The organism is Serratia marcescens, from assembly GCF_029846115.1.
Lineage (GTDB): Bacteria > Pseudomonadota > Gammaproteobacteria > Enterobacterales > Enterobacteriaceae > Serratia > Serratia marcescens_L.
This window is the reverse complement of the sequence record NZ_JARVZZ010000001.1, coordinates 2,290,694-2,345,191: the sequence shown is the minus strand read 5'-3', so window position 1 is coordinate 2,345,191 and position 54,498 is coordinate 2,290,694. Positions and strand designations below refer to the sequence as shown.

Sequence of the window (54,498 nt, the reverse complement as noted above, 5' to 3'; positions counted from 1 at the left end):
CCGCAGCCGGACATCTGCCTGGACGGCGTGCTGCTGATGGAGCTGATCACCGACGAAGAAGGCCTGGTGGCGCCGCGCCTGAGCGATGTCATCCTGACGCCGGAACAGGCGCGCGCCGATCACGCCCTGATGATGAACTACGCGGTGCGCATGCTGTGCGCCGGGCTGGTGCATGGCGACCTGTCGGAATTCAACGTGCTGATGGATAAAGACGGGCCGGTGATCATCGATCTGCCGCAGGTGGTGGACGCCGCCGCCAACAACCACGCCAAAAGCATGTTCGAGCGCGATATCGGCAATCTGGCCGAGTATTACGGCCAGTTCGCGCCGGAGCTGCGCGACAGCCAATACGCCAAAGAGATTTGGGCGCTGTATCAGGAAGGCAACCTGACACCGGACAGCACTCTCAGCGGCCGGTTCAGCGAAATCCAGAAACGCGCCGACGTCGGATCGGTGCTGGAAGAGATCCAGGCCGCCGGCGAGGAACACCAGCGCCGCATGATGGCGCGCAACGCGGAAGAGTAACGCGCCGCGCTATTCGACGCGAAACACGTCCGGCCGCTGCGGCGTCGCCGCCTCGTGATAGATATCCCCCAGATAGCCGGCGATCTCCTCTTCGCGCAGATCGGCCGGCAGCACGATATCGTGACTGGGGGCATATTTGCGCTCCGGCAACGTCACGCGGAACAGCCGCCATTCGTCCCCGATGCGCTTCACGCCCAGCAGACGGCCGAACACGTTAAAAATCATCATCCGCCATTCCCTCTCTCGTCGCTTTCAGGCTATAACACTGTGATGCCGCCGCAGTGAAAAGGAAAGCGTATGAGTGAAAAAACGCCGCAGTTCTGGCGCGATCCGCAGTTGCCGTTCGTCGAAGCCCGCGCCATCGCGGATGGCCGCCAGGTGTGTTACAGCCTGCACAGCCACGAATTCTTTTCCATCGGCGCCATCACCGGCGGCGTCAGCACCTATGTCAACAGCGAGCGGCGCATGCAGGTCAGCGCCGGCGATTTGGTTGTCATCAACCCGCAGCAGGCGCATGCCTGCAACCCCATTGCCGATCGCCGTTGGTCGTACATCATGTTCTATCTCGATCTCGCCTGGCTCGGCGCGCTGCAGCAGGAGCTGCTCGGCGGCGACGGCGACCGTTTTGTTCCGTTCAGCCAGCCGCTCAGCCGCGATCCGGCGCTGTTCCACGGCCTGAACCGGCTTTATGCGCTGCTGACGGATCCGCTGTGCTGCGCGCTGGAAAAACAGATCGCCATGGTGGAGTATTTCAGCGCCCTGCAGCTCGGGCTGGGCGATGTCCGCCAGCCGGAGACACCGTCGCATACCCGACTGGAAGCGGCGGCGGCGTTTATCGACGCGCACTGCACCCGGCCGCTGACGCTGGACGACATTTGCCGCGCCGCCGCGCTGTCCCCTTCTTACCTGATCCGCGCCTTCCGCCAGCGCTACGGCATGACGCCGCACGCCTATCTGGTCAACCGTCGCGTGCAGCACGGCCATCGGCTGTTGAAGAGCGGCCTGCCGATCGCCGCAGCCGCCAGCGAAAGCGGCTTTGCCGATCAGGCGCACTTCCAGCGCACCTTCAAGCAGCTGCTGGCCGCCACGCCGGGGCAGTATCAAAAACCTTCCGCCAGCAGATAGCAGGCGCTGGCCGCCAACAGCAGCGCCATCGCCCGGTTGAAACGCCGCACGTTGCGCGCCTGCCTGAGCAGGCCATGCAGCATCGCGCCGACATAGGCCCAGCAGGCCACCGAGGCATAGCAAATCACGAAGTAGAGCCCGGCGAACTGCCACAGCAACAGCATATCGCCGTCGCCGACAAAGGCGCCGAAGCTGGCTACCGACGCCAGCCACGCCTTGGGGTTCAGCCATTGCATCAGCGCGCCGTACCAACAGGAAGGCGCCCGCGCCGCGCCGTTGCCCAATCTGCCGTCGTCAAACGCCAGCCGGTAGGCCATAAACAGCAGGAAGGCCACGCCGGCCCACTGAATCAAGCGGGTCAATGCCGGCCACAGGATCAGCAGCTGGTGCATGCCCAATCCCAGCAGCACCAGCAACAGGGTAAATCCCAGCGTGGCGCCGAACACGTGGCGCTGGGTCGCGCCAAAGCCGAATTGCGCCCCGGCGCTCAAGGCGACGATGTTGACCGGGCCGGGAGTGATGGAGGCCGCCAGCGCAAACGCGGCCATGGAAAGGTAGATGTTCATGATGGGCACCTGAGAAAGTATTCACAGGCGCCAGAATGCCGGCCGCCGCCGCCAACGTATTGAACAGAATTGCCCTGTTCGGTTTAACGCGCGATCGCCGCCCGACGGCGCGGCAGCCCGAAGGTGTTGACCGCCATGCCGGCCAGCACCAGCAATGCGCCGCCGAATTGCGCCGGCGACAGCGCTTCGTCCAGCAGCAGCCAGGCGGCGAACAACCCGACCAGCGGCACCAGCAGCGTCAGCGGCGCAACCCGCCAGGTTTCATAGCGCCCCAGCAGGCTGCCCCACACCGAATAACCGAACAGCGTGGCGGCGAACGCCAGATAGGCAACCGCCAGCCAGGTGCCGACCTGCACATGACTCAGGCTGCTTAGCACCGCCTCAGGGCCGTCGAACAGCCAGCTGCAAGCCAGGAACGGCACGACCGGGATCGGCGCGCTCCACACCACCAGCGATAAAATATTACGCTGCGGGAAACCGGCCAGGATCTTCTTGTTGGTCAGGTTGCCCAGCGCCCAGGAAAACGCCGCCGCCAGCGTCAGCAGCAGGCCCGCCAAGGGGACCGCGCCGCTGCCCGGCTTATGCAGGCTGGCCTGCGCCAGCACCAGCATGCCGCCGCTGGCGATAGCGATGCCGACGAAATGGTTGACGCGCAGCTTTTCGCCCATCAGCACGACACCCAACAGCAAGGTGAAGAACACCTGCGCCTGCAGCACCAGCGAAGCCAGCCCCGCCGGCATCCCCACCTTGATGGCGACGAACAGAAACGCGAATTGCGCGAAGCTCATGGTCATGCCATACAGCAGCAGCCATTTCCACGGGATAGTCGGACGCGGGATAAAAAAGATCGCCGGCAACGCCACCAGCAAAAAACGCATCCCGGCCAGCAGAAACGGCGGCATGCCCTGTAAACCGAACTTGATCACGACGAAATTCACGCCCCAGATCACCACCACCAACAGCGCCAACAGCCGATCGCGCAATGTCATCCTCGCCCCGCTTATCCCATTGAAAATTCGCTTTAGCTTGCAGGTTACAACCAAACCGGGCGCATGGACACCGGCAAACGCCGGCGATTATTCCGGCATCAGGCCGATAAAGGTGGTCTTCTTGCGCGGGCCGGTCATCAGCGCTTCCAGCTTCTCCACGCACTGCAGGTAGTGCGGGGTCTGCTTGTGCGCCGCCACCGCCTGCTCGTCGCGATAAGCTTCGTAGATGTAAAACCGCGTCGGAATCTGTTCATCCTGCAGCACGTCGAAGCGCAGGTTGCCCGGCTCTTCGATTGCCCCCCGATGATTGGCGCGGAAAACATCGATAAATTCGTCGATTTTGTCCTGTTTAACGTTGATCTCAACCAATGTGACGTGCATGGCAACTCCTTGTTTAAACGGCGTACCGCAAAATGACTCTTTCCAACCATAGGTTTATTCCCGTCGATTGCCCGCCGCAACGGCAATTTTGCCGCCTGGCTCACAAATCGCATCGGCGACGCCCACTCCTTCCCCGGCGGGGTAAGGCGGCGGCATCTATAGTTAACACTCCTCCCCCTGAGAGCATAGGCTATGGATAACTACTTGATGGCGCTGGACGCAGGAACGGGCAGCATTCGCGCGGTGATCTTCGATGTGGCGGGCAACCAGATCGCGCACGGCCAGGCGGAGTGGCAACACCTGGCGGTGTCGGGCGTGCCCGGCTCGATGGAGTTTGACCTCAGCCGCAACTGGCAGCTGGCCTGCCAGTGCATTCGCCAGGCCTTGCAGCGCGCCGGGCTGACGGCGCAGGCGATACGCGCGGTGGCCTGCTGCTCGATGCGTGAAGGCATCGTTCTGTACGACCGCAACGGCGTGCCGATCTGGGCCTGCGCCAACGTCGATGCGCGCGCCAGCCACGAAGTCAGCGAGCTGAAAGAGCTGCACAACCACGGCTTCGAACGCGAGGTGTATCAATACTCCGGCCAGACGCTGGCGCTGAGCGCCATGCCGCGCCTGCTGTGGCTGGCGCACCATCGTCCGGACATCTACCGCCAGGCGGCGACGCTGACCATGATCAGCGACTGGCTGGCCAACATGCTCAGCGGCGAGCTGGCGGTCGATCCTTCCAACGCCGGCACCACCGGCATGCTGGATCTGACCAGCCGCGACTGGCGGCCGGCGCTGCTCGACATGGCCGGGCTGCGCGCCGATATTCTGTCGCCGGTGAAAGAGACCGGCAGCGTGCTGGGGCGCGTCACCGAACAAGCGGCGCAGGAGAGCGGGCTGCTGCGCGGCACCCCGGTGGTGATGGGCGGCGGCGACGTGCAGCTCGGTAGCCTGGGGCTCGGCATCGTGCGCGCCGGGCAGACGGCGGTGCTCGGCGGCACCTTCTGGCAGCAGATCGTCAACCTGCCGGAGCCGGCCATCGATCCGGAGATGAACATTCGCATCAACCCCCACGTCATTCCCGGCATGGCGCAGGCGGAATCCATCAGCTTCTTTACCGGCCTGACCATGCGCTGGTTCCGCGACGCTTTCTGCGCGGAGGAAAAATTGCTGGCGGAGCGGCTGGGGGTCGATGCCTACAGCCTGCTGGAAGAGATGGCGGCCAGGGTGCCGCCGGGTGCCTACGGCGTGATGCCGATCTTTTCCGACGCCATGCATTTCAAAACCTGGTACCACGCGGCGCCATCGTTCATCAACATGTCGATCGATCCGGAACGTTGCAACAAACAGACGCTATTCCGCGCGCTGGAGGAGAACGCCGCCATCGTCTCCGCCTGCAACCTGGAGCAAATCGCTGCCTTCTCCGGCGTGCAGGCGCGCTCGCTGGTGTTCGCCGGCGGCGGGGCCAAGGGCAAGCTGTGGAGCCAGATCCTCAGCGACGTCACCGGTTTGACGGTGCGGGTGCCGGTGGTCAAAGAGGCCACCGCGCTGGGCTGTGCGATCGCCGCCGGCGTCGGCGCCGGGCTGTACGAGTCGCTGGCCGAAACCGGTGAGCGCCTGGTGCGTTGGGAACGCGAGTATCAGCCGGACATGGCCCACCACGCGCTGTATCAGGAACAGAAAGAAACCTGGCGGCAGGTTTACGCCGATCAGCTGACGCTGGTGGATAGCGGCCTGACCACTTCGCTGTGGAAAGCGCCAGGGCTGTAAACGCTACGCGGCATTCGGTCATAACCTTATGCCGTTTTATTCCTTTCCCCTCAGCGCGGCGCAAGCCGCGTTTCCACTCGCCGCCGGCGATTGTTTCCCCTCAGAAACAGTGTAACCACCGCAAACGGATTTATCCGCGGCTTCGGCCTGCCGTAGATTGTGATTTCGGTCACACCGCGCCCCGAGCGCGGCCTGCGCATTCACCCAAGACGAGCGGCATTATGCTGAATAATAAAGATAAACCTGCATCATCCCCGTGGCCGGCGATCTTCTCGCTGACGGTCGCCTGTTTTGTTATGGTCACCACCGAGTTTCTGCCGATCGGCCTGCTGACCAACATCGCCCCTTCGCTCGGCGTCAGCACCGGCACTGCCGGGCTGATGGTCACCATGCCCGGCATCGTGGCGGCGGTGGCCGCCCCCGCATTGAGCCTGATTTCCGGCCGCCTGGATCGGCGTTTACTGATGCTGGGGCTGTCGCTGCTGCTGATCGTCTCCAACCTGGTGGCGGCGCTGGCGGTTAACTTCCCGATGATGCTGTTGGGCCGCGTGCTGCTGGGCATCTGCGTCGGCGGCTTCTGGTCGTTCGCCGCCAACTACGGCCGCCATCTGGTGCCGGAAGCCAGCCAGGGCCGCGCCACCGCGCTGATCCTCAGCGGCATCTCGGTCGGCGCGGTGTGTGGCGTGCCGGCCGGGGCGCTGATCGGCGATCTGTTCGGCTGGCGCGCCGCCTTCTTCGGCGGTGCGGCATTGGCGGTTGGCGTGCTGCTCGCGCAGCTGCGTTTGCTGACCTCGGTGCCGCCTTCCCGGCCGGTCACGCCGCGCGATCTGGTGCTGCCGCTGCGCCTGCCGATGGCGCGCATCGGCCTGATCGCCATCGTGCTGTTGTTCATCGGCCACTTTGCCGCCTACACCTATCTGCGGCCCCTGCTGCAACAGGTGTTCGTCCTCAGCCCGTCGGCGATCTCACTGCAGCTGTTGGCCTATGGCGCCATCGGCCTGCTGGGCACCTTCCTCGGCGAGCGTCTGGGGGAGTACAGCCTGCGCGCTACCTTCATCCTGATCGCCGCCATGCTGGCGGGCATTCTGATTGTTTCGCCGCTGCTCAGCGGCCTCGGCGGCGCCACGCTGATGGTGTTGGTCTGGGGGCTGGCCTTTGGCGCGGTGCCGGTATGCGCCACCAACTGGATGTTCGCCGCCGTGCCGCAGGCGCCGGAAGCCGGCCAGGCGCTGCTGGTGTGCGTCATTCAGATCGCGCTGGCCTCCGGCGCACTGCTGGGCGGCGAGGTGGTGGACTGGCAAGGCGTCAGCAGCACCATGCTGTTCGGCGGCGCGCTGATCCTCTCCGCCACGCTGGTGTTCGGCCTCAGCTTGCGATCCGGCGCGATTGGCGCTAAACAGTGTTAATCCTTATTTATCCGCAGAAACATGCCCCGGCCGTCGCCGGGGCATGACGTTGAGAACCTATGGACCATCATTTGCTCGCTATCCGGGTATTTAACCGCGTGGTGGAAACCGGCGGCTTTACCCGCGCCGCCGATTCGCTGGGCATGCCGAAAGCCACGGTGACCAAGCTGATCCAGAATCTGGAGGATCACCTGCAAACCAAGCTGTTTCAGCGCACCACCCGCAGCGTGTCGGTTACCCGCGAGGGCGAATGCTATTACCAGAATACGGTGAAATGGCTGGCGGATTTGGAGCAGATGGAAGGCTGCCTGACCGAGTCGCAAAGTTCTCCGCAAGGCGTGCTGCGCATCGACACCGGCGGCGGCACCGCGCGCCGGCTGCTGTTGCCCGCCCTGCCCGACTTTCTGGCGCGCTACCCGCAGATCCAGATCGATCTGAGCGTCGGCGACCGCGTTATCGATCTCATTAGCGACAGCACCGACTGCGTGATCCGCAGCGGCCCGCTGGCCGACTCCAGCCTGATCGCCCGCCGCCTGTTCGATCTGGACTGGGTGAGCTGCGCCACCCCGGCCTACCTGGCGCGCCACGGCACACCGCGCCACCCGTGCGATCTGGAGCAGGGTTTCCCGATGGTGCACTATCGCCACCCGCTCAACGATCGCATTCACCCGCAACGCTATGTCGAACGCGGCAAAGAGATCGCCATCCAGCAACGCTATCCGGTCAGCATCAACGAAGGCAACGCGCTGCTGGCGGCGAGCCTGGCCGGGTTGGGCATCATCCAGACCTACCGCTTTATGGCGCAGCCGCACCTCGACAGCGGTGAGCTGGTCAGCCTGCTGCACGACTGGCAGCCGCCGCCGGAGCAGATGTACGTGGTTTACCCGTCCAACCGCCACCTCAGCGGCAAGCTGCGGGCGTTTATCGACTGGGCGGTGGAGACGTTTCGCTAGCGGCAGGATGAGCCGCACGTTGTAGCCGCACGCAATGTGGTATTATTTGCCGCATAGTGATTCACGACGGACGACCACCATGGCCTATATCCCCAAAAACTATGCGAAGCTGGAAACCGGCTACCGCGAAAAAGCGCTGAAACTGTTCCCCTGGGTGTGCGGGCGCTGCTCGCGCGAGTTCGTTTATTCCAACCTGCGCGAACTGACGGTGCACCACATCGATCACGATCACAGCAACAACCCGGAAGACGGCAGCAACTGGGAAATGCTGTGCCTGTACTGCCACGACCATGAACACTCGAAATACACCGAGGCCGATCAATACGGTTCGACGGTGGTGGCCGGTGAAGACGCGCAGAAAGATGTCGGCGTCGCCACCCACAACCCGTTCGCCAATCTGAAGGCGATGATGAAGAAATAATGTCGGCGACAGCTTAATAGGTAACTAACTTATTAAGCTGTTAAATTAACAAAACCTGCCTCCGCACCGCCACTTCCCAGAGAATTCCTACTTACCCATCCGGGCCATCCAGCGCAAAATAAGCTGCGCAGTTAACGACATACTGGCTTGGCAAGCCGCCGCAGTTGGTGCATATTGTTCGCGAGTTGTTCTTGTTAACCTGTTTGATTATCAACCTAATAAGCACATTAACTTAATAAGTTATCAGCTTAATAACTTGAGAGATGGCAGCATGATTGTCCTGATTGGCTCGCAAAAAGGCGGCGTCGGCAAATCGACGAAAGCGGTGAATATCGCCGGGTATTTGATTCTTAAGCAAGGCAAGACGGCGATCATCGTCGATGCCGACGACCAGAAATCGATCATGACCTGGTACAACGACCGCCAGAACGTCGAGGGGTTACCGCACATTCCTGTGGTGGCCGCATCGGGCAAAATCAAGGAAACCCTGCTGGAGCTGGATCGCCATTACGACTACGTGATCGTCGACACCGCCGGCCGCGACAGCGCCGAACTGCGCTCCGGGCTGCTGGCCGCCGATCTGTTCCTCTCGCCGCTGCGCCCTTCGCAGATGGATCTCGACACCATAGGCTATCTGTCGGAGATGTTCTCCACCGCGCAGGAGTATAACGAGAAGGTCAAAGGCTACATCGTGCTGAACATGTGTCCGACCAATATCTTCATCAATGAAGCCAACGAAGCGGCGCAGGTGCTGAGCGAATACCCGGAGTTCACCCTGGTGAGCCACCGCCTGTGCGACCGCAAGATTTACCGCGACGCCTGGGGCGAAGCCATCACCGTGCACGAGGCGAACAACGAAAAGGCACAGAGCGAAATTGAATGCCTGGTGAAAGAGGTGATCCTGTGAAGAAGCGCACACCCACCCACCGCATGTCGGAAGACGAATTCATCAACAGCGCCACCTCGCACACGCTACCGGTCGCGGCGCCCGCACCGGAAGCCAAACCGGCCGGCCGCAAGCGCACCTATAAGGCGATCTCCGTCAGCCTGACGGACAACCACATTGAAGCGATCGATGAAGTGATCGTGCAGGCGGCGCGCAACGGCATCGTGCGCATCACCCGCTCCGACATCATCAAGCTGGCGATCGACGGGCTGGCGGAGAAAAGCGAAGCGCAGCTGCTGACGCTGCTGAAGAAGCTCTGACCGCGCGGCAGCCGCCGACGGGCCGTTAAACCGAGGAAAACTCGCGTGGGAACGGCATAGTACGATAGGTTTTGCCGGTGGCCTTATGCAGCGCGCTGGCCATTGCCGGAGCGACCACCGCAGTCGATACTTCCCCGCATCCCTGCGGTGCACGCGCGCTGTCGAGCACCGCCACTTCCACCTTGGGCATTTCGGCGATCGCGAGCAGCGGATAACGATCGAAATTCCCTTCCACCACGCCGCCCCGTTCAAAATGCAGTTCGCTGTGCAGGCAGGTGGTCAGCGCAAAGCCGATGCCGCCCTCTACGTTGGCGCGCACCAGATTTGGGTTTATCACCTTGCCGCAGTCAATCGCACATACCGTGCGGAGCACCCGCAGTCGCCCCTCCTGAATGGCGATTTCAACCACCAAACCGACGTAGGTGGTGAAAGCGTTATTGCGGCCGAGCCAAATATTGCACGACATACCGCGATAAACGCCCGGCGGCGGTTCGTGCTGCCAACCCGCCGCCGCCGCGGTGGCGTCCAGTACGCGCAACGCTTCCGGAGTGTCCTGCAGCAGATGCCGCCGATACTGATACTCGTCCCGCTTGGCCTTATGGCTGAGTTCGCTGATAAAGCTTTCCAAAAAGAACAGGCTGGCGACGCTGCCGACACCGCGCAGATAGCTCAGGGAAATCGGCTGTTCAACGATGCCGGCCTCCACCTTCAGATGAGGGATGCGATACGGCGTGCTGTAAACGCACTCCACCATACTTTCATCCCATCCCCCGGCCTCGTGTACCGTTTCGCGCCGCATTTGCCAAAAGAGAGACTGCCCCGCATAGCGCGCCCACAGCGCCAGCGGGTAGCCGTTTTCATCCAGCAGCGCCCGATAATGGCTGATGCAGGCCGGACGATAATATTCATGCCGCATGTCAATCTCGCGCGGATAGATCACCTTGACCGGTTTTCCTACCGCCCGGGAGGCGGCGGTAGCATGCATCACGGCATCCGGCAGATATTTGCGCCCAAAGCTGCCCCCCAGGTAGGTCGTATTCACCACCACATCCGCCGGCTTCAGCCCGAACATTTTCGCCAGAACGTTGCGCACCATGTCCTGCCCCTGGAAAGGGCCCCAGGTTTCGATACGGCCCTCTTCATAATGACTGGTGGCGTTGCAAGGCTCCAGGGTGGCATGCGCCACATAAGGCGCGCTGTAACGCGCCTCATGCAGGCGCGAACCCTGCTCAGCGTCATGGATCAACGCCGACGCCTCACCGCGATCAACCGCCGGCACCAAGGTATCGCCGTCCAGCATCGCCAGATTCTCCGCCGCAATCGCGCTATCGTTCAGCGCTTGCCCTGCGCCCGGCAGCCAGTCGACCTCCAGCAAATCCGCCGCCTTTTTGGCCTGCCAATAGCTCTCCGCCACCACGATCACCGTATTGAGCGACATATCGTGATCCAATCCGACCATGTTGTTCATCGACCACTGCCGGGTCAGCACCAGATCCACCACGCCCGGCATGGCCCGAATCTGCCGTTCATTACGCACGGCGACCAGCTTTCCGCTGAGGTCGGGCACCATCCAGGGGACGCCGATCAGCATCTCCGGCAGGTCGATATCGATACCGTAAATCGCGCTGCCGTCCACTTTCTCCGGCGTATCGACCCGCAACAACGGCTTGCCGATGAAACTCTCTTGCTCTTGCGCTTCGCTCTTTAAACCAGGCTGCGGATCCAACGGCAACTCGGCGGCATAGCGCACCAGATCGCCGTAGGCGACCTTGCGCTGCCCGCCTTCCTCAATCACCCAGCCCTTCTCCGTGCGACACTGCTGCGGTGAAAGCGCGAGATGTCTCGCACCGGCCCGCAGAAAGAAATCTCTCGCCTGCGCGCCGGCCAGCCGGGTGCGCTGATAAAATTTGGTCATGGAGGTTGAAGCGGCGACAAATTGCGCGAAAGCCTCGCCCCCGGCAACCTGACGGTAGGCATCGCGGCCGGTGACGAATTTCACCGTCACCTGCGCCCAATCGGCATCCATTTCCGCCGCCACCACTTCGGCCAGGCCGGTGTAAATCCCCTGCCCGACCTCACATTGCGACACGCCGATAACGATGCGGCCGCCGCTATCGATCCAGATCCAATCGTTCAATTCGTACTGACCGTCGGGCGGCACCGCGTCCTGTGAAACCACGGCCGCCAGGCTGCGCGTCGATATCGGCAGCAGCATGGCGGCCACCGCCAACGCGCTGCCTTTTAGCAAGGTTCTGCGGGTGATCGCCATGCTTAGGGTTCTCCCTTGTCGGCGGCGCGGTGCACCGCCGCGCGGATACGGTGGTAAGTGGCGCAGCGGCACAGATTGGTCAGGCCCGCCTCTATCTGCCGGTCGTCCGGCTTCGGGTGCTCCGCCAGCAGCGCGCTGACTGCCATGATCATGCCCGATTGGCAGTAGCCGCACTGCGGCACATCCTCCGCAATCCAGGCCTGCTGCACCGGATGACTGCGATCGGTGGACAACCCTTCGATGGTAGTCACCTGCCGATCGCGTACCAATTGCAGCGGATAGCAACATGAACGCACTGCCTTGCCGTCGACATGTACCGTACAGGCGCCACAGGCGCCGATACCACAGCCGAACTTGGTGCCGGTTAACTTAAAATGTTCCCGGATCACCCACAGCAGCGGCGTATCCGGCTCGCCGTTAAATTCGACCGCCTGGCCGTTCAGATTGAACTTCATGCCATCCTCTCCCCAATCAATGCTTCATCCGACGTTTCACCCACGCCCCGATGACGATCAATGCCAGCAATACACCGCCCCAGAACACATAAGGCAATGACGCGATCAACCACGGTTTCTCACCGCCAGCCCGCTGCCGAGCCACTTGCTCCGGCGTTATCCTGACTGCCGGATTGCCGAATTGCTGTAATACGTAATTGCCCAACTCGGCCAGTTGTCGGTCATCCAGGCTATCGGCGAATCCCGGCATCCAGGTTTGCAGCGTCTCTCCCTGGCGCTGCACGCCATGCAGCATCACCATGATCAGGTTATTGGCCTGCTCGCTGCCAACGGTGGAATTGTGAGTCAATGAAGGGAAATGGCCGTCGTAGGCGCCTTCGCCGCCCAGGCGATGGCAGCTGGCGCAGGCAGCGGCATACAGCGCCTGCCCGGCTGCACGGCCTTCACCGCCCCCCTGGTATTGATAGGCCGCTTTCGTTCCTTGCACGGTGACGATCGGCGGCGTCTGTTTAAGCCAGTCGGCGATGGCGTCGAGATCGTCGTCACTCAGGAAACGCAGGCTATGCTCCACCGCCTCCGCCATGCCGCCGGCCGCCTGGGCTTTGTCATTGCGCCCGGTGCGCAGATACTGCACCAACTCTTTCCGGCTCCAGCCGCCGATGCCGCTGACGGGATCCGAGGTGATATTCGGCGCGATCCAACCGCCGGCCTCTCCTCCCGCCAGATAGCGATCGTCGCGTTCGGCCATCATCCCGTTACGCGGGCTGTGACACGCCGAGCAATGCCCCAAAACATCCACCAGATAGCGACCCCGCGCTTTTTGCTCATCTTCATCGCCGGGCCTTTTTTTCAGAAACAGCCAGTTCCAGCCGTGGATCGCATAACGCCAGGAAAAAGGGAACGCCAGTTGGGTCTCAGGCACCGCACGATCGACCGGTGCGACCCCGGTCATAAAATAGCGATACAGCGCGTGCAGATCGTCATCGCTCAATCCCCGATAAGCGGTATAAGGCATGGCAGGATACAAGGGTTGACCATCCCGCCGGATGCCCTGCGTTAACGCGCGGCGAAACTCGGGTTCACTGTAGTCGCCGATGCCGGTTCCTTTGGCGGGCGTGATATTGCTGGCGATGATATCGCCCATCGGCGAAGCGATGGCATAACCGCCGACGTAGGGGGCGTCCTGTTGGCTGCTGCCGCGGTGACAAGCCGCGCAATCTGCGGCGATCGCCAGGTATTTTCCGCGTACGATGACCTGTTGGTCATTCTGGCTGGCGAAGACCGGGCAGGAGAAGATCCCCAACGCGATAACGCACAGCTGTCGTGCTCTTCGCCAGCCGCCGTTCACGCTTCACCTTCCGGCTTCACCGCACCCGCTCGCTCCTCCGCCAACAGCGCAAACTCGTCCGGCAACAGATTTTCCTGTTCGAGCATCGCTATCGCGTTATGTTTGATGCCAAACAATACGCGATAAAAAGCCTCCAGATCGCCGGCCGAAATGCCGTTGAGCAGCTTTTGCCGCGCCTGTTGGCTGGAGTGATCCAACTGCGCCAGCATCTCCTGCCCGGCCACGGTCATTCTCACGCCTTTAGCGCGCTTATCTTCAGACAGGGCATCGCGAGCGATCAGCCGATTTTTTTCCAAAAACAGCAACGCACGCGACATCGTCGAGACTTCGGCGTTCAAATGCTGCGAAACGTCTTTCAGGGTGCAGCCATCCCCCAAATCGGCAATCGCACTCAGCGCCAGCCAGTGCGGGCGCGTCAGATTGGTCATTTTCACCGACTGGTCCATCGCCGTGCGCCACAGGCGATTGGCCACATCCAGATGGATGCCCAGTGCAGCAGGAAGTTTGCGTGGTTGTGACATACCGGTTTGCTCTCGATTATTTATTTGCTTGTGCAAACAAATAATAGATCGGACGTTATGACGGGATCAAGCAGATGTCGCAGAATAAAATAAAATCTAGTTAATACAGATCGGTATAGCGCATTTTAACAGATTCGCTCCCCGGTAACGGGGAGCGATAAGAAAAACTCAGTTGCCCGCCACCGCGCATTGGTAGTCCTGAATTTCGCCGGCCGAGCCCAGATTCAGATCGGTCAGCTTCAAACGGTTCGCCAACAGCAGCATCTCGCCCTGTGGGCTGACCGCCAACGCCAGGCCATAATTGCCGATGCTGTCGCCCTGCTCGACCACATAGTTCTGCAGTAAATGGAAAGGATCTTCCTGGGTTAAATCGGTGCCCGCCAATTTTCTGGCCAGATATTGGTGACCGACCAATTTCACCGCCAGCGGGCGCCACTGTTGATCTAATTGTTCCGCCTGCTGCCCCAGTGCGTTATAGACATCCTGACGCAGGCAGGCGACGTGAATATGCAGCTGATTCTGAGAACGACCATATTTCGAATTGACCGCCAGAGAAAGCCACGCATCTTTTAACGGTTTACCCAGCTCGCCGGATATATGTTCCCTGTTATTCCAGGCCTGGGCGAAATAAGGCGGCGCGTGCTCCGTCTGCAATGCCGGGCTCTCGATGCCGCTGACCTTTTCGGTTGGCATCACCAGATCGTGATAGGGGCCTTTGCTGTCCTTAAACAGCACATAACCCTCGGTTAAATCAACCTTTAAGCAGGGCGCCGGATCGTTGTTCTGCTGCTGATTGGGCACGCACTGTTGGCTGACGATTTGCCACAGCGCATTCGGATTACCACGCCCGAAGAACCACCACAGCACCGCCGCCAGCAGCAAAATGACAAGCAAAATAATTAATAGTCTGAAAAGTCTTTTCATCGTGACTCCCTGTTTACCTATTCCATCTTGAAAGGAGCGCCAGCATAAACCAAGGCTCTTATCGTCACCAGAATATTATCCTTAGCGTTACCTTTCATTGACGTCTTGTTATCAAGAGAAATTAAAAACAAGGGTTTACCTAAGTAATTTAAGGTAAATTAATACCGCAGGTTGAATATGAGTGTGATATAAGCAGCCGGACTCTCTTTATATAAGGAACCGATAAGATGCCAACGATGGGCAAATCCCTGCATTATCTCGACGTGGGCTCAGGCTTTCCGTTGCTGCTGGGCCACAGTTATCTGTTCGAGCTGAACATGTGGGCACCGCAGTTCGAAGCGCTGGCGAAACGCTACCGCCTGATCGTGCCGGATCTCTGGGGCCACGGCGACTCACCGGCGCTGCCGGCCGGGCGAAACAGCCTGTCGGATATCGCCGCCGATCATTTGGCGCTGATGGATCATTTGGATATTGAAGAGTTCGGCATCGTCGGCCTGTCCGTCGGCGGCATGTGGGGCGCCGAACTGGCGGCGCTGGCGCCGGAGCGGGTCAAGGTGCTGGCGCTGATGGACAGCTATCTGGGCGACGAAACGCCGGAGGCGCGGCAGCGCTATATGGGCATGCTGGCAGCCGTTGAACAGGCCGGCGCCATCACTTCACCGCTGCTGGAATACATCGCCGCGCAGTTTTATTCCGACGAAGTACCCGATGCGTTGTCGCAGCCATTGCTGGCCCATCTGCAGAGCCTGCCCGCCGATCGCCTGCGCGAGAGCATCGTCCCGCTGGGCCGGATGATCTTCGGTCGCCCCGACAAGCTGCCGCTGCTGAAAAACATTACCGCCGCCAGCATCGTCATCACCGGCGCGCAGGATAAACCGCGCCCGCCGGCGGAAGGCCAGCGCATGGCCGATCTTCTCGGCTGTCGTCACGTGCTGATCCCCAACGCCGGGCATATCAGCAACAAGGAAAACCCGGCGGCGGTCAACGAAACCCTGCTGGCGTTTCTGGCTGAAAACACCACCCCGCTGTTCTGGTAAGATTCCCCGGGCCGCCTGGCCCGGCGAGTCATTCCGCGCACCGCATAAATCCGTGTCGGCTCAGGATTTCCTGCCCTTGTTCGCTCAAGATAAATGCGGCCAACCGCTGTGCGCCGTCATCCAACAGGCATAAACCGTAATCCGCCTCAATGTCCAGCGGCGGCGCCAACGGCCGCACCGCCAACGTCGGGTAGGCGGCTAAAGCCGGAGCATAGCTGGCGTAGCCGAGAAAAATATCCGCCTGCCCGCCGCCTATCAGATATTCCGCCGCCAGCCGGCCCGCCGGTACCGGGGCGGAATCCATACCGCCAACCAACGGCAGCGCCCGGCGGCGCAACGCTTCCCCTTGCCCCGGCCAGTATTGCTCACAGCGTTCGAAAAGCTGCTGCGCATAATCGCCGGAAGGATCTGCCCCCGGTGTCGAGGTGGCAAGGCGCCAATGCGGATCGAACAGCACCTCCGGCAGCGGACGTTCGGTTAATGCCGGCACGTTGCGAACCGTCACGCAGAGCCGATTGCGCGCAAAAATCTGCACCGCCCCCGCCATCCCAAGATCCGCCAACCTTTGCGGGTGCGCCAGGTTGGCCGAAGCGAACAGCTGTGGCCGCTCACCATTCTCTATCCGTTGGCGCAACAACCCCGCCGGGCCGAATTCCGTCGTGACTTTTTGCCCGGCGTGCCGCTGAAATGCCGACAGCAGCGGCGCAAACGCCAGTCGCAGGCTGCCGGCGGCAAACAGCAGGATATCACTCATCATGTCGCTCCAATTGGCTGCGATACAGCGGCACCAGCGTCGCGTAGCGGCGGCCCGCCACCGTCAGCGGCACCCGTTCGATCGCCAGTTCGAACAGGGGTGACAAGGATTGCGCCGTTAACACCTCGCGGCAGGCCCCGAGCCGGCTGCGCCCTTCCTTGCCCAACAGCAAAGCCCGATCGGCCACCGCGTGAGCATGGTTGGGCTGATGCGTGGAGAACACCACCGCCAACTGCTGCTCCCGCGCCAGGCGGACCATCAAGCTCAACACCCGATCCTGGTAATGCAGATCCAGCGCCGAAGTCGGTTCATCCAGAATCAACACCTCGCAGCGCATCGCCAACGCGCGGGCGATCATCACTAATTGACGTTGGCCGCCGGATAGGCTGCCAAACTCACGCTCTGCCAGGTGCTGCAAATCCAACGACTGCAACGCTTCTCTCGCCAGCCGATGGTCCTCGGCTGACGGTGAACGGAACAGGCCGACATGGCGCGCCCGCCCCATCAATACGATATCCAGCACCCGATAGGCGAACGGCGGCGCAAAGTGCTGCGGGACAAAGCCCATCTCACCGCGGCGCTCAATCTCGCCGGACTGCGGCGTCAGGCTGCCTAACAACAGCTGCAGCAGCGTGCTCTTGCCACGCCCATTCGGGCCCAATATCGCCAGCACTTCGCCGCGCCGCAGCTGAATGTCCAGATGTTGGAACAGCGGAGCCCCGCCCGGCCAGGCGAAACTCACGCCCCTGGCGGCCAATAAGGTGTCAGTCATGCCAGCCTCTCACTTGCGCGCGGCGCAGCAGCAGCGCGAACAGCGGCGCGCCAATCAGCGCGGTCAGAATGCCCAGCGGGATTTCGCTGCTGCTCAGCGTGCGCGCCAAATCGTCGATCACCAGCATGTACAAGGCCCCCAGGCAAAGCGAAGCCGGCAGCAGACGCCGATGATCCGGCCCCACCAGCCGCCTCGCCACGTGCGGGATCACCAAGCCGACCCAGCCGATGCTGCCGCTGACCGCCACCTGGGCGGCCACGATGGCGGCGCACAGCGTCAAAATCAACCAGCGGGTGCGCTCCACGTTGATGCCCAATGCACCGGCATCCTCATCGCCCAACGACAGCAGATTGATGCGCCAGCGCAGCGCCAACAGCAAGCCGCCGGCCAACAGCAAAGGCACAAACAGCATCAGCAGCTTTTGCCGATCGGCGGTGGCAAAGCTGCCAAGCAGCCAAAACACGATGCTCGGCAGTTTCTCTTCGGTATCCGCCAGATATTGCATCAGGCTGACGCAGGCGGAGAAGAAGCCGCTGAGGATCACCCCCGCCAGTACCAAAGAGAGGATATTGCGCCGCGCAATGGCGCTGGTGAGAGTGAAAATCAGCAGCAGCGCCGCCATGCCGAAAACAAATGCCGACAGCAGCAGCGCCGCCAACGGCAGGCTGAGCAGGATAGCCAGCGTGCCGCCAAAGGCCGCGCCGGACGACACACCGATGATATGCGGATCGACCAGCGGGTTGCGAAAGACGCCTTGCAAAGCCGCGCCGCACAGGGCCAGCGCTGCGCCGGCGCCCATCGCCAACAGCACTCGCGGCACGCGCACGCCCAGGATCACCTGGCGTTGGATAGCATCGATGCCGGCATAATGCTGCCCGGTGAACGGCTCCAGCAAAATCATCAGGCTGTGCGTCATCGGCACCTGAAAGCGGCCAACGCCGAGTGAAAACAGTGCGCAGCACAGTGTCAACAACGCCAGCCAGCCCAGCCTCATTGCCCGCTCTGGCAGCAGGTGGCGCGGTAATAACGTTGATAGTAAGCGTCGACCCGCTGCTGCAGATTGATATCGGCAAAACGCTGCGGGTAAAGTTTTTTCGCCATCCACAACTCACCCAACGCCATCGCCTCCGGCATCGGATATCCCCAGGCCTTGGCGTACTCCGGCATCAGGTAGACCCGCTTATTCTTCACCGCGTCGATCGGCTGCCACTGCGGTGACGTCAGGATCTGTTTCACCACGTCCGGGTAGCGCTCCTGCACGAAAATCACCGCCGGATCCCACTTCAGGACATCCTCGATAGAAACCTGTTTAAACCCCTGAATGTCCTTCGCCGCCACGTTGAGCGCCCCGGCGTGCCGCATCATCAACCCGGTATACTTGCCGGCGCCGTAAGTGGTGAGATCGGGGTTGGCCATATACACCCGCACCCGCTGATTTTCCGGCAGATCGCGCAGCCGTTCGGCGACCAACGCGCGCTGCTGAATAACGTCCTTAATCAGGGCTTCGGCCTGAGGCTGACGCGACATCACTTCGCCGATCAGGCGAATGCCATCCTGCAGCCCCAGCGTATAGGCCCGATCTTCATCGCTCAGCTGCGGATTCATTTTACCCGCCTGATCGGCCGCCTCGCGGCGCAGCGAGATAGCCACCACCGGAATGCCCACTCGTTCGATCTGCGCAATCATCTCCGGCGGCGCATAGTTGGCCACGAACACCACCTGCGGATGCAGGCCGAGCAGGCTCTCGATATTCACCGACGTCAGATCGCCCGGCATCGGCAGGGTTGCCAACGTCGGCGCCAGCCGCAGGTAGTTTGGCCCCAGCTGCTTTTTCCAACTGCTGAGCACGCCGACCACCTGAGGCATCGCATCAAGCTGCACCAACAGGTTCAACGTCTGGTGTTGCAGCACCACCGCGCGAGTGATGCGATCGGGCAGCGTGACCTGGCGATTGAGCTGATCGGTGACCTGGCGATCCGCCTGGGCGGCGGTGGAAAACAAAACAAGCGCCAACAGCAGGCGAGGGAGAAAGTTAAACATGGCAGTGACCGGTTGATTATCGTTGTATAGCAAATGATATAGCGATGAGCATGGCGAAACAATCAGCGGGATCAAACCGGATGCGGGTACTCGGGAGGTAAAACGAGGCGTGAATGCGATCCTGGAAGCGGATCCGCCGGTGTCGCGACGGATCCCATCGGCCCTGAAAGGGCGCGTGAAGAAGACTTATTGACCGATAGACGTCAGGCCCTGGCGGATCCCTTCGTCAGCCTGCTGGCACCAGGCCTGCAGCCCCTGCGGCGCTTCTTTTTCCAACGCAACCACTTTGCCGTCGTCGTTCAGCACATTGCCTTCACGGCCCATCGCTTCGCGCTTGTCGCCGTCGCGGGTGTCGACGCCGCCGGGAATAGCCGCCACGTAGGCCACCATTTTCTTGGCGTTGTCGATGCTATCGGCTTTCAGGAAACCTTTATCGACGCAGTAAGACATCAGCCCGGCGGTATTGCGCGTGATGTCATAAACGTTTTTCAATGCGGCAGGATCCATCCCTTCAGCGTTAGCGGTGTTGAACAGGCCCAGAGTCGCGGCAATCATGCCGGTCAGAATGCTTTTTTTCATTGTTAACTCGTTTTAATAATGAATTATTTAATTTTTAATTATTCACAAATACAATGTGAATACCGCTACGGTATAACGGCGGCCTAGATTAGCACAACCCTAATGCATTAATAGCGGTGATTAAGTTAACTCTCAATAAAATAAAAACGCATGATGGGGTAATAACCTCCGCCCGGCGTCATTTTTTCACGTTAGGTTTGGCCGTGCTCAATTCATAGTAAAAATAATCTCACCCAGGAATTATTTACAACGAAAGCGTTGGTCTACGGTCAATTGCGCGCCCCCCTTTGCCAAAACCACCGGCGTGGCATAGCCTGTTAAGACGCGCCATGCCTAGTGGGAGGGGATTCACATGAACCATTCCGTCCGGCCGCCGCAATGCGACGACAAAACCATTCTTGATATCACGATGAATTTATATCTCTATCCGGCGGTGCTTATCGCGCATCGCCTGGGTATCTTTGAGTTTATTGCTCTGCACCCCCGCAACCTGACCGATATATGCGCTCAGGCCAATGTGGAAAGACGCCCGGCGGAAACATTGATCATGGCGTTATTGGCATTGAAATTGATAGACAGAGACGGTGAAACATTCTCTCTCACGCCGGAAGCGGAAACCTTTTTGTTAAAAAACAACCCGCATTATTTCGGTTATTTCTGGGATTTGATGGTTGAAAACAGCGACATTTTCTCGCTGAAAAACCTGGAAAGCGCCATCAGAAAAAATACCTCGCAGGTGTACGGCGAGCAGGAACTGTTTGAAACGCATACGCTCGACGCCGACAGAATGCGGCGGTTTACCCACGCCATGCACAGCCTGAGCATGGGATCGGCCAGCGTTTGGCCGGCGCTGTTGCCCCTCGGCGCCTGCCGCGCGGCGCTGGATATCGGCGGCGCCTCCGGCGCCCATGCCATCAGCCTGGCGGCCCACTGGCCGACGTTGACCTGCACCGTGTTCGATCTGCCGGAAGTGTGCCCGCTCGCCGCCGACTACGCGCGCCATTACGGCCTCAGCCACCGCATCGGCACTCACAGCGGCGATATGTGGCGCGATCCCTACCCGGCGGCGGATCTGCACCTGTACTCCAATATTTTCCACGACTGGCCGATGGACAAGAACCGCTTCCTGGCGCAAAAGAGCTATGCGGCCCTCCCGCCCGGGGGCAGGATCGTGATCCACGAAGTGCTGTACAACGATGACGGCGATGGCCCGCCTGCCGCCGCGGGCTACAGCCTGATGATGATGGGATGGACGCAGGGCCGCCAATACTCCGGCAGGGAAATCGGCGACCTGCTGCGCGACGTCGGCTTCGGGCCTGCTCAGGTGCTGCCGTCGCTCGGCTATTTCAGCATCGTGACGGCGCAAAAACGCCAGGCTTAGCGGTTCACCGAGCGCGCCATGCGGCTGTAGGTGTGGCGCACGCCGCGAATCGCCACGCTGTAAGCGAAGATGTTTTCCGGCAGCGCCAGCCCCAGATAGCCGGTATCGCCGATATGGTGCAGATCCGCCCCAGCCATTTTGCTCATCAGCGCAATCTGCCGCACGGTCTGCACGTCGGCCCCCTCTTGCGAGGTGCCGATCGCCGTCATCGCCAGCGCGCCTTGCCGCTGGGCAAAGGCGATCAGCGCCGCCACTTTCTCCTGCGACATGCCGGGAATGGTGCCCGGCGCCGGCAACAGCACGATGTCCGCACCGTTCTCCACGAACAGCGCGATGTCCCGCTCGCCGATCAGCTGGCTGCCGCTTTCGCGCACAATACCGGCGCCGTGCATCTTGCCGGTCACCAGCACCATCTCGTCGCCCACCTCATCGCGGATCGCTTTCAGCGCGGCGGCGATCGCCTGATTGCTGACGCCGTTGCTCGGGTTGCCGGTCAGCACCAGCATACGCGCGCCAAGCTGATACAGCTTGCGGGCATTCTCGGCGGTGGCGGCTCGCCCCGCCGTCATCTGCCAGAAATCGTTATGTTCGGTGGCGAAGGCCGGATCGACGGCCTCCAAGTTCACGCCGATCACCCGTCCGGTCAGCCGCTGCAGCGTGCGCAGCGCCTCCTGCGGCGGCACATCAGCGGGCAGGCCCGCAATATGCGGCTGGTCAACGTCGAACAGGTTCAGCAGCAGCAGGTCGGCGCCCTGGCTGGCCGCCAGCTCGGCGTTGGTGACGTTATTGAGCAGCGGCTGAGTGACCGCGATGGTTTCGCTGACCAAAATACGCCCTTCGCTGGCGCGGATGGCATAGAGCAGATCGGCTTTGCCGATATCGGCCAGATCGCTGGCGCTGCAGTCCAGATAGCGTTTCATGAGGCAAGCTCCGATGACGTTAGCGGGAATGGATACCCCCTCGCTCAGCGCGGCTGAACGAGGGGGACAGGGTTACTTCAGCGTAAAACTTTGCGCCTGCACGTTGTCGGAGTCCAGGCCGACGAACACGTTGAATTTGCCCGGCTCCGCTCCCCATTTCAGGCTGGCGTTGTAGAACTTCAGATCGTCTTCGCTAATCGGCAGCTCAACCTGCTGCGACTGGCCAGCCTTCAGCGTCACTTTCTTGAAGTTGCGCAGCTCTTTTACCGGCCGGCTGACCGAGGCGGTCACGTCCTGCAGATACAGCTGCACCACCGTGGCGCCGTCGTACTTGCCGGTATTCTTCAGCGTGACGCTGGCGGTTAGCTTGCCGTTGCGCGCCATCGTCGGGCTGGACAGTTTCAGATCCGACAGGCTGAAGGTGGTGTAGCTCAGGCCGTAACCGAACGGATACAGCGGGCCGTTCGGCGAATCGAAGTAGCGCGAGGTGTACTTGCCCGGATTCTCCTTGCCGAACGGGCGACCGGTGTTCAGGTGGTTGTAGTACATCGGGATCTGGCCGACCGAGCGCGGGAAGGTCATCGGCAGCTTGCCCGACGGGTTGTAGTCGCCGAACAGCACGTCCGCCACTGCGTTGCCGCCCTCGGTGCCGCTGTACCAGGTTTCCAGCATGGCGTCCGCCTGCTCGCTCTCCCAGCTCAGCGCCAGCGGCCGGCCGTTCATCAGCACCAGCACCAACGGCTTGCCGGTGGCTTTCAGCGCGGCGATCAGATCGCGCTGGCTCTGCGGAATCGTGATGTCGGCGCGGCTGGAGGCCTCGTGCGCCATGCCCTGCGATTCCCCCACCACCGCCACGACCACGTCGGCCTTGTTCGCCGCCTGCACCGCTTCGTCGATCATCTGCTGCGGCGAACGGGTATCGAACGCCACCGCCGGCTCATACTCGTTAAGGTAGTCGATAATGCCTTTATCCTGCGTGACGTTGGCGCCCTTGGCGTAAAGAATGCGCGCCTTGTCGCCCACCGCCCGCTCCAGCCCTTCGCGCAGGGTGACCGACTGCTTGACCACCCCGGCGGCCGACCAGCTGCCCATCACGTCGCGCTGGCTGTCGGCCATCGGCCCGACCAGCGCGATGGTCGCCTGTTTGCTCAGCGGCAGCGTCTGCTTATCATTCTTCAGCAGCACCATCGTCTTGCGCGCCACCACCCGCGCCTCGGCGCGGTGCAGGCGGCTTTCGGCGTTGGTGTCCTGCGGGTCGGAACCCGCCGGGCCCAGATGCACGTATGGATTGGTGAACAACCCCATGTCGTACTTGGTGTTCAGCACGTCGCGGCAGGCGCGATCGATATCGCTTTCAGGCACCAGCCCGTCTTTCACCAGACCCGGCAGGTATTTGTCGTAGAACTCGTCGCTCATGCTCATGTCGACGCCGGAGGTGATGGCCAGCCGCACCGCGTCGCGCGCGTCGGCGGCCACGCCGTGTTTTATCAGTTCTTTAATCGCGCCGTGGTCGCTGATGGTGATGCCTTTAAAGCCCCACTGATCGCGCAGCAGATCTTTCAGCAGCCACGGGTTGGCGGTGGCCGGCACACCGTTGATCGCGTTGAGCGACACCATCACCCCGCCGCTGCCGGCGTCCACCGCCGCTTTATAAGGCGGCAGATAGTCCTGATGCATGCGCAGCGGGCTCATGTCGACGGTGTTGTAATCGCGGCCGCCTTCGACGGCGCCATACAATGCAAAGTGCTTGACGCTGGCCATCACCGAACCGGGTTTGGCCGGATCGCCGTTCTGGAAACCGTCGACCATCACCTTGGCGATTTTCGAGACCAGCCAGGTGTCTTCGCCGAAGCCTTCGGAGACCCGGCCCCAGCGCGGATCGCGGGTGATATCGACCATCGGCGCGAAGGTCATGTTGAGGCCGTCGTCGCTGGCCTCCTGCGCCGCTACCCGAGCGCTGAGCGCGATGGCTTCCAGATCGAAGCTGGCCGCCAGCCCCAGACTGATCGGGAACACGGTGCGCTGGCCGTGCACCACGTCATAGGCGAAGAACAACGGGATCTTGAGGCGGCTGAGCTGCATCGCCTGATCCTGCATCACCCGGATATCCGGGCGGGTGACGGTATTGAAGATGGCGCCGATCTGCCCTTTGCGGATGCCCTCGCGGATCGCTTCTTTTGGGTTATCCGGCCCGACGCTGATCAGCCGCAGCTGGCCGATCTTCTCTTCCAGCGTCATCTGCTTCATCAAATGGGACACGAAGGCGTCGCGCTGCTGGGCGTGAATGCCCTGCGTTATCGGCGTTTCCTGCGCAAAAGCCGGGCTGAGGGCCAGACCGGACAACATACTCACCACACAAAGCCATTTCATCTTGTTTTATCTCAGGCGTGTTTCCGCCGCCAAAGCCGCGGGGTTTAATCGGAGTGAAGAAACAGTTTGCCACACTCTGTTTCATCGCCAAGGAAATTCGCATCGGTAATGTTTACAAAGCATTACAGGTTATCGGCAGGTAATTCTGCAGCCGGGCGCGGCTGTCGGCAGCCTCCGCCGCCAGAAAATCGACCAGTACGGTTAACGTCGGCGGCGCTACCGTGCGTTCAGGATAGACCAAATAATAGGCCGCGCCGCTGCTGACGCAGAGCGGGAACGGCGTCACGATGCGCTGCGCCTGGATATCCTCCTCCAGCAGGCACAGATCGCCGATGGCGATGCCGAACCCCTGCAGCGCGGCGCTCATCGCCAGATCGAGAGTATCGAAATGCTGGGCCTTACCGGACGGCAGCGCATCGGCGCCCGCCGCCTTCAGCCAGCGCAGCCAGTCGCGCCGATCGCGCGTCGGATGCAGCAGGGTTTTATCCGTCAAATCCGCCAGCCGGGGCGCCGGCGGCAGGAACGTCGGCGTGCAGACCGGCGTGAGGATTTCGTCGAACAGCAGGTGCGCGATCAGCTTTTTACCCGGTGGCCGACCGAATACCACCGCGGCGTCAAACTGCTCGGTACTGAAATCCAGACCGTGCGACACTGAGGCGGTCAGCTCGATATGCATGTCCGGCCGTTCATTCTGCAAGCGAATGATGCGCGGCAGCACCCAGCGCATGGCGCAGGTCGGGCATTTGATGCGCAGCGCCCCCGGCGGGGCGGCGGCCCGCGTCAGCGCCTCGTCCAACTGCCCCAGCGCCAGCTGCACCGGCGCCAGCAGCTGCGCGCCCTGCGGCGTCAGCGCCAAACCGCGCGCATGGCGGCTGAACAGCGGATAGCCCAGGCGCTGTTCCAGCCCGAGGATTTGCCGGCTGACCGCCCCCTGCGTCAGGTGCAGCTGCCGGGCGGCATGGGTAAAGTTGAGGCGTTGCGCCACCACCACGAAGGTTTTCAACACGTCGAGCGACGGCAGGGATATCGGCATAGCGGGCCTCGATTAGGTATGATCGTAGTGCATGGCAAGTATGACAAACTTTCCCTTGTCCGCCTACGCCGGCTGATGCTTAATCGCTCAACACTTCCCTGTTTGCCTGGAGCCCATCATGCAGAGCGCCTGCTCATCCCGCTCGAAGCTGCCGGACGTCGGCACCACCATTTTCACCGTTATTGGCCAACTCAGCGCCGAACATCAGGCTCTCAATCTGTCGCAGGGCGCGCCCAACTTCGCCGGCGACCCGCAGCTGATCGAGGCAACGGCGCAAGCCATGCGCGCAGGTCATAACCAATACGCGCCGATGAGCGGTGTGGCGGCGTTACGTGCTGCTCTGGCGGAAAAAGCTGAACGATTGTATGGCGCACGCTATGACGCCGACGAAGAAATCACGGTGATCGCCAGCGCCAGCGAAGGGCTGTACTCGGCGATCAGCGCGCTGGTGCATCCCGGCGACGAGGTGATCTATTTCGAACCGGCGTTCGACAGCTATGCGCCGATCGTGCGCCTGCAGGGCGCCACGCCGGTAGCGATCAAACTGTCGCTGCAGGATTTTCGCGTCGACTGGGATGAAGTGGCCGCCGCCATCAACGGCAAAACGCGCATGATCATCGTCAATACGCCGCACAACCCGACCGGCGCAGTGTTTGACGAGTACGACATTGAACGCCTGACCGCCCTTACCCGCGACACCGATATCGTGATCCTGTCCGACGAGGTCTACGAACACGTGGTGTTCGACGGCGATATTCACCACAGCATGGCGCGCTACCCGCAGCTGGCGGAACGCAGCGTGATCGTGTCGTCGTTCGGTAAAACCTACCACGTCACCGGCTGGCGCGTCGGCTACTGCCTGGCGCCGGCGGCGCTGATGGACGAGATCCGCAAGGTGCACCAGTTTATGGTGTTCTCCGCCGATACGCCGATGCAACACGCCTTCGCCGCCGCGCTCGACAACCCGCAGAGCTACCTGGGGCTGGCGGCATTTTACCAACAAAAGCGCGATCTGCTGGCCAGCGCCTTGCAGGATTCGCGCTTTGAGCTGCTGCCCAGCCGCGGCAGCTTCTTCATGCTGGCCCGTTTTAGCGGCTTCAGCCACGAAAGCGACAATGATTTCGCCGTACGCTTGATCCGCGAAACGAAGGTGGCGACGATCCCGCTGTCGGCGTTCTACAGCGACGGCACCAATACCGGCCTAATCCGGCTGAGTTTTTCCAAAGATAACGAGACCCTGCTGGAAGGCGCGCGCCGCCTGAGCCAGGCGTAATTTTTTGTCCGACCATGGGAAAGGGGCACTGCCTATGAAAGCACTGAAAACGCTGTTCGCCGCCGGATGCCTGCTGGCCGCCGGCACTTCGCTGGCGGCGGAAAACAGCCTGCGCTTCGGCCTGGAAGCGCTGTATCCGCCGTTCGAATCCAAATCCGCCAGCGGCAAACTGGAAGGGTTCGATATCGAACTGGGTGACGCGGTGTGCGCCGCCGCGCAGTTGAAATGCAGCTGGGTGGAAACCTCGTTCGACAGCCTGATCCCGGCGCTGCAGGCGCGCAAGTTCGACGCCATCAACTCGGCGATGAACGTGACCGAACAGCGGCGCCAGGCGATCGCCTTCACTGACGCCATCTATCAGGTGCCGAACCGCCTGATCGCCAAAGCCGGCAGCGGCCTGCTGCCGGACGCCAAATCGCTGGCGGGCAAACACGTGGGCGTGCTGCAAGGATCGATTCAGGAGATTTACGCCAAAACCCATTGGGCGCCGGCGGGCGTGGACGTGGTGTCTTATCAGGATCAGAATCAGGTTTACCTCGATCTGGCGGCTGGTCGGCTTGACGCCACGCTGGTGATGGCGCCGTCGGGGCAAAGCGGCTTCCTGTCGCAGCCGGACGGCAAGGGCTTCGCCTTCGTCGGCGAGGCGGTACGCGACGACAAAATCCTCGGTGAAGGTATTGCCTTCGGCCTGCGTAAAGGGGATGAGCCGCTGAAGAAAAAACTGGATGCCGCCATCGCCAAAGTGAAACAGCAAGGCACGGTGGCGGCGCTGTCGAAGAAGTATTTCGGCGACATCGACGTGACGGTAAAGTGATAGACGGGGGCGGCACCGCCGCCCCCTGCCGCGTTTAGCGATCGAACACCGAGCTGTTCAGCGCGCGATCCTGCTGATGGCGTTCCAGCGCCAATTCGATCAGGCGTGTGATAAGTGCCTGATAGCTGACGCCGCTGGCGGCCCACAGCTTGGGATACATGCTGATGTTGGTGAAGCCCGGCAGCGTGTTGATTTCGTTGATTACCACCTGGTTATCCGGCGTCAGGAACACATCCACCCGCGCCAGGCCGAAGCACTCCAGCGCGCGGAACGCCTTCAGCGCCACCTCGCGGATGTGGTCGCTCACTTCCGGCGCGATCGCCGCCGGCACCACCACCTGAGCGCCCTGCTCATTGATGTATTTGGTATCGTAAGAATAGAAGGCGTCGCTCAACACGATCTCGCCGCACACGCTGGCCTGCGGATCGTCGTTGCCCAGCACCGCGCACTCGATCTCGCGGCCGACGATCGCCGACTCCACCAGCACTTTGTGATCGAAGCTGAAGGCCAGCGATACCGCCGCGTCGAACTCGGCGCGGTTTTCCACCTTGCTGACCCCGACCGACGAGCCCTGGTTGGCCGGCTTGACGAACAGCGGCAGGCCGAGGCGTTCGCTCAGTTGTTCAAACGTGAATCCGGCGCGGTTGGCGCGCGTCAGGGTGACGAACGGCGCTACTGCCAGCCCGGCGTCGCGCAGCAGGCGCTTGGTCACATCTTTGTCCATGCTGACCGCCGAACCGAGCACGCCGGCGCCGACGAACGGCATATTGGCCATGCGCAGCAGCCCCTGCAGCGAGCCGTCCTCCCCCAGTGTGCCGTGCACGATCGGGAAGATGACGTCGAGTTGGCCCAGCGCGCCGGCGCTGCCCGCTTCGATCAGCTGCTGTTTTTCCTGGCCCGGGATCAGCGCCACGTTCTTGTTCGAGCGGTTCAGCGCGATCAGCGCCGGGTTCTCGGCGTTGATCAGGTAGTTGGAGGCGTCGTTGATGTGCCACTGCCCCTGTTTGTCGATCCCCAGCAGCGTGACGTCAAACTTCTCTTTGTCGATTGCATCCACAATGTTTTTGGCCGACTGCAGCGACACCTCATGCTCCGCCGATTTACCGCCAAAAATCACCCCAACACGTAGTTTAGTCACGCCTTAAATCCTTCTGAAAAATCATGGCAAAAAAGTCGTTCATCACAATAAACGCATTGCCTGGCGGCGGCAATCGTTGTTGCCAGAATCTTCTTACGCCACAGATTGCCACATCACGACCATCCTAAACGTATACACTTCGTATATCGTTCACTTAGGGAGACGCCGATGGGCATCGTAAAAATTTCAGACGCGCTGCACGACGATCTGCGCCTCGCCAGCCTGACCATGACGCGTTCGATCAACGCGCAGGCCGAGTACTGGATCAAGATCGGCATGCTGGCGGAGTTCCATCCGGAACTGACCTACCCGCAGCTGGTAAAAAAAATGATGAAAGATAACGCGCTGACGCTGAAGGAGATTGTCGGGTGAAACAGATTGTGATCAAAACGCCGGAAGAGATTGCCAAAATGCGCCATTCCGGCGCCCTGCTGGCCAAAGTGTTTGCTATGCTCGATGAGGTCATCGTCGAAGGCATCTCCACCATGGAGATCAACGACCGCGCCGAGGCGTTTATCGTCGACGAGCTGAAGTCGCGCCCGGCCAGCAAGGGGCAGTATGATTTCCCCTATGTGCTCAACACCTCAATCGACGACGTGGTGTGCCACGGGGTGCCATCGGCCAGCAAAATCCTGCGTTCCGGCATGATTATCAACGTAGACATCACGCTGGAAAACGGCGGCTATATCGCCGACTCCAGCAAGATGTACTGCGTCGGCCAGGTGACACCGCTGGCCAAACGGCTGGTGAACAACGTCTATGAATCGATGTGGCAAGGCATTCGCGCAGTAAAACCGGGCGCTACCCTGGGGGATATCGGCCATGCCGTCCAGCGGCATGCCGAGCAGGCCGGCTACAGCATCGTGCGTGAGTATTGCGGCCACGGCATCGGCCGCGATATGCATGAAGAGCCGGCGGTGCTGCACTACGGCCAACCCGGCAGCGGTCTGGTGCTGCAGGAAGGCATGGTGTTCACCATCGAGCCGATGATCAACCAGGGCGACCGCCGCATCAAGCAGAAGAAAGACGGCTGGACGGTGGTGACGCGCGACAAAAAACTGTCGGCGCAGTGGGAGCACACCGTGGCGGTCACCGCCGACGGCGTGGAGATCCTGACGCTGCGCGACGAAGAGCGCCGGGCCGGCTACGCCGAGCGCTACTAAACCCGCAAGCCATTAGCTTGGCAAGCTGATAGCTTAATAAGTTATTTAATTGATAACCTCTTAGCTTATATGCGGCACTCCGGCGCCGCGGTTAAAGCGACGGAGATGACAGGGAGACAGGCAGCATGCAGTCAGGCAATCAGACGTTTATCAATCAGCTCAAGGACATCGTCGGCGGCCCGCAGTTGTTGACCGGCGATCGCAACACCGAGCGGTATCGCAAGGGGTTCCGCTCCGGTGAAGGCCAGGCGCTGGCGGTGGTGTTTCCCACCAGCCTGCTGCAGCTGTGGCGCATTTTGCAGGCCTGCGTGGCCGCCGACAAAATCGTCATCATGCAGGCCGCCAATACCGGCCTGACCGAAGGATCAACCCCCAGCGGCAACGACTATGATCGCGACATCGTCATCGTCAGCACCCTGCGCCTCGACCATATTCAGGTGCTGGACAACGGCAAGCAGGTGGTCGGCTTCCCCGGCAGCACCCTGCACCACCTCGAGAAATTGCTCAAACCCTACGGCCGCGAACCGCATTCGGTGATCGGTTCCTCCTGCATCGGCGCCTCGGTGATCGGCGGCGTGTGCAACAACTCCGGCGGCTCGCTGGTGAAACGCGGCCCGGCCTACACCGAAATGGCGCTGTACGCCCAGCTAGGGGAAGACGGCCAGCTGCGCCTGGTGAACCATTTGGGCATCCGCCTCGGCGACACGCCGGAAGAGATCCTCACCCGGCTGGAAAAAGGTGACTATCGCCCGACAGACGTCGAATACGGCGAGCTGCGCGCCTCGGATAACGAGTACGCCAGCCGGGTGCGTGACGTCGATGCCGACACCCCTTCCCGCTTCAACGCCGACAAACGCCGCCTGTTCGAGGCATCCGGCTGCGCCGGTAAGCTGGCGGTGTTCGCGGTGCGGCTCGACACCTTCGAGAAAGAAGGCAAAGAGCAGGTGTTCTATATCGGCACCAACGACACCGCGGTGCTGACCGAACTGCGCCGCCACATGCTGAGCCAGTTCGAAAACCTGCCGGTGGCCGGTGAGTACATGCACCGCGATATCTTCGACATCGCCGAGGTGTACGGCAAAGACACCTTCATGATGATCGACAAGCTCGGCACCGATCAGATGCCGCGCTTCTTCACCCTGAAAGGCCGCATGGACGCCAGCCTCAACAAGCTGCCGCTGCTGCCGCACAACCTGACCGACCGGCTGATGCAGGGCCTGAGCCATCTGGCGCCGAGCCACCTGCCGAAGCGCATGAAGGAATACCGCGAACGTTTCGAACATCACCTGCTGCTGAAGATGGCCGGCCCCGGCGTAGACGAAGCGCAGCGCTACCTGACCGACTATTTCGCCCAGGCCGAAGGCGCTTTCTTCGCCTGCACGCCTGACGAAGGCAAAAAGGCCTTCCTGCACCGCTTCGCCGCCGCCGGCGCCGCCGTGCGCTACCATGCGGTGCACGCCGACAAGGTGGAGGATATTCTGGCGCTGGATATCGCCCTGCGCCGCAACGACACCGACTGGTTCGAAACCCTGCCGCCGGAGATCGACAGCCAGCTGGTGCATAAGCTGTATTACGGCCACTTTATGTGCCACGTTTTCCATCAGGACTACGTGGTGAAAAAGGGCGTCGACAGCCACGCGCTGAAGGAAAAGATGCTCGAGATCCTCAACCTGCGCGGCGCCGAATACCCGGCGGAGCATAACGTCGGCCACCTGTACCACGCCAAGGCAGATCTGCAGGCGTTCTACCGCGCCGCCGATCCGACCAACAGCTTCAACCCCGGCATCGGCAAAACCAGCAAACGCAAAGGCTGGGCCGAAGGCCCCCGCTAAGACCGCCCGATTGGCCCGCCGCCGCACCCGGTGCGGGCCTACTCTCCCCCGCCTGCCTCATCGTGATATTTCTGCACCTTTAAAGATGCATTTTTATTGCAACTTATAAATTTCCCGATTACCATTCACCACATAATCGCAAATGAGAATCAATTACAAAGCTGTCATGACGGATACATGACGTCCGCCGTGGCAATCACCGCGAAGTTGTTAATGAGAAGGAACCTACCATGAGTCAGACCCTCGATTCCGCCCAGCTGTTAGCCGCGCTCGATAAAGTGATGGTGATCTCCACCACCGATCTGCAGGGCACCATCACCTACGTCAACGATCTGTTTTGCCAGCTGACCGGCTTTTCCCGGGAAGAGCTGGTGGGCCAGCCCCACAGCATCGTGCGCCACCCTTCGGTGCCGAAAGCGGTTTACAAAGCGATGTGGGACACCATCAAGGCGGGCGGCATCTGGACCGGCATCATCCCGAACGTCGGCAAGGGCGGCGTGCTGTACGTGGTCGACACCACGGTGCAGCCGCTGTATGACGCCCAGGGCAATATCGCGGCCTATATCAGCATCCGCCGCGTGATCAACGATCTGATGACCGACTTCGAATCGGTAGAATTCGCCAAAGAACAGTTCGACAACCACTACGACAAGTAACCGCCATGGCCGACCTTATCGAACGCATCCTGATTGGTTACGGTTCGGAGTCGGGCAACGCCCGGGCGCTGGCGATGCGCCTGGGCGAGCAAAGCAGCCTGCAACCCTACCGCCCCGTCGTGAAAGAACTCAACGCCATCCAGCCCGCCGATGTGGGCGAGCGTGACGCCCTGCTGATCGTCTCCAGCTCATTTGGCGACGGCGAACCGCCCGCCAACGCCGAGCGTTTTTCCGACGCGCTGGCGCAATGGCCGGATCGTCACCGGTTGCGCTACGCCATCTTCGGTCTCGGCGACACCGCGTACCCGCATTTCTGCGGCTTCACGCAGGCGCTGGATACACGCCTGACGCAATACGGCGCCCGCGCCATCATCAATCGCGTCGACGCCGACGTTAACTTCGAACCGTTCTTCGTAACCTGGCTGACGACGCTGGAGAAGGTGCTGGCCGGCGATGCCCAGGCCGGCCGCGATTTGCATCTACGCGTGACCGCCTACGGCGAAGACCATGCGTTCAGCGCCCCCCTCCTCGAACGGCGGCCGCTCAGCGCACGCACGCCGCAGGCCTGGCACCTGCGGCTGAATATCGCCGGCAGCGGCATCGTTTACCGGGCGGGGGATACCGTCTATCTGTTGCCGGAAAACGACGAAGGATTATTGATCCGGCTGGCAGACTGGCTCGGCAGACCGGAGGCCGCCGACGCGCTGCGCCGCCGGGAGCTGCGCCAGCTCAGCAAAACGACGCTGCGCGAACTGGCGCAGTTGGCCGACAGCGAAGAGCTCAAAGGCTTGCTTAAGATCCGCCAACGCAAAGCCCTGGAGAGCTATCTGTACGGCGCCGATCTGCTGGACGTACTGCACGATTTTTGCCCGCCGCAGGCGGTCACGCTGGAGAACCTGCTGGCGCTGCTGCCCGTTTGCCTGCCGCGCGCCTACTCCATCGCTTCGGCAACGCGGGCAGAGAGCCTCGATCTGTGCGTGCGCGACGTACATTATGAACGCGGCGGCCGCATCCGGCGCGGCACGGCGACCGGCTGGCTGCTCAGCCAACCCGGCCCTTTCCGCCTCTTCTGCCGCGCCAACCCCGGCTTTTACCTGCCGCGCGATGCCACTGTGCCGGTGCTGCTTATCGGTACCGGTACCGGCATAGCGCCCTTGATAGGCTTGCTGCGCGAAATGGCCGCCCAGGGTGAACGGCGCGAAACCGTGCTGATCTTCGGTGAAAAACGGCGTGATGAAGATTTCCTGTATCGCGAGGAATTGGCTGCACTGAACGCGGCGGGCGTACTCACGCGGCTCATCACCGCCTTCTCGCGCGACGCCGTCGCCAAATACTATGTGCAGCATGCGATCGGCGATCATGCCGATGCCATCAGCGGCCTGCTGCAGCGGGGAGCGCATGTCTACCTGTGCGGCAATCGCCAGTATCTGGAACATGCCGTGGCGACGGCGCTGGAGCAAGCCTGCGGGGCGGAAAACCTGTGGCAGACGCTGATTGAGCAGCAGCGCCTGCATCTGGAACTCTATTGAATCAGGGTGGCGTTCATCGTTCCGCACGCAGCAGCAAGGACACGATGAACGCGCCCCCCAGCCCCGCCGTAATGATGCCGATGGGCAGCTCCTGATGGGGGATCAGACTGCGGCTGAGCATGTCGCCGCCGGTCAGCAACATCGCCCCCAGTAGGCCGCACATAGGCACGGATAAACGGTGGCGCACGCCCACCAGGCGCCGGGCCAGATAAGGCACCATCAGCCCGACAAAGCCGATCACGCCCGTCAGCGAAACGAGAAACGCCGTGGACAGTGCGCAGCACAGAAAGGTCTCGGTGCGCAGCCGCGCCACGTTGACCCCCATCGAATGGGCGGTTTGTTCGCCCGCCAGCAACGCGTCCAGCGCCCGCCAACGCAGCGCCGTAAACCCGGCCAGCAGCACGAAACTCGCCAGTGGAATGAACAGATTATCCCAACGCGCCAGCCCCAACCCGCCGAGCGACCAGAACAACACCGAGCCGGCCGCCCGCTGATCGCCGGAAAACACCAGGTAGCTGGTGAGCGCGCTGAACAAAAACGAGACCGCCAGGCCGCAAACGATCAGCTGCTCGGCGCGCCTGACCCGGCCGACGCGAAACAGGATCATCACCGCCAAGGCGGACAAAATGCCGCCGGCGAAAGCGGACAGTGGCAAGGTCAGCACGCCCAGCGCATCGCCGAAGCGCGTGATGACCAGCACCGCACCGGCGGAGGCGCCGGAGGAGAGCCCAAACAAAAAAGGATCGGCCAGCTCATTGCGGGTGGTGGTCTGCAGCAGCGCGCCGGTCATCGCCAGCCCGGCGCCGGTCAAGGCCGCCAGCAAGGCTCTGGGCACCCGCAGTTGCACGACGATGGTATCCAGCATGCCGGAGAGGGGCGCCGATGAAAGCCCCAATGCCGCCATCGTCTGCCGCCATGACAGCGCGACGCTGCCCAGCTGCAGGCTCCAGATCATTAACCCGCACAATACCGACAGCGCCAACGGTGCGAGCAGCATAAACCGCCGGGTCGGCGAGTTCATTCAGCCTCCGGCGCGTACAGCGCCCGCGCCAGCTTTTCCACCGCGCCGATGTTGGCCGGCCCCGGCGTCAGCTCCGCATACTGCAGTTTCAGATAGCGGTGGTGCCGTACGGCAGGCGTTAATTTCATCAACGGGTGGGACTCGAGGAAGCGCCGCAGCGCATCGGCACCCGAGCCGGTTTGGTAATCCAGCAGAATAATGAAGTCGGGCTCGGCCGCCGCTACCGCCTCCCAGGACGCCGTCGTCCAGCTCGCCGGCAAACCGTCCATCACGTTGCGGCCGCCCGCCGCTTCGATGATCGCCGTCGGCATAGCGTATTTGCCGCTGGTGAAAGGCTTCTCCTCCCCCGAGTCATAGACGAACACCTTGAGCGGCGCCTGGCCCGCCGGCCTGGCGGGCAGCGCAGCCAACCGGCGCTTCCAGCCCTCAACCAGCGCGGTGGCCTCTTGCCGCTTGCCGAAAATCTTGCCGAGCTTCAGCTCATCGTCATACAGCAGATTCATATCGGCCTTCTGCGGCCGCCCACCGGCCTGTACGCAGCTCTCGCTCAGCACCAGCGTCTTGATGCCGAACGGGGCGAGCTTCTCCGGCGTGACGTCGCCGCCGATCTTCATGCCGTAATTCCAACCGGCGAAAAAGAAATCCGGCTGTGCCGCCAGCAGCGTTTCCAAAGCGGGATATTTCGGCGCCAGTTCGGGAATGGCGCCCATCTCGGCCTTGAAGTCGGGCGTCAGTTTGTACCAGCCGGTGATGCCGGTCAGCCCGACAATGCGATCCTGCAGATGCAGTGCAAAGGCCATCTCGGCCATGTTGATGTCGTTGATGACGGCGCGCTGCGGCGCCTGGTTGAAGGTGACCGGCACACCGCAGCTTTCTACGGTGACGGGAAAATGTTCAGCCGCCGCCGACCTGGCGGCCAGCAGCAGAAGCAGGATGAATACGCGTGCGTTCATGTTTCTCTCTGGTTTATCAAGCGCAATGGGGAACGTCAAAAATGCGCAGCGTTTTCCCGCTGACGGGATGCGCTACCTTGAAACTGTTCATGCCGAACACCGGCAAAATCACCGAAGTCTGTAACACCGACTCGGGCGTACCACAGGCCACCTGACGGCTTTCGTTGAGCACCAGGATCCGATCGGCAAACGCCTCTGCCACGGGCAGGTCATGCAGTACCGCAATCACGGCGATGTCTTTATTTTTCACTAACGACAGCAGCGCCGAGCGCCCGGGCGGATCGAGGTGATTGGTCGGTTCATCCAGCAACAACAGATCGGGAGACTGCGCCAACGCCCGAGCCAGCGCCGCGCGCTGACGCTGGCCGCCCGAGATCCGCCCCAACGGGTGGTGCCTGAGCGGCGCCAGCCCGGTTTCCCCGATGGCCTCGTCAACGATGCGCTTTCCCGTCGCAGAGCGTTCGCCATGCGGCAAACGGCCCAACGCCACGTAGTCCTCAACCGACAGTCGCAAATCCGGCGAATCGTTTTGCGCCAGAAAGGCGATGCTTTTGGCACGTTCCGCCGCCGGCCACGCGGACAAGGCGCGCCCTCGCCAGTGAATGACGCCGCCGTCCGGCCGCGTTTCGCCGATCAGGGCACGCAGCAGGCTGGACTTGCCGCTGCCGTTAGGGCCGATCACCGCCAGCTTCTCACCGGCGCGCAGCGCGAAATGGATGTTGTCGAGTATCAATGCCTCACCGTGGCCGGTCAGGCTAACCCCATCAACGTGGAGGATGTCGTGAACTGAATTCATCATGCTTAAATTGTTATATTATAACATACCAATGTTTTTACCACGATTACGCGCCTTCTGCAAAAACGAATCGCAACGTCTTTTGCCGCACGTGCTGCGTGGAGCCAGGCAGGGAGCAAGCCGCGCCCCTGCGTCAAAACTGCGCGGCCAAAGCAACATAGCACAGCCTTTTATTAATGATAATGATTTTCATTATCAATTAAATCATAGTGATTTCCGATTGCGCATCCCGGCGAACTTGGTTATGTTTGAAGCGATGAGTCTCATTCCCGATTTTCAGGAACTCACATGACCTACCTGGCGCACAGCACAGATCCGACAGACGCGACCGTTCCGGCCGTCGTTTTGCTGTGTGCTTCCTCCGCCCCACCCGCCGTTTCCTCTGTCGTTTCAGCGGTTGCAGCTTACCCACCACGCATTGTGGTTGTGCGCTAAGCCAAACCGACTTTTTACCTCCGGCTTATTGATCTGTTGCGTTTAGGCGTAGACCGCCGCGCGCGCCGGAGCCTGTAATTTTCACGACAGGTGAAATTGACATGCGATTACCTTCTCTCTGGGCCAATGCCGGCCTGGCTACGCTGTTCGTCCTGCTTTGGAGCAGCGGCGCGATCTTCTCCCGTTGGGGGTTGGAGCACGCCTCCGCCTTCGCTTTTCTGTTCTTCCGCTGCGCCATCGCGCTGGCGGTGCTGTTGGCCATCGGCCTGTGGCAGCGCCAGTGCCTGCCCGCTCCCGGCACCCGCCGGCGCGTCGCGCTGATTGGCGTGTTAATGATCGGCAGCTATCAAATCTGCTATCTGCTGGCGCTGGAACAGGGTATTACGCCCGGCGTGCTGGCGACGTTGCTCGGCGTACAGCCGATCCTCACCCAGTTCATCACCGAACGGCGCTGCACCGGGCTGCGGGCGCTCGGCCTGGCGCTGGCAATGGTCGGGCTGACGCTGGTGGTGTACCAAAGCCTGATGGTGGCCCACTTCTCGCTGAGCGGCATGCTGTTCGCCTTTATCGCGCTGGGCTGCATGACCGCCGGCACCCTGCTGCAAAAAGGCATGACGCAGCCGCCGCTGGCGGTCTTGCCGCTGCAGTATGCCGTCGGGTTGCTGATGTGTACGCTGGCGCTGCCGTTTGAGCCGCTGCGGGTCGAATGGCGGCCGGCGTTCGTGCTGCCGCTGCTGTGGATGGCGGTGGTGATCTCGGTGCTGGCGACCTTCTTACTGTATCGCCTGATCCAGCGCGGCAACCTGGTGCAGGTCACCAGTCTGTTCTATCTGATCCCGGCGGTGACCGCCCTGCTGGACTACCTGCTGCTCGGCCACGCGCTGGCGGCGCTGAGCCTGCTGGGCATGGCGGGCATCGTGCTCGGCGTGATGTTGGTTTTCCGCCGCGTATAAAAGCAAAAGCCCCCGCGCCGTTCCACCGGCGCGGGGGCGATAATAACAGCCGTTAACTCAGAACAACCAGGAACCGTACCCCCACAGCAGCACCGTCACCCCAAGCAGCAGCTCGAGCAACAGGATACCGATAGCGAAGGTCGAGCTGGAGAAGATGAACCCTTCCTTACTGTCGATATTCAGGAAGTGCGGGATCCCCAGATTCAGCAGATAGCCCGAATAGCACAGGCCGATAATGCCGACAAACAGACACAGCCAGACGACCGGATAGAGCGCCACAATCCCGCTGAGGAACATCGGGGTCGCCACGTAGCCGGCGAACACCATGCAGCGGTGCAGGCTGGGGCGCGATTCATAACGCCGCGCCATCCAGTGAATGACTTTCCCCATGGCCGCTACACCCGCCAGCATCAGCAGGTAAAACGCCACGGCGGTATAAAGCGCGGTAAACATGTCGAGCCTGATGGCATGTCCCTCGCCGGAGAGCCAGCCCAACTGGGTGGTGCCGATAAAGGCGCAGACCACCGGGATGGCTGCCAAGAGCAACACGTGATGGGTGTATAGGTGCGAGACGCTTTCATTCTCGCTTTTGATCTGTTCGAACTCGGCGCTGGGATGCGCCAGAAGTCCCCAAACATGACTGACCATGAGACACCTCCTATCTCGCCGTAGGCCGCGATCGGCGAACGAATTTCACACCTCCGACGGACTGCTACCCGTGCGAGGATTGCGGCCACGGGGCTCTCTCCCCTGTACTAATTATAGTCTTTCGGCGAAAAAACGTGCGGAAAGCGCAACGCCGCGGCGCTTTGTCTTATACTCCCACCATAAAAACCAGGCTGCGAGGAAGGCCATGTCATCCGTTATCACCACCCGCCAGGCGGGGATCGTCGGCGTCGACGCCGGGCGCAACGTCACCGTTGTCGAGCCCTGCAATCTGTACGGCTGCCGGCTCGGCGACGATGTCTTCGTCGGCCCGTTCGTGGAGATCCAGCGCCACGTCAGCATCGGCGCGCGCAGTAAAATTCAGTCGCACAGCTTTATCTGCGAATACGTCACCCTCGGCGAAGCGTGCTTTGTCGGCCACGGCGTCACCTTTGCCAACGATCTGTTCAAAGACGGCGCACCCAATGCCGATCCGGCCAGTTGGGGGCGCACACGCGTCGGCGATCGGGTATCCATCGGCTCCGGCGCCACGATCCTGGCGGTGGAGATCTGCAGCGACGCGGTGATCGGCGCCGGGGCGGTCGTAACCCGCGACATCACCCGCAAGGGGATTTATGCCGGCAACCCGGCGCGCCTGCTGCGGGAGCTGCCGTAATGACCCCGGCCATCCGCATCGCAGCCATTGAGGCGCTGCCCGATGATTACCTGACGCGCGGCGATTTCGGCTTTACCATCCGCTGTTACGCCCTGCCGCAGTTCGACACGCCGGTCGACAGCTGGCCAACCCACCCGGTGGCGCCGTTTCGCAAGCAGTATCCCCTGGCGCCGTTCGCCAACGAAGACAGCGCGACCTTCCTGGCGTATCGCCAGGACGACGCCGTTGGCCACATCACGCTGAGCAAAAACTGGAACGGTTATACCCTGATTGACGAGATCGCCGTCAGCGCTCACGCGCGCCGTCAGGGCATCGCCGGGGCGCTGCTGGACTGCGCCAAACAGTGGGCGCGGCAGCAGGAAACCTCGGGTATGATGCTCGAAACGCAGAACAACAATCTGGCCGCCTGTCGCTGCTACCAGCATTACGGGTTTATTCTCGGCGGCATCGACCGTTTGCTGTACCGCGCCGAGCCGGAGATCGCCGATCACGAAATCGCGCTGTTCTGGTATTTGCCGTTCAATAGCGAAATCGGTTACTGATTTATCGGCCGCTATTGAGGCTATGTTTACTTTTTAACCCCTACCATCGGATGAGAACTGTTATCACTGACTCTGATAAGCCAGCGACACCCAGGGAGGGCCGTATGAACCAGAACAAGGTTGTTTTACTGATGTTAGCTATCGCCATGAGCGGATGCGCCGAGCGCCCTGCCGCCGTCTCCCCCGCGACGCCGCCGACCGACGTCACCGTTTCGCCGTCGGGCGCGCAGCCGGAGATGGACGCCAGCACCCGCAGCAAGCTGCGTGAGATCCTCGCGCTGCGCGCCGATTGGCCCGCCGCACAGCCGCATGGCCGCACCGTCGATTTGATTTCGCGCGAGTTTCTCGGCACGCCCTATCTCGCCAACCGCCTGATCGGCTCGCAGAGCACGCCCGAGAAGTTGGTGATCGACTTCCGCGGGCTGGATTGCTTCACCTACATCGATTATGTGGAAGCGCTCAGCACCGCTCGCAGCGAGGGCGAGTTCGTACAGCGTCTGGTAGACATTCGCTACGTCGACGGCAAAATCGCCTTCCCGCAGCGCAAACACTTCTTCACCGACTGGGCGCAGCGGCCGCACCAGGTGGCCGAAGACATCACCGCGCAGCTCAGCCCGCACGCCGTCACCCTCGTGAAAACCCTCAACCGCAAGGCGGACGGCAGCAGCTACCTGCCCGGTTTGCCCAACGTACAACGCAGCGTGACCTATATCCCCAGCGACAACGTCGACGACAAGGTGCTGGCCCAGCTGCACACCGGCGATTACATCGGTATTTACACCAACCTGGACGGGCTGGATGTGACCCACACCGGCATCTTCGTGATGACCGACAACGGTCCGGTGCTGCGCAACGCCTCTTCGCGCAAGGCCAACATGCAGGTGGTCGATTCGCCCTTTATGGATTACGTGATGGCTACGCCGGGCATCGTGGTGCTGCGTTCGCTCAGCCGATAATCCCCCGCCGCATAACGGCTATAAGCTATAGCCGTTTATGCTGAACGAGCGTTTGACTTCATCGGCGGTTCAGGCTTAGCTGTAAGGACAAAAAACAACTGATTTTATTGTTCTTTTCAGGGAGACTTCGATGACCTTACGCTGGCGTATCACCCCTCTGGCGGCGGCCTTCGCCGCCGTATTGGCGCTTCAGGGCTGCGATCAAAAAACCGATCAGAATCATATCAAGGTCGGCGTCATCAACGGCGCGGAACAGGACGTGGCGGAAGTCGCCAGACAGGTGGCGAAAGAGAAATACGGGCTGGACGTCGAGCTGGTCGGCTTTAGCGGTTCACTGCTGCCGAACGACGCCACCGACAAAGGCGAACTGGACGCCAACGTGTTCCAGCACCGCCCGTTCCTCGAACAACAAAACAAAGATCACGGCTATAAGCTGGTGGCGGTCGGCAATACCTTTGTCTTCCCGATGGCCGGCTACTCGAAAAAGATAAAATCGCTCAAAGAGCTGCCGGACGGCGCGGTGATCGCCATCCCGCTCGATCCGACCAACCTGGGGCGCGCCCTGCTGCTGCTGGAAAAAACCGGATTGATTACGCTGAAGCAAGGCAAGGGGTTGTTGCCTACCGCCCTGGACATCAGCGCCAACCCGCACCACTACCAAATCATGGAGCTGGAAGGCGCCCAACTGCCGCACGTGCTGGACGATCCGAAAATCACCGTCGCCGTCATCAGCACCACCTACATCAACCAGACCGGTCTGACGCCGACCAAAGACGGCATCTTCATCGAAGATAAGGACTCGCCGTACACCAACATCATCGTTACCCGCGAAGACAACAAGGACGCGCCGAACGTGCAGAACTTCATCAAGGCCTATGAGTCTGACGAAGTGGCCAAAGCCGCCGAGAAAATCTTCAACGGCGGCGCGGTAAAAGGCTGGTAATTCCGGGCACAGCGCCACAGGGGCTCTCCCCAAAGAGCCCCTTCCCGCTCACCATCGCCTTTTCTTATCTCACCATAAGAAAACCCGATTTACCCCGGCGGCAAGCGGCGCGCATAATGGCGCTTATCCGCTGATTTCCAAGGTAAACAGGCATTATCATGACGCTCTCCGCTCCCGTACTCAGCCTCCTCGATGCCACGCCGGACGATATGGCCGCCGTGCTGCGCATTTACACCCACCACGTGCTGTACGGTGCCGCCTCGTTTGAAGAACAGCCGCCGGCCTTGGCGGAAATGCAACTGCGGCGGAGCAAGGTGCAAGAAGCCGGGCTGCCCTGGCTGGTGGCGAAAAGCGAAGGCCGTATTGTGGGTTACTGCTATGCCACGCCGTATCGCCCCCGGCCGGCCTATCGTTTTACCGTGGAAGACTCGGTATATATCGCCGAGGGGCAACAGGGCAAAGGCGTCGGCAAGGCGCTGCTGAGCGCGCTGATCGCCCGCTGCGAGCAAGGCCCCTGGCGCCAGATGCTGGCGATCGTCGGCGATTCCGCCGCCAACCGCGGTTCGCTGGCGCTGCACCAGTCGCTCGGCTTTACCAGCGTAGGGACGTTAAAGGCCGTGGGGTTCAAACTGGGGGAATGGCGCGACACCCACATCATGCAGCGCGCGCTGGGCGCGGGCGACAATCGGCATCCCTGAATGCATGGCGACGCACGATAGGAAGTTAGCGTCTATAGTGAAGAGTGATTTCATTGAGTTAGCGCCAATCGTGCGCCACATTTAACCGGTAAGGGAGAAGTAAATGAAAATTATTCTGTGGATTGTCGCCATCATCTTTATCGTGGGTTTGTTGACGATTACCGGCGTTCTCAAACTGATCTTTTAATCCGTCTCATACGTCCCGCCCCTCTCGGGGCGAGACTTTTCATCATGCCTTGAAACGCGCGCGCACCGCCCCCAGCGCCGACACCACCGCCAGCACCACGCCGCCGGCCACCAGCCCGAACGCCACGTTCAGCAGAGCCGGAACCACTCCCTGCAAAAGATGGCCAAACGTCGGCACCACGGTGGTGTACGAAGCCCAGTCTTCGAACAGATGATGCACCGGCGGCAGGCCGTGGGTCAGGATGCCGCCACCGACCATAAACATGGCAATGGTGCCGACGATCGACAGCGTCTTCATCAGATAAGGCGCGGCACGCACGATGCCGCTGCCGAGGGAGCGTGCCACCGCGCTGCTTTTACGGCTCAGATACAGCCCCAGATCGTCCAGCCGGACGATGCCGGCGACGATGCCGTACACGCCAAGCGTCATCACGACGGCGATGCCGCACAAGACGATCACCTGCTGGCTGAAGGTGGCGCCGGCGACCGTGCCCAAGGTGATGGCGATAATCTCGGCGGAGAGCACGAAGTCGGTGCGTATTGCGCCTTTCACCTTACGTTTCTCATAGGCCGCGGCATCCTCATTGGCGCCGGGACCGTCCGATTTTTCTTCCTGTGCCGCCTTGCCGTGGCTCAGGCTGTGAAACACCTTTTCGAACCCTTCGTAGCACAGGTAGGCGCCGCCCACCATCAGCAGCGGCGTAATCGCCCAGGGTGCAAAAGCGCTGATCAGCAGCGCCAGCGGCACCAGGATTGCCTTGTTGATCAACGAGCCTTTGGCGACGTTCCACACCACCGGCAGCTCGCGGTCGGCTTTAACGCCGGTGACCTGCTGCGCGTTGAGCGCCAGATCGTCCCCCAGCACCCCGGCGGTTTTTTTCGCCGCCATCTTGCTCATTAACGAGACGTCGTCCAACAACGAGGCGATGTCGTCGATAAGGGTAAGTAAGCTACTTCCTGCCAAAATGATTCATCCTTTTCATGTTCACGGGCCATTCTATATTTAGCATAGCGGTAAAGCGTCATGAAAGGATATGGGAGGATCGCGGAAAATGCCGGGCGGGCGAATACCGCCCGGCGCCGGCGTTAGAGCGCTACGCTGCCCAGGATGAACGTCACGGTAATCACCGACAGCAGCGTCGTCCAGGTGATGATGGAGGCCATCGCTTCATGATCGCCCCCCATTTGCCGCGCCAGAATATAGGCGTTGCCGGCGCAAGGCACGGCGGAGTAGAGAATGGCGATGCTGGCCGGCACGCCGGTGGCGCCGAAATAGTGCACCAGCGCAATGGTAATCAGCGGCATGGCCACCAGTTTCAGCACGGTCGCATAAGAGATGGAAACCAGCTTGCGGATATGCATGCTGACGATCAACCCTGCGCCGACCGACATCAGGCTCAGCGGCGTGGCGGCGTTGGAGAGATAAACGAACAGCTGTTTAAGCGCGCCGGTGATGTGCAGGTTGCACAGGTTCATCAGCACCCCGAATAGCGCGCCGATGATCAGCGGGTTTTTCGTCAGCGCCAGCAGCGCACCGCTCAGGCTTTTCTTGCTGCCGGTGCCGTAGTGGTTCATCACCAACACGCTCATGATGTTGGTCAGAATGATCATGTACGCCACGAAGAAACCGGACAGCGCCACCCCCTCGCTGCCGAACAGCGATTGCGACAGCGCGATGAATACATAAGAGTTGTATCTGACTCCGCCCTGAAAAATGGAGGTAAACAGATCGGCCGACGTATTGAAGAACAGTTTGCCAACGAAAATAATCAACGCGATGGCCAGCGTGGAAACAATGGTCGCCACAACGGGATAAAAGCTGTCCGCGCCGCTAAAATCCGCCTCGCTGATATCCAATATCAACAGCGCCGGAAAAAACAGGTAATAAACGAATTTGTCTGAGAAGCCCCAAAATACGGCGACGTCTTTAACATAGAGTTTCGAACAATAACCCAGCACGATTAACAAAAAAATCGGCAATATAGAAAGAAAAACGTTCAGCATGAATAATAACCTTAAATCGAGAAAATGCGCTCTTCAACCTGATTGAGGTTGCGGTGATTCCACAAACTTGCCGAGATGAAGACGCGTTGCACCCAGCGCAACGGCGTATCTCTTTCATCGAAAGAAGGCGTGAATTTATCGCGCGAATGCAGCGCAAAGCGGTTATCGATATACACCAAATCGCCCGGGCAAATATCGATACCGATGGCGTTTTCTTTCACCAACCCGTAGAAACGCTCCAGCGCGGCTTCCGCTCGTGGCGTGCTGGCCGCAATCATGCCGGGATAAAAGACGGCGCTCACATCCGGCAATACGTGATTTTGCGAAATCAAAGGCACCAGCGCGGTTTCTTCGCGCCCGGCCTGGGTGGACTGGCGCCAACGGTAGGGCAGCTTGATGCTGTACAGCGGGCTGGCCAGCGTTTCGACGTCCTCGCGGCTCAGTTGAGCGATCGCCAGACGCGAATCGGAGATGCGCGTCATCGGGCTGTGCGGATCGCGGCGCACGCCGGCCAGCAGCAGGCCCATTGGCGAGACGTTGAACTGCTCCAGGTGTTTCAGCGCTGCATTTTCAATATGGAAATCCAGTTCAACATCGAACCCCAGACCGGTATATTCTTTTTTGGCTTCGCGTTTGGGGATCAGATTATTAATCAGTTCCTTCCCCTCGAAATACATCGAATAGGGCTCGCCGATTAACGAAGAAATACCCACCAACAGGTTTTCGCTGATATTACCGGATTTGGCCGAAGGCGTGTATTGTTTCGGGCAAGGGGAAAAGAACACTTCTTTATCCACCGGCACATTTTTTAAAATAAGATAAGGCCGTGGTTTGATTGACGCCTTTTGCTGGCTTAATGCGGCGCTTAATCTGTGGGGCAAGTGGGTAATCATGGCCGATCGTATGGCGTGAATATACGCATCACCGCCGGCCGGATCGTAAGCAATTTTATCTAATGCCGAAAATAACTCGTTTCTTTCCTGATCCGTCAATTGAAAGACGTTTTGGTAATCCATCCTGAGCATTCCTTGACAATAAGAATATCATTAGCAAGCCTAATGAAAGCGGCAGGATGTTAACACCTTGCAATCAAATTCATAAAGATTTATTAACTAATTTCGTGATCTTAATCACCACTCCTCCGTCCAGTTACTGACGGAGAAGAAGTGGTTAAAAAACAAACAGCTACGTAGGGACGTTTCCATCAGACGCGATAGCGAATACGCGCGAGAGGTAGCGCAGGACATGACCGTGGGCCGCAAAGACGCACGATAAATGCGTACTGCTCTCAAGCAAGCCAAAGGCAACATGCACGCTGCCATGCTGTTCGACGAAACGCTGCAGCGATTGCGCGCTGAACAGCTCGTCTTGCGCCGCCGCCAGCAACAAAGTCGGCAATCGCAGCGCCGCCAGTTGCTTTGCCGGCGTGCGTGGCGTCAAGGCGTTAGCCATATTAACGCTGTATTGGCAGACAAAATCGGGTGCGGCGGCCAGCACGGCCGGGGGAAAATTCAGGCTGACCGCCCGGGATTGCCCAAACCACCGCCCGCCGCTCAGCGCATTGGCCACAAAAGGCCATTGGCGCACCTGGGCGAAACGGGCCGCCGCCGGCAGATCGCGGGCCATCCCGGAAAATGGCCCCAGCTCGGGCGCCAGCAGGATCAGGCTGTCCGCCTGCTGTTCGCAAGGATAGCGGGTCAAGTAGTTGAGCAACATTCCGGCGCCACTGGAATGGCCAAGCAGGTGTCTGCGCGCCAACGGAAAACGCAGGCGCATTTCCGCCAGCATGACATCGACATCGCGCCAAATACGCTCAGGCCGCTCAACCGTCCCCCGCTCTCCCGAGGAGTCGCCATGCCCGCGAATATCGACCAGGCACACCGCGAACGTTGGCTCGGCGGCCAACTGGCGTGCAAGAATGTCATACCCTGCGGCGCTGTTAACCCCGCCGCCGTGATAAACCAGGATCACCTCTTCGCTCTCGGCAGTTTGCCGATACAGGCGATAGCTCAATCCCTCAACGCGGCCGGACGACGTGCCCACCTGTGCCCCCGGCCACTCACCGTAAGACTTTGCTTGCTCAACATAGCGGTCAAAATCAATCAAATCGCACCTTTCCCTGATGTTGTCGGTATTCCCCACGGCAGAGCCGCTGCCCCGGTGATAAGCATATGAAACGACAGCAGGAACTGCCATGCCTTTTGCACGCGCCCCCTTAACGTCAGGGCAGATCCCCCGCCGGCACATTGAGCTGCCAGGAAAGCCCAAAGCGATCGCTGAGCCAGCCGAAGCGAGCGCTGAAGCCGTAGTCGTCGAGCGGCATCAGCACCTTGCCGCCCTCCGCCAGGCGGTGGAAAGCCTGCTCCAGCGCCTCTTCGTTAGGCAGATTGATGAACAGCGATACCGCCGGGGTGAAGCTGAAATCATGGCTGATCGGGCTGTCGATAAACACCAGATTCTGCCGGTCGAAATCGATGGTGGCATGCTTGATCAGCCGCCGGCCGTCCGGCGTCGGGTCGTAATGCTGCACCTGCATGAGCCGAAAACGCGCAAACACCTGGCTGTAGAGGTCGATCGCCTGCTGCGCCTCCCCCTGGAACATGACAAAGGTCGAAACCTGACTCATAACATCCTCTCCGGCAATCGTTGTGGTATTAATGGAGGATAGCGGATTACCGTTGAAGCGGCGGAAAGGAGCAACCATGAGCATCATTCATCGCCTGGCGCAGCCGGACGATCTCAACGGCCTGTTGGCTCTGTATCGCGAGCTGCGCCCGCAGGACGCGCCGCTGCGCACCGACGACGCGCGCCGCACCCTGCAGCGCCTGCTGGACGATCCGGCTATCCGTCTGGTGGTGGCGGCGGACGAGGAACAACCGATCGCCACCTGCATGCTGGCGCTGATCCCGGGGCTGGCGCATCAGGCGCGACCGTTCGGCGTCATCGAGCACGTGGTGACGGCGGAGCCCTATCGCGGCCACGGCGTGGCGCTCGCAATGATCGAATACGCGCTGCAGCTGGCCTGGCGCAAGGGCTGTTACAAGGTGATGCTGCTGTCGGGGCAGCAACGCACCGGCGCGCACCAGCTTTATCTCAAAGCGGGTTTCGACGGCGATCGCGAGCGGGGATTTGTCATCAGGCGGCCCGAGGGCCGATAGCGGCCTGCTGCAAACGAGCAGGCCGCCAGGCGGGTCATTCGGTGGTGTTTTTCGCCAGGCTGGCGTCTTTTTGGCGACGATAGTCGCGGGCGGCGGCCGGAATCGGCGTAACCTTGCCGGTTTCGATCCAGCTGCGCAGCCGGTTGGCGTCGGCGAAGTGGGTATATTTACCGAAGGCGTCCAGCACCACCAGCGACACCGAGCGGTTACCGATTACCGTACGCATCGCCAGGCAGTGGCCCGCCTGGTTGGTGAAGCCGGTTTTGGTCAGCTGGATATTCCATTTCGGGTTATACACCAGATGGTTGGTGTTGCGGAACGGCAGCGTATAGTTCGGATCTTTGAAGCTGGCCATGCGCTCGGTGGTGGTGCTGAGCTGGCCAATCAACGGGTATTGTTTGGTGGCGATCAGCAGCTTGGTCAGATCGCGCGCCGTCGACACGTTATGAATAGAGAGCCCGGTCGGTTCCACATAATGGGTATTGGTCATGCCCAGCGCCTTGGCCTTGGCGTTCATCGCTTTGATAAAGGCGTTGTAGCCCCCCGGATAGTGGTGCGCCAGGCTGGCGGCGGCGCGGTTTTCCGACGACATCAGCGCCAGCAGCAGCATATCCTTACGGCTGATTTCGCTGTTCAGCCGCACCCGCGAATACACCCCTTTCATCTCCGGCGTCTGGTGGATATCCACCGCCAGCATCTCGTCGAGCGGCAGGTGCGCGTCCAGCGTGACCATGGCGGTCATCAGCTTGGTGATCGAGGCGATCGGCACCACCTCATCCGGGTTGCGCGCGTACATCACCTTATGGGTTTGCATATCGACAACCATCGCGCTGCCGGAGGCCAGCTCCGGCTGGGTGGCGTGCAGGGCGGCGGCGTTGTCGCTGGCCAGCGCGCGCGGCGCAAAGCCTGCGCCCGCCTGCAAAGCGAGCAGGGTCAGAACCAAAACACGTATTTTCACAGGCATTACTCTGAAATGGGGGCTTGAACTCAGCGAATTATATGTGAGGGTTCAGCGCTTGGCACTGGGATTGTATGGCGGATTTGTGACAAATTCTGTCGGCCGAAAAACGACGCAGCCCGCGGGCGCTCTGGGATGAACGCCCGCGTAGAAAAAGTTACAGCGCCGGCTGCCAGGCCGACTGCGGCAGCAGGTACAGCCCCGGCGTTTGCCGCGCTCCCGCGCCGACGATATGGCCGATGCCGGCCGCCATCACCGCCAGCGTCACGTCGAAGGCGTTGAGGCTGTCGCCGTAGCCGGCGGTCAGGTTGAACATCGAACCGTTGGCCAGCAAATAGACCGTCTTCTCATTGAGTTGGTAAGCGTTCACATAAGGCATCGGCTCGTGGTGCGGCAGGCCTTGCAGGAAGCCGACGTCGATCTCTTCCGCCACGTGGCCGACGTTGAGGATAAACACGCCGTCCTGCGCCTGCTGCAAATGCTGCGCCGAGAGCACGTTTTTCGCGCCGGTCGCGGTGGCGATCACGTCCGCCTGCGCGACGGCGCTCGCCAGATCCACCACCTGCCAGCCGTCATAACGCGCCTGCAGCGCGCGCGCCGGATCGATTTCTGCCACCATCACCTGGCCGCCGTAAGCCCTGGCCGCCGCCGCCGTCCCCTGCCCGACCAGGCCGTAGCCGATCACCAGCACGCGCTTTTCGTGCAGCGTCAAATGGGTGGTCTGGAAGAAGGTGTGCCAGGCGGTCAGCCCAACCATATGCCGATTGTGCAGCCCCTCTTTCACCGGCAGATCGTCCCAGTTGAAGATCGGGTAGCGCGGCGCCACGCCGTTCAAACGGTTGATGCCCGATCCGGTGGCCTCCAGCCCGGCGACGATCTGCGGGCCGCTCGGCGATTGGTGCAAACGGGTGGTCAAGTCCGCCCCCATTTCGCACAGGTGAGTCGGCTGCCAGGCCAGCGCGCGGTCGAAAGATTCCGACCATTCGCCCGCGTTCATGTCACGCCAGGCATAGGCCTGCGCACCCCGCCGTTCCAGCCAGGCCACCACATCGTTCTGCACCGTGGTGGGATTGCAGGTGGTCAGAAAGATCGCCGCGCCCTTGTCCAGCAGGCCGGCCACCAGCGGCGCCATTTTCAGATCCAGGTGCATATTGCACGCCAGCCGTACCCCGTGCAGGTCCGGCAACGCCGCCACCGCCGCCCGGGTGCGCGGCATATGGCGCATCGCCCAGTTCAATTCGCTCTCGAAATCCTGATACATCCGTTGCTCCTCTGGTGTGCCCCGCCGTCAGGCGTGGCTAAAAAGTTATCCCGCGCGGCCGAGCCGGCGGATCGCCTGTGGCGACAGGCCAAATACCCGGATAAACGCCCGCCTCATGCGCTCCGGATCGCTGAATCCCACCGAGCGGGCGATCGCCTCCAGCGGCTCGGCGCTCTCTTCGATGCGCACCCTGGCCGCCTCCACCCGCAGCTGTTCAATCACCTTGGCCGGCGTCTGCCCGGTTTCGGCGCGGAACAGCCGACCGAACTGGCGCTCGCTCAGGCAGGCGGCGTCGGCCAGATCCGCCACCGACAGCGGCAGGTGCAAGTGCTCACGCGCGTACGACAGCGCGGCGCGCATGCGATCCGACGACGGGTTCAGCGCCAGCAAAAGCGAGTACTGCGACTGCCCGCCGGGGCGCCGGTGATAGACCACCAGCTGCCGCGCCACGGCCGCCGCCATCGTGGCGCCCAGATCGTCCTCGATCAGCGCCAACGCCAGATCGATGCCGGCGCTGATGCCGGCCGAGGTCCAGATATCGCCGTCGCGAATGAAGATACGGTTGCTGTCGACGCGGATGCGCGGATAACTCTGCTGCAGCCGCGCCGCGTGATACCAGTGGGTGGTGGCGCGTTTACCGTCCAGCAAATCACAGGCCGCCAGAATAAACGCGCCGGTGCACACGCTGGCGATGCGCCGCGCTCGCCGGCTGTGGGTGGTCAGAAACGCCACCAGCGCCGGCGACTGGGCCGCCATCACATTGCCGCTGCCGCCGGCCACCACCAGCGTATCGAAACGCTCATCGCCGCACGGCTGCGTGGCGATCTCCACCCCGGCCGAGCTGGCGACCATCCCACCCTGCGGCGAGATCGCCACGCAGCGGTAGGCCGGCGGATCGGTAAACTGGCTGACGTTATCGAACGCCGCCAGCGGGCCGGCAAAGTCCAGCAGGTTGAAACCGGGGAAAACCACAAAACCGATCGTTTTCATGATGGCGCTTTTTGAGGGTTATCTGTCATATCAGCCAAAAACAGGGCGGCTATTATGGCCCAGGTCCAACGATAAAAATGAGGCGAATGTCATGTCTGAACCACTCGTGATTGTATTTCCCATCTATCAAGGCGTCACCCAGCTCGACTTCACCGGCCCGCTGCAGTTTCTGCGCCACATGCCGGGCGCGGAAATCATCGTCGCTTCGGTAGACGGCGCGGATGTCGAATCGGAAGGCTTGCACTTCACCCAGCTGCGCCCGCTGCCGGAGATCGCGCGCTGCGACGTGCTGTGCGTGCCGGGCGGCAGCGGCTGCACCCAGGCGCTGCAGGATGAAGCGTTCATGCGGCAAATCCGGCGGTTGGGCGCCGATGCACGCTACCTGACTTCGGTGTGCACCGGTTCGCTGATCCTGGCCGCCGCCGGCTTGCTGCCGGGCAAACGCGCCGCCTGCCACTGGTCGATGCGCGACAGCCTGAAGCTGTTCGGCGCCATCCCCAGCGCGGCTCGCGTAGAGCGCGACGGCAACGTGATCAGCGGCGGCGGCGTCACCGCCGGCATCGACTTTGCGCTGGCGCTGATCGCCGAACTGCACGGCGAAGACACCGCCCAGACGATCCAGCTTTATCTGGAATACGCCCCGGCCCCGCCGTTCACGGGCGGCACGCCGGAACTGGCCCCGCCGCACATTTACGCCAAGGTACAGGCACAAATGGCGGACAGCCTGGCGCGGCGCAGAGCGTTGGTGGCCCAGATCGCCCAAGGCTAGCGATCGGGCGTATACTTGCCCTTATGCGTCAGTCACATAAGGAGTAAGGAATGACCGATTTGGCCCACTACATTACGGACTACGGCTACTGGGCGTTGTTTATCGGCTGCCTGGCTGAGGGAGAAACCATCACGCTGCTGGGCGGGATCGCCGCCCACGAAGGGCTGCTGCACTGGCCGTGGGTGATCGCGGTGGTGGCGCTCGGCGGCACGTTGGGGGATCAGCTGCTGTACTTCACCGGCCGCCGGTTCGAGGGCCGGGTCATCTCGCGGCTCAAAGGGCAGGAAAAGCGCATCGCGCGCGCCAGAAGGCTGATCGCTCGCCACCCGATGCTGTTCGTTATCGGGGTGCGCTTTATGTACGGCTTCCGCATCATCGGCCCGGTGCTGATCGGCGCCAGCCGCCTGCCGCCGTCGCGCTTTGTGCCGCTCAACATCCTCGGCGCCATTCTGTGGGCGACGATCTTCGTCATGCTCGGCTATTTTGGTGGCCAGGCGATCGAAAGCTTCTTTACCGGCTTCAATAAAAAACTTTCCAGCCTGCTGTTTGTCGCACTGGCGATCGCCGCCATCCTGCTGGTGCGCTTCTGGTGGCGCAAACGCCACGCGGAATAAGCCAGCGCGCCTGGCGTCAACTTTCCTGTGGCGCCGCGCGCATCAGCTCGACCAGCTCGCGCGCCGCCTTGTCCAGCGGGCGGCTCTTCAGCCAGATCAGATGCATCGGCAAGCGCAGCTCGTTCTTGGTGTTTTTGAATTTCAGCCGCACCAGCCGCCCCTGCGCCAGCAGCGGCTCGGCCAGCGACAGCGGGAAATTGCCCCACCCCAGGCCCGCTTCCACCATGTTCAGCGCCATCGGCAGGCTGTCGGTGCGCCAGTAGGCCTCCGCCACCTGGGGGCGCAGATCGCCGATCGGCAGATCGCGGCTGGCCACCATGATCTGCCGCACGTTGATCAAATCCTCGAGAAACAGCTCGCCCGCCGCGCCCTCCAGCGCCGGATGTTGCGGCGATACCATCGCCACCAGCGACTCCGCGCCCACGAAGTGGAACTGCTCCGTGCTGTTGATGTTGAGCCCGCCGAACGCCAGACAGACGCCGATGCGCTCCTGATGCAGCATGTGCAGCACGTCGTCCTGCGGCGCGCTGAGCACTTCGATGTTCAGCAGCGGATAACGCTGCGACAGCGTTTTCACCGCCGCCAGTAGGCCGGCGCCGTTGATGTCCGACGCCACGCCGATCGAAAGCGTGCTTTCCAGCCCCTGGGAAAGTTCGATGGCGTGCACCTGCAGCTGCTTGAGCTGCCCGGCGATCAGGCGGGCGTGCGGCGCCAGGGCCAGCGCCAGCGCGGTCGGCGTCGGTTCGCGGTGCGAGCGATCGAACAGCGCGAAACCGAGCTCCGCCTCCATGTTGGCGATGCCCATGCTGACGGCGGACGGCACGCGCCGCAGCGCGCGGGCGGCGGCGGAAAACGAACCGCGATCGAGCACCGCCAGAAACAGTTCGATATTGTCGCTGGAAAAATTCATCGTTCAACCTGTCAGTAAAACTGACAGCTCCTGACTTTTTCTATCAATGTGATTGACGTTATCTTAGCCGCCGTCGCCACAGAGGCAACTAAAAACAGATCGGGAGAAAACAATGCAAGGCGTCAAACGCAAACTGGTGTATGTCACCGCTTATGAAATCATCGGCATGGCGATCTCGGCGCTGGGGCTGGCGCTGCTGTCGGGCCATGCGCCAAGCAGCACCGGGCCGCTGGCGGTGGTGATCACCACCATCGCGGTAAGCTGGAACTTTATTTACAACTATTTATTCGAGTGGTGGGAAAGCCGTCAGGCGTCGCGCACCCGCACCCTCAAGCGCCGCATTTTGCACGCCGTGGGCTTTCAGCTGACGCTGGTGGTGTATCTGATCCCGCTGATCGCCTGGTGGATGGGCATCACGCTGTGGCAGGCGCTGCTGCTGGACATGGCGCTGATCGTCATCATTCCTTGCTACACCTTCCTGTTTAACTGGGCGTTCGACAAGCTGTTCGGCCTGCCGGCTTCGGCTCTGCCGGCCGGTGAATCCGCCTAAAAAGCCCCCGCGTCCGATTCGCCTGCGCACGCTAATTACTGCGCAGGCGCCATCGCTTTATTTTCCGCCCGCCTTCCCCCTCACGCAAAATAACTTCCAAATCCCTTTAATTTGCACGGTAATTATTATTCTGTGATTTCAATCACTTTTATCGTTCGATATTTCCGTGTTGATAATGAGACTCATCTTACTGAATAATATGCGCTTTTGTTTTCAGTTTAAAAAATACACACAATTGTTCACGCTTTGTACGCAGGTTTTTTTGCCACCTTTATCGGGAAACGGTAGCATGCCACGCCGTTATTTAACGGCGGCTGTATACACAACAAACAGCGGAATGAT

At 61.2% G+C, this 54,498-nt stretch carries 60 protein-coding genes (1 of these 60 running past the window's edge); 29 read left to right on the top strand and 31 right to left on the bottom strand.

Translation table 11 applies throughout. The features are described 5' to 3' along the window. Positions 1–525 carry the 3' portion of a PA4780 family RIO1-like protein kinase gene (locus QDT79_RS11010; protein ID WP_063991241.1) on the top strand. 324 nt of this gene lie to the left of the window's left edge, so 525 of the gene's 849 nt are visible here — the last part of the coding sequence; the start codon falls outside the window, past its left edge; its stop codon occupies positions 523–525. Between the two features lie 9 nt (positions 526–534). Here the strand turns inward: QDT79_RS11010 and QDT79_RS11005 are convergent, their stop codons facing one another. Beyond that, a complete protein-coding gene (locus QDT79_RS11005; RefSeq protein WP_025301999.1) occupies positions 535–753 on the bottom strand; it encodes a DUF7661 family protein in 219 nt (72 codons plus the stop codon). Between the two features lie 69 nt (positions 754–822). On the opposite strand from QDT79_RS11005, the gene QDT79_RS11000 reads away from it, so the two are divergent. Then, positions 823–1,650 carry a helix-turn-helix transcriptional regulator gene (locus QDT79_RS11000; protein ID WP_308316493.1) on the top strand — a complete coding sequence of 276 codons (828 nt, stop codon included), beginning with the start codon at positions 823–825 and terminating at the stop codon, positions 1,648–1,650. Here the strand turns inward: QDT79_RS11000 and QDT79_RS10995 are convergent. The 3 genes from QDT79_RS10995 to lsrG all read right to left on the bottom strand — a co-directional run bounded on the left by QDT79_RS10995 (position 1,626) and on the right by lsrG (position 3,586). Beyond that, positions 1,626–2,216: a LysE family translocator gene (locus QDT79_RS10995; RefSeq protein ID WP_308316492.1), complete on the bottom strand. Its 591-nt coding sequence runs from the start codon at positions 2,214–2,216 to the stop codon at positions 1,626–1,628. The two genes, QDT79_RS11000 and QDT79_RS10995, sit on opposite strands and share 25 nt — an antisense overlap. Before the next feature lie 83 nt (positions 2,217–2,299). After that, positions 2,300–3,205 (bottom strand): EamA family transporter, encoded by a 906-nt coding sequence (locus QDT79_RS10990; protein ID WP_063991238.1) that lies wholly within the window; start codon positions 3,203–3,205, stop codon positions 2,300–2,302. An 87-nt stretch (positions 3,206–3,292) separates the two neighbouring features. Continuing rightward, a complete protein-coding gene (gene lsrG, locus QDT79_RS10985) occupies positions 3,293–3,586 on the bottom strand; it encodes a (4S)-4-hydroxy-5-phosphonooxypentane-2,3-dione isomerase (protein WP_043146917.1) in 294 nt (97 codons plus the stop codon). 192 nt (positions 3,587–3,778) lie between these two features. On the opposite strand from lsrG, the gene lsrK reads away from it, so the two are divergent. From lsrK to QDT79_RS10955, 6 genes are all read left to right on the top strand, one after another. Further along, positions 3,779–5,344 (top strand): autoinducer-2 kinase, encoded by a 1,566-nt coding sequence (gene lsrK, locus QDT79_RS10980; protein WP_165384397.1) that lies wholly within the window; start codon positions 3,779–3,781, stop codon positions 5,342–5,344. A gap of 221 nt (positions 5,345–5,565) precedes the next feature. Next, entirely contained in the window at positions 5,566–6,750 is a 1,185-nt protein-coding gene (locus QDT79_RS10975) for an MFS transporter (protein ID WP_063991236.1), read from the top strand. 59 nt (positions 6,751–6,809) lie between these two features. Continuing rightward, positions 6,810–7,703 carry a LysR family transcriptional regulator gene (locus QDT79_RS10970; RefSeq protein ID WP_107227358.1) on the top strand — a complete coding sequence of 298 codons (894 nt, stop codon included), beginning with the start codon at positions 6,810–6,812 and terminating at the stop codon, positions 7,701–7,703. A 79-nt stretch (positions 7,704–7,782) separates the two neighbouring features. After that, complete coding sequence (gene yajD / locus QDT79_RS10965; RefSeq protein WP_016928619.1) at positions 7,783–8,124, top strand: HNH nuclease YajD; 342 nt, start codon at positions 7,783–7,785, stop codon at positions 8,122–8,124. 271 nt (positions 8,125–8,395) lie between these two features. Next, positions 8,396–9,031, top strand: a complete 636-nt coding sequence (locus QDT79_RS10960) for a division plane positioning ATPase MipZ (protein WP_033637564.1) — start codon at positions 8,396–8,398, stop codon at positions 9,029–9,031. Beyond that, on the top strand, positions 9,028–9,330 hold the full coding sequence (locus tag QDT79_RS10955; RefSeq protein ID WP_063991234.1) for a hypothetical protein: 303 nt from the start codon (positions 9,028–9,030) through the stop codon (positions 9,328–9,330). Before QDT79_RS10960 ends, QDT79_RS10955 begins: the two co-directional genes overlap by 4 nt. Positions 9,331–9,355: 25 nt before the next feature. On the opposite strand, the gene QDT79_RS10950 is transcribed toward QDT79_RS10955, so the two are convergent. From QDT79_RS10950 to QDT79_RS10930, 5 genes are all read right to left on the bottom strand, one after another. Further along, positions 9,356–11,599, bottom strand: a complete 2,244-nt coding sequence (locus QDT79_RS10950) for a xanthine dehydrogenase family protein molybdopterin-binding subunit (protein ID WP_308316491.1) — start codon at positions 11,597–11,599, stop codon at positions 9,356–9,358. A gap of 2 nt (positions 11,600–11,601) precedes the next feature. Then, the gene (locus tag QDT79_RS10945; RefSeq protein ID WP_063991232.1) at positions 11,602–12,054 is read right to left on the bottom strand and encodes a (2Fe-2S)-binding protein; all 453 of its coding nucleotides are present in this window, start codon (positions 12,052–12,054) and stop codon (positions 11,602–11,604) included. A 16-nt stretch (positions 12,055–12,070) separates the two neighbouring features. Beyond that, positions 12,071–13,402: a c-type cytochrome gene (locus tag QDT79_RS10940; RefSeq protein ID WP_308316490.1), complete on the bottom strand. Its 1,332-nt coding sequence runs from the start codon at positions 13,400–13,402 to the stop codon at positions 12,071–12,073. Beyond that, the gene (locus QDT79_RS10935; RefSeq protein WP_063991231.1) at positions 13,399–13,923 is read right to left on the bottom strand and encodes a MarR family winged helix-turn-helix transcriptional regulator; all 525 of its coding nucleotides are present in this window, start codon (positions 13,921–13,923) and stop codon (positions 13,399–13,401) included. Before QDT79_RS10935 ends, QDT79_RS10940 begins: the two co-directional genes overlap by 4 nt. A gap of 168 nt (positions 13,924–14,091) precedes the next feature. After that, entirely contained in the window at positions 14,092–14,847 is a 756-nt protein-coding gene (locus QDT79_RS10930; RefSeq protein WP_165384396.1) for a CDP-diacylglycerol diphosphatase, read from the bottom strand. Positions 14,848–15,083: 236 nt separating this feature from the next. Here QDT79_RS10930 and QDT79_RS10925 point away from each other — a divergent pair, with 236 nt between their 5' ends. Continuing rightward, positions 15,084–15,884: an alpha/beta fold hydrolase gene (locus QDT79_RS10925; protein WP_308317176.1), complete on the top strand. Its 801-nt coding sequence runs from the start codon at positions 15,084–15,086 to the stop codon at positions 15,882–15,884. 28 nt (positions 15,885–15,912) lie between these two features. Here the strand turns inward: QDT79_RS10925 and QDT79_RS10920 are convergent, their stop codons facing one another. From QDT79_RS10920 to QDT79_RS10900, 5 genes are all read right to left on the bottom strand, one after another. After that, on the bottom strand, positions 15,913–16,638 hold the full coding sequence (locus QDT79_RS10920) for a substrate-binding domain-containing protein (protein WP_308317175.1): 726 nt from the start codon (positions 16,636–16,638) through the stop codon (positions 15,913–15,915). After that, positions 16,631–17,410, bottom strand: coding sequence for an ABC transporter ATP-binding protein (locus tag QDT79_RS10915; RefSeq protein WP_149558829.1), 780 nt, complete (start codon positions 17,408–17,410; stop codon positions 16,631–16,633). The genes QDT79_RS10920 and QDT79_RS10915 overlap by 8 nt, the downstream gene beginning before the upstream one ends. Beyond that, the gene (locus QDT79_RS10910) at positions 17,403–18,404 is read right to left on the bottom strand and encodes a FecCD family ABC transporter permease (RefSeq protein WP_063991226.1); all 1,002 of its coding nucleotides are present in this window, start codon (positions 18,402–18,404) and stop codon (positions 17,403–17,405) included. Before QDT79_RS10910 ends, QDT79_RS10915 begins: the two co-directional genes overlap by 8 nt. Continuing rightward, entirely contained in the window at positions 18,401–19,450 is a 1,050-nt protein-coding gene (locus QDT79_RS10905) for an ABC transporter substrate-binding protein (RefSeq protein WP_041033993.1), read from the bottom strand. Before QDT79_RS10905 ends, QDT79_RS10910 begins: the two co-directional genes overlap by 4 nt. Positions 19,451–19,636: 186 nt before the next feature. Continuing rightward, entirely contained in the window at positions 19,637–20,029 is a 393-nt protein-coding gene (locus QDT79_RS10900; RefSeq protein ID WP_038879962.1) for a hypothetical protein, read from the bottom strand. Between the two features lie 352 nt (positions 20,030–20,381). Between QDT79_RS10900 and QDT79_RS10895 the strand changes: the two genes are divergently transcribed. Beyond that, positions 20,382–21,410 (top strand): methyltransferase, encoded by a 1,029-nt coding sequence (locus tag QDT79_RS10895; RefSeq protein WP_308316489.1) that lies wholly within the window; start codon positions 20,382–20,384, stop codon positions 21,408–21,410. Here the strand turns inward: QDT79_RS10895 and QDT79_RS10890 are convergent. The 3 genes from QDT79_RS10890 to QDT79_RS10880 form a co-directional block, all read right to left on the bottom strand. Then, positions 21,407–22,330 (bottom strand): DUF7916 family protein, encoded by a 924-nt coding sequence (locus QDT79_RS10890; RefSeq protein WP_130018388.1) that lies wholly within the window; start codon positions 22,328–22,330, stop codon positions 21,407–21,409. The genes QDT79_RS10895 and QDT79_RS10890 overlap by 4 nt on opposite strands. A 72-nt stretch (positions 22,331–22,402) precedes the next feature. Next, positions 22,403–24,700, bottom strand: coding sequence for a beta-glucosidase BglX (gene bglX / locus QDT79_RS10885; protein ID WP_308316488.1), 2,298 nt, complete (start codon positions 24,698–24,700; stop codon positions 22,403–22,405). A gap of 112 nt (positions 24,701–24,812) precedes the next feature. After that, positions 24,813–25,733 (bottom strand): LysR substrate-binding domain-containing protein, encoded by a 921-nt coding sequence (locus QDT79_RS10880; RefSeq protein ID WP_308316487.1) that lies wholly within the window; start codon positions 25,731–25,733, stop codon positions 24,813–24,815. Between the two features lie 118 nt (positions 25,734–25,851). Between QDT79_RS10880 and QDT79_RS10875 the strand changes: the two genes are divergently transcribed. After that, positions 25,852–27,006: a methionine aminotransferase gene (locus QDT79_RS10875; protein ID WP_308316486.1), complete on the top strand. Its 1,155-nt coding sequence runs from the start codon at positions 25,852–25,854 to the stop codon at positions 27,004–27,006. Positions 27,007–27,040: 34 nt separating this feature from the next. Continuing rightward, positions 27,041–27,820 (top strand): ABC transporter substrate-binding protein, encoded by a 780-nt coding sequence (locus QDT79_RS10870; protein WP_063991220.1) that lies wholly within the window; start codon positions 27,041–27,043, stop codon positions 27,818–27,820. Between the two features lie 34 nt (positions 27,821–27,854). Here QDT79_RS10870 and ddlA read toward each other — a convergent pair whose 3' ends face one another. Continuing rightward, positions 27,855–28,958, bottom strand: coding sequence for a D-alanine--D-alanine ligase (gene ddlA / locus QDT79_RS10865; RefSeq protein WP_063991219.1), 1,104 nt, complete (start codon positions 28,956–28,958; stop codon positions 27,855–27,857). A gap of 168 nt (positions 28,959–29,126) precedes the next feature. On the opposite strand from ddlA, the gene QDT79_RS10860 reads away from it, so the two are divergent. From QDT79_RS10860 to QDT79_RS10840, 5 genes are all read left to right on the top strand, one after another. Beyond that, on the top strand, positions 29,127–29,330 hold the full coding sequence (locus QDT79_RS10860) for a ParD-like family protein (RefSeq protein WP_006324220.1): 204 nt from the start codon (positions 29,127–29,129) through the stop codon (positions 29,328–29,330). Further along, a complete protein-coding gene (map, locus tag QDT79_RS10855; RefSeq protein ID WP_063991218.1) occupies positions 29,327–30,121 on the top strand; it encodes a type I methionyl aminopeptidase in 795 nt (264 codons plus the stop codon). Before QDT79_RS10860 ends, map begins: the two co-directional genes overlap by 4 nt. A gap of 125 nt (positions 30,122–30,246) precedes the next feature. After that, positions 30,247–31,953: a D-lactate dehydrogenase gene (gene dld, locus QDT79_RS10850; protein WP_308316485.1), complete on the top strand. Its 1,707-nt coding sequence runs from the start codon at positions 30,247–30,249 to the stop codon at positions 31,951–31,953. 230 nt (positions 31,954–32,183) lie between these two features. Then, positions 32,184–32,609, top strand: a complete 426-nt coding sequence (locus QDT79_RS10845; RefSeq protein ID WP_033647052.1) for a PAS domain-containing protein — start codon at positions 32,184–32,186, stop codon at positions 32,607–32,609. A 5-nt stretch (positions 32,610–32,614) separates the two neighbouring features. Further along, positions 32,615–34,138, top strand: coding sequence for a flavodoxin domain-containing protein (locus QDT79_RS10840; RefSeq protein ID WP_197816334.1), 1,524 nt, complete (start codon positions 32,615–32,617; stop codon positions 34,136–34,138). A 13-nt stretch (positions 34,139–34,151) separates the two neighbouring features. Here QDT79_RS10840 and QDT79_RS10835 read toward each other — a convergent pair whose 3' ends face one another. From QDT79_RS10835 to QDT79_RS10825, 3 genes are read right to left on the bottom strand one after another with little or no spacing between them, the layout of a single operon-like run. Then, a complete protein-coding gene (locus QDT79_RS10835) occupies positions 34,152–35,159 on the bottom strand; it encodes a FecCD family ABC transporter permease (RefSeq protein ID WP_063991215.1) in 1,008 nt (335 codons plus the stop codon). Beyond that, a complete protein-coding gene (locus QDT79_RS10830) occupies positions 35,156–36,112 on the bottom strand; it encodes an ABC transporter substrate-binding protein (protein ID WP_308316484.1) in 957 nt (318 codons plus the stop codon). The genes QDT79_RS10835 and QDT79_RS10830 overlap by 4 nt, the downstream gene beginning before the upstream one ends. 16 nt (positions 36,113–36,128) lie before the next feature. Then, entirely contained in the window at positions 36,129–36,908 is a 780-nt protein-coding gene (locus tag QDT79_RS10825) for an ABC transporter ATP-binding protein (RefSeq protein ID WP_444529313.1), read from the bottom strand. A 1-nt stretch (position 36,909) separates the two neighbouring features. Between QDT79_RS10825 and QDT79_RS10820 the strand changes: the two genes are divergently transcribed. Further along, positions 36,910–37,200, top strand: a complete 291-nt coding sequence (locus tag QDT79_RS10820; RefSeq protein WP_308316483.1) for a hypothetical protein — start codon at positions 36,910–36,912, stop codon at positions 37,198–37,200. Between the two features lie 244 nt (positions 37,201–37,444). After that, positions 37,445–38,296 (top strand): DMT family transporter, encoded by an 852-nt coding sequence (locus tag QDT79_RS10815; RefSeq protein WP_060421010.1) that lies wholly within the window; start codon positions 37,445–37,447, stop codon positions 38,294–38,296. A gap of 57 nt (positions 38,297–38,353) precedes the next feature. On the opposite strand, the gene QDT79_RS10810 is transcribed toward QDT79_RS10815, so the two are convergent. Continuing rightward, positions 38,354–38,944 (bottom strand): Yip1 family protein, encoded by a 591-nt coding sequence (locus QDT79_RS10810; RefSeq protein WP_004939641.1) that lies wholly within the window; start codon positions 38,942–38,944, stop codon positions 38,354–38,356. A gap of 205 nt (positions 38,945–39,149) precedes the next feature. Here QDT79_RS10810 and QDT79_RS10805 point away from each other — a divergent pair, with 205 nt between their 5' ends. From QDT79_RS10805 to QDT79_RS25125, 6 genes are all read left to right on the top strand, one after another. Then, positions 39,150–39,617 (top strand): acyltransferase, encoded by a 468-nt coding sequence (locus QDT79_RS10805; RefSeq protein WP_130018376.1) that lies wholly within the window; start codon positions 39,150–39,152, stop codon positions 39,615–39,617. Continuing rightward, positions 39,617–40,159: a GNAT family N-acetyltransferase gene (locus QDT79_RS10800; protein ID WP_063991211.1), complete on the top strand. Its 543-nt coding sequence runs from the start codon at positions 39,617–39,619 to the stop codon at positions 40,157–40,159. Before QDT79_RS10805 ends, QDT79_RS10800 begins: the two co-directional genes overlap by 1 nt. 104 nt (positions 40,160–40,263) lie before the next feature. Continuing rightward, the gene (locus QDT79_RS10795) at positions 40,264–41,115 is read left to right on the top strand and encodes a DUF1460 domain-containing protein (RefSeq protein ID WP_308316482.1); all 852 of its coding nucleotides are present in this window, start codon (positions 40,264–40,266) and stop codon (positions 41,113–41,115) included. Positions 41,116–41,245: 130 nt separating this feature from the next. Next, positions 41,246–42,058 (top strand): MetQ/NlpA family lipoprotein, encoded by an 813-nt coding sequence (locus QDT79_RS10790; protein ID WP_308316481.1) that lies wholly within the window; start codon positions 41,246–41,248, stop codon positions 42,056–42,058. Positions 42,059–42,216: 158 nt separating this feature from the next. Continuing rightward, positions 42,217–42,756, top strand: coding sequence for a GNAT family N-acetyltransferase (locus QDT79_RS10785; RefSeq protein WP_063991209.1), 540 nt, complete (start codon positions 42,217–42,219; stop codon positions 42,754–42,756). A 103-nt stretch (positions 42,757–42,859) separates the two neighbouring features. After that, the gene (locus tag QDT79_RS25125) at positions 42,860–42,943 is read left to right on the top strand and encodes a small membrane protein YohP (RefSeq protein WP_016928643.1); all 84 of its coding nucleotides are present in this window, start codon (positions 42,860–42,862) and stop codon (positions 42,941–42,943) included. A 42-nt stretch (positions 42,944–42,985) separates the two neighbouring features. On the opposite strand, the gene QDT79_RS10780 is transcribed toward QDT79_RS25125, so the two are convergent. The 5 genes from QDT79_RS10780 to QDT79_RS10760 all read right to left on the bottom strand — a co-directional run bounded on the left by QDT79_RS10780 (position 42,986) and on the right by QDT79_RS10760 (position 47,572). Beyond that, the gene (locus tag QDT79_RS10780) at positions 42,986–43,906 is read right to left on the bottom strand and encodes a DUF808 domain-containing protein (protein WP_107227341.1); all 921 of its coding nucleotides are present in this window, start codon (positions 43,904–43,906) and stop codon (positions 42,986–42,988) included. A 122-nt stretch (positions 43,907–44,028) separates the two neighbouring features. Next, positions 44,029–44,946 carry an AEC family transporter gene (locus QDT79_RS10775; RefSeq protein ID WP_107227340.1) on the bottom strand — a complete coding sequence of 306 codons (918 nt, stop codon included), beginning with the start codon at positions 44,944–44,946 and terminating at the stop codon, positions 44,029–44,031. A gap of 11 nt (positions 44,947–44,957) precedes the next feature. Continuing rightward, the gene (locus QDT79_RS10770) at positions 44,958–45,743 is read right to left on the bottom strand and encodes a TauD/TfdA family dioxygenase (RefSeq protein ID WP_308316480.1); all 786 of its coding nucleotides are present in this window, start codon (positions 45,741–45,743) and stop codon (positions 44,958–44,960) included. A gap of 388 nt (positions 45,744–46,131) precedes the next feature. Continuing rightward, entirely contained in the window at positions 46,132–47,052 is a 921-nt protein-coding gene (locus QDT79_RS10765; protein WP_130018375.1) for an alpha/beta fold hydrolase, read from the bottom strand. Positions 47,053–47,167: 115 nt separating this feature from the next. Next, positions 47,168–47,572 (bottom strand): VOC family protein, encoded by a 405-nt coding sequence (locus QDT79_RS10760; RefSeq protein WP_130018374.1) that lies wholly within the window; start codon positions 47,570–47,572, stop codon positions 47,168–47,170. A gap of 76 nt (positions 47,573–47,648) precedes the next feature. Here QDT79_RS10760 and QDT79_RS10755 point away from each other — a divergent pair, with 76 nt between their 5' ends. Then, positions 47,649–48,104: a GNAT family N-acetyltransferase gene (locus QDT79_RS10755; protein ID WP_063991204.1), complete on the top strand. Its 456-nt coding sequence runs from the start codon at positions 47,649–47,651 to the stop codon at positions 48,102–48,104. Positions 48,105–48,138: 34 nt separating this feature from the next. On the opposite strand, the gene pbpG is transcribed toward QDT79_RS10755, so the two are convergent. The 3 genes from pbpG to QDT79_RS10740 all read right to left on the bottom strand — a co-directional run bounded on the left by pbpG (position 48,139) and on the right by QDT79_RS10740 (position 51,313). Continuing rightward, the gene (gene pbpG, locus QDT79_RS10750) at positions 48,139–49,068 is read right to left on the bottom strand and encodes a D-alanyl-D-alanine endopeptidase (protein WP_308316479.1); all 930 of its coding nucleotides are present in this window, start codon (positions 49,066–49,068) and stop codon (positions 48,139–48,141) included. A gap of 151 nt (positions 49,069–49,219) precedes the next feature. Next, a complete protein-coding gene (locus QDT79_RS10745; RefSeq protein ID WP_107227337.1) occupies positions 49,220–50,323 on the bottom strand; it encodes an adenosylhomocysteinase in 1,104 nt (367 codons plus the stop codon). Positions 50,324–50,368: 45 nt separating this feature from the next. Next, the gene (locus QDT79_RS10740) at positions 50,369–51,313 is read right to left on the bottom strand and encodes a GlxA family transcriptional regulator (RefSeq protein WP_308316477.1); all 945 of its coding nucleotides are present in this window, start codon (positions 51,311–51,313) and stop codon (positions 50,369–50,371) included. A gap of 91 nt (positions 51,314–51,404) precedes the next feature. On the opposite strand from QDT79_RS10740, the gene QDT79_RS10735 reads away from it, so the two are divergent. Continuing rightward, a complete protein-coding gene (locus QDT79_RS10735) occupies positions 51,405–52,082 on the top strand; it encodes a DJ-1/PfpI family protein (RefSeq protein WP_063991201.1) in 678 nt (225 codons plus the stop codon). Between the two features lie 50 nt (positions 52,083–52,132). Beyond that, positions 52,133–52,696 carry a DedA family protein gene (locus QDT79_RS10730; protein WP_060420973.1) on the top strand — a complete coding sequence of 188 codons (564 nt, stop codon included), beginning with the start codon at positions 52,133–52,135 and terminating at the stop codon, positions 52,694–52,696. 16 nt (positions 52,697–52,712) lie between these two features. On the opposite strand, the gene QDT79_RS10725 is transcribed toward QDT79_RS10730, so the two are convergent. Further along, the gene (locus QDT79_RS10725; protein ID WP_063991200.1) at positions 52,713–53,606 is read right to left on the bottom strand and encodes a LysR family transcriptional regulator; all 894 of its coding nucleotides are present in this window, start codon (positions 53,604–53,606) and stop codon (positions 52,713–52,715) included. Between the two features lie 112 nt (positions 53,607–53,718). Here QDT79_RS10725 and QDT79_RS10720 point away from each other — a divergent pair, with 112 nt between their 5' ends. After that, positions 53,719–54,156, top strand: coding sequence for a PACE efflux transporter (locus tag QDT79_RS10720; RefSeq protein WP_016928654.1), 438 nt, complete (start codon positions 53,719–53,721; stop codon positions 54,154–54,156). Positions 54,157–54,498 lie beyond the last annotated feature (342 nt).

What these genes read in the sequence shown, in the direction of transcription:
- QDT79_RS10945 (WP_063991232.1), bottom strand. Translation starts at nt 12,054, where the DNA reads ATGAAGTTCAATCTGAACGGCCAGGCGGTCGAATTTAACGGCGAGCCG.
- QDT79_RS10760 (WP_130018374.1), bottom strand. Translation starts at nt 47,572, where the DNA reads ATGAGTCAGGTTTCGACCTTTGTCATGTTCCAGGGGGAGGCGCAGCAG.
- QDT79_RS10835 (WP_063991215.1), bottom strand. Translation starts at nt 35,159, where the DNA reads ATGAACTCGCCGACCCGGCGGTTTATGCTGCTCGCACCGTTGGCGCTG.
- QDT79_RS10840 (WP_197816334.1), top strand. Translation starts at nt 32,615, where the DNA reads ATGGCCGACCTTATCGAACGCATCCTGATTGGTTACGGTTCGGAGTCG.
- QDT79_RS10905 (WP_041033993.1), bottom strand. Translation starts at nt 19,450, where the DNA reads ATGTTTAACTTTCTCCCTCGCCTGCTGTTGGCGCTTGTTTTGTTTTCC.
- QDT79_RS10915 (WP_149558829.1), bottom strand. Translation starts at nt 17,410, where the DNA reads ATGACTGACACCTTATTGGCCGCCAGGGGCGTGAGTTTCGCCTGGCCG.
- QDT79_RS10820 (WP_308316483.1), top strand. Translation starts at nt 36,910, where the DNA reads ATGCTTAAATTGTTATATTATAACATACCAATGTTTTTACCACGATTA.
- QDT79_RS10875 (WP_308316486.1), top strand. Translation starts at nt 25,852, where the DNA reads ATGCAGAGCGCCTGCTCATCCCGCTCGAAGCTGCCGGACGTCGGCACC.
- lsrG (WP_043146917.1), bottom strand. Translation starts at nt 3,586, where the DNA reads ATGCACGTCACATTGGTTGAGATCAACGTTAAACAGGACAAAATCGAC.
- QDT79_RS10880 (WP_308316487.1), bottom strand. Translation starts at nt 25,733, where the DNA reads ATGCCGATATCCCTGCCGTCGCTCGACGTGTTGAAAACCTTCGTGGTG.
- QDT79_RS10775 (WP_107227340.1), bottom strand. Translation starts at nt 44,946, where the DNA reads ATGCTGAACGTTTTTCTTTCTATATTGCCGATTTTTTTGTTAATCGTG.
- QDT79_RS10815 (WP_060421010.1), top strand. Translation starts at nt 37,445, where the DNA reads ATGCGATTACCTTCTCTCTGGGCCAATGCCGGCCTGGCTACGCTGTTC.
- QDT79_RS10745 (WP_107227337.1), bottom strand. Translation starts at nt 50,323, where the DNA reads ATGTATCAGGATTTCGAGAGCGAATTGAACTGGGCGATGCGCCATATG.
- QDT79_RS10870 (WP_063991220.1), top strand. Translation starts at nt 27,041, where the DNA reads ATGAAAGCACTGAAAACGCTGTTCGCCGCCGGATGCCTGCTGGCCGCC.
- QDT79_RS10920 (WP_308317175.1), bottom strand. Translation starts at nt 16,638, where the DNA reads ATGAGTGATATCCTGCTGTTTGCCGCCGGCAGCCTGCGACTGGCGTTT.
- pbpG (WP_308316479.1), bottom strand. Translation starts at nt 49,068, where the DNA reads ATGCCTGTGAAAATACGTGTTTTGGTTCTGACCCTGCTCGCTTTGCAG.
- QDT79_RS10730 (WP_060420973.1), top strand. Translation starts at nt 52,133, where the DNA reads ATGACCGATTTGGCCCACTACATTACGGACTACGGCTACTGGGCGTTG.
- QDT79_RS11000 (WP_308316493.1), top strand. Translation starts at nt 823, where the DNA reads ATGAGTGAAAAAACGCCGCAGTTCTGGCGCGATCCGCAGTTGCCGTTC.
- QDT79_RS10825 (WP_444529313.1), bottom strand. Translation starts at nt 36,908, where the DNA reads ATGAATTCAGTTCACGACATCCTCCACGTTGATGGGGTTAGCCTGACC.
- QDT79_RS10890 (WP_130018388.1), bottom strand. Translation starts at nt 22,330, where the DNA reads ATGAAACGCTATCTGGACTGCAGCGCCAGCGATCTGGCCGATATCGGC.
- QDT79_RS10860 (WP_006324220.1), top strand. Translation starts at nt 29,127, where the DNA reads ATGGGCATCGTAAAAATTTCAGACGCGCTGCACGACGATCTGCGCCTC.
- QDT79_RS10720 (WP_016928654.1), top strand. Translation starts at nt 53,719, where the DNA reads ATGCAAGGCGTCAAACGCAAACTGGTGTATGTCACCGCTTATGAAATC.
- QDT79_RS25125 (WP_016928643.1), top strand. Translation starts at nt 42,860, where the DNA reads ATGAAAATTATTCTGTGGATTGTCGCCATCATCTTTATCGTGGGTTTG.
- QDT79_RS10790 (WP_308316481.1), top strand. Translation starts at nt 41,246, where the DNA reads ATGACCTTACGCTGGCGTATCACCCCTCTGGCGGCGGCCTTCGCCGCC.
- QDT79_RS10735 (WP_063991201.1), top strand. Translation starts at nt 51,405, where the DNA reads ATGTCTGAACCACTCGTGATTGTATTTCCCATCTATCAAGGCGTCACC.
- QDT79_RS10960 (WP_033637564.1), top strand. Translation starts at nt 8,396, where the DNA reads ATGATTGTCCTGATTGGCTCGCAAAAAGGCGGCGTCGGCAAATCGACG.
- QDT79_RS10990 (WP_063991238.1), bottom strand. Translation starts at nt 3,205, where the DNA reads ATGACATTGCGCGATCGGCTGTTGGCGCTGTTGGTGGTGGTGATCTGG.
- QDT79_RS10950 (WP_308316491.1), bottom strand. Translation starts at nt 11,599, where the DNA reads ATGGCGATCACCCGCAGAACCTTGCTAAAAGGCAGCGCGTTGGCGGTG.
- QDT79_RS10845 (WP_033647052.1), top strand. Translation starts at nt 32,184, where the DNA reads ATGAGTCAGACCCTCGATTCCGCCCAGCTGTTAGCCGCGCTCGATAAA.
- QDT79_RS10785 (WP_063991209.1), top strand. Translation starts at nt 42,217, where the DNA reads ATGACGCTCTCCGCTCCCGTACTCAGCCTCCTCGATGCCACGCCGGAC.
- QDT79_RS10895 (WP_308316489.1), top strand. Translation starts at nt 20,382, where the DNA reads ATGAACCATTCCGTCCGGCCGCCGCAATGCGACGACAAAACCATTCTT.
- QDT79_RS10805 (WP_130018376.1), top strand. Translation starts at nt 39,150, where the DNA reads ATGTCATCCGTTATCACCACCCGCCAGGCGGGGATCGTCGGCGTCGAC.
- QDT79_RS10800 (WP_063991211.1), top strand. Translation starts at nt 39,617, where the DNA reads ATGACCCCGGCCATCCGCATCGCAGCCATTGAGGCGCTGCCCGATGAT.
- QDT79_RS10725 (WP_063991200.1), bottom strand. Translation starts at nt 53,606, where the DNA reads ATGAATTTTTCCAGCGACAATATCGAACTGTTTCTGGCGGTGCTCGAT.
- lsrK (WP_165384397.1), top strand. Translation starts at nt 3,779, where the DNA reads ATGGATAACTACTTGATGGCGCTGGACGCAGGAACGGGCAGCATTCGC.
- bglX (WP_308316488.1), bottom strand. Translation starts at nt 24,700, where the DNA reads ATGAAATGGCTTTGTGTGGTGAGTATGTTGTCCGGTCTGGCCCTCAGC.
- QDT79_RS10755 (WP_063991204.1), top strand. Translation starts at nt 47,649, where the DNA reads ATGAGCATCATTCATCGCCTGGCGCAGCCGGACGATCTCAACGGCCTG.
- QDT79_RS10930 (WP_165384396.1), bottom strand. Translation starts at nt 14,847, where the DNA reads ATGAAAAGACTTTTCAGACTATTAATTATTTTGCTTGTCATTTTGCTG.
- QDT79_RS10925 (WP_308317176.1), top strand. Translation starts at nt 15,084, where the DNA reads ATGGGCAAATCCCTGCATTATCTCGACGTGGGCTCAGGCTTTCCGTTG.
- dld (WP_308316485.1), top strand. Translation starts at nt 30,247, where the DNA reads ATGCAGTCAGGCAATCAGACGTTTATCAATCAGCTCAAGGACATCGTC.
- QDT79_RS10900 (WP_038879962.1), bottom strand. Translation starts at nt 20,029, where the DNA reads ATGAAAAAAAGCATTCTGACCGGCATGATTGCCGCGACTCTGGGCCTG.
- QDT79_RS10795 (WP_308316482.1), top strand. Translation starts at nt 40,264, where the DNA reads ATGAACCAGAACAAGGTTGTTTTACTGATGTTAGCTATCGCCATGAGC.
- QDT79_RS10975 (WP_063991236.1), top strand. Translation starts at nt 5,566, where the DNA reads ATGCTGAATAATAAAGATAAACCTGCATCATCCCCGTGGCCGGCGATC.
- QDT79_RS10830 (WP_308316484.1), bottom strand. Translation starts at nt 36,112, where the DNA reads ATGAACGCACGCGTATTCATCCTGCTTCTGCTGCTGGCCGCCAGGTCG.
- QDT79_RS10810 (WP_004939641.1), bottom strand. Translation starts at nt 38,944, where the DNA reads ATGGTCAGTCATGTTTGGGGACTTCTGGCGCATCCCAGCGCCGAGTTC.
- QDT79_RS10910 (WP_063991226.1), bottom strand. Translation starts at nt 18,404, where the DNA reads ATGAGGCTGGGCTGGCTGGCGTTGTTGACACTGTGCTGCGCACTGTTT.
- QDT79_RS10970 (WP_107227358.1), top strand. Translation starts at nt 6,810, where the DNA reads ATGGACCATCATTTGCTCGCTATCCGGGTATTTAACCGCGTGGTGGAA.
- yajD (WP_016928619.1), top strand. Translation starts at nt 7,783, where the DNA reads ATGGCCTATATCCCCAAAAACTATGCGAAGCTGGAAACCGGCTACCGC.
- QDT79_RS10935 (WP_063991231.1), bottom strand. Translation starts at nt 13,923, where the DNA reads ATGTCACAACCACGCAAACTTCCTGCTGCACTGGGCATCCATCTGGAT.
- QDT79_RS11005 (WP_025301999.1), bottom strand. Translation starts at nt 753, where the DNA reads ATGATGATTTTTAACGTGTTCGGCCGTCTGCTGGGCGTGAAGCGCATC.
- QDT79_RS10995 (WP_308316492.1), bottom strand. Translation starts at nt 2,216, where the DNA reads ATGAACATCTACCTTTCCATGGCCGCGTTTGCGCTGGCGGCCTCCATC.
- QDT79_RS10740 (WP_308316477.1), bottom strand. Translation starts at nt 51,313, where the DNA reads ATGAAAACGATCGGTTTTGTGGTTTTCCCCGGTTTCAACCTGCTGGAC.